Annotated in this window: 39 protein-coding genes and 2 pseudogenes (1 of these 41 only partly in view); 13 read left to right on the top strand and 28 right to left on the bottom strand. The window is 60.8% G+C overall.

Features of this window, described 5'->3' with window-relative positions:
* Nucleotides 1-215 precede the first annotated feature (215 nt).
* Both BN1125_RS10440 and BN1125_RS10435 read left to right on the top strand, forming a co-directional pair.
* Complete coding sequence (locus BN1125_RS10440) at nucleotides 216-716, top strand: NUDIX hydrolase (protein ID WP_042012231.1); 501 nt, start codon at nucleotides 216-218, stop codon at nucleotides 714-716.
* 138 nt (nucleotides 717-854) lie between these two features.
* Nucleotides 855-3,050 (top strand): AsmA family protein, encoded by a 2,196-nt coding sequence (locus BN1125_RS10435; protein ID WP_042012230.1) that lies wholly within the window; start codon nucleotides 855-857, stop codon nucleotides 3,048-3,050.
* 171 nt (nucleotides 3,051-3,221) lie between these two features.
* Here the strand turns inward: BN1125_RS10435 and glnE are convergent, their stop codons facing one another.
* From glnE to BN1125_RS18135, 6 genes are all read right to left on the bottom strand, one after another.
* Complete coding sequence (gene glnE / locus BN1125_RS10430) at nucleotides 3,222-6,095, bottom strand: bifunctional [glutamate--ammonia ligase]-adenylyl-L-tyrosine phosphorylase/[glutamate--ammonia-ligase] adenylyltransferase (RefSeq protein WP_042012229.1); 2,874 nt, start codon at nucleotides 6,093-6,095, stop codon at nucleotides 3,222-3,224.
* Nucleotides 6,096-6,258: 163 nt separating this feature from the next.
* Nucleotides 6,259-7,602, bottom strand: coding sequence for an NCS2 family permease (locus BN1125_RS10425; RefSeq protein ID WP_042012241.1), 1,344 nt, complete (start codon nucleotides 7,600-7,602; stop codon nucleotides 6,259-6,261).
* A 257-nt stretch (nucleotides 7,603-7,859) separates the two neighbouring features.
* On the bottom strand, nucleotides 7,860-8,195 hold the full coding sequence (locus BN1125_RS10420) for a hypothetical protein (RefSeq protein ID WP_042012228.1): 336 nt from the start codon (nucleotides 8,193-8,195) through the stop codon (nucleotides 7,860-7,862).
* 96 nt (nucleotides 8,196-8,291) lie between these two features.
* Complete coding sequence (gene ettA / locus BN1125_RS10415) at nucleotides 8,292-9,959, bottom strand: energy-dependent translational throttle protein EttA (protein ID WP_042012227.1); 1,668 nt, start codon at nucleotides 9,957-9,959, stop codon at nucleotides 8,292-8,294.
* Between the two features lie 764 nt (nucleotides 9,960-10,723).
* Nucleotides 10,724-11,581, bottom strand: a complete 858-nt coding sequence (locus BN1125_RS10410) for a lytic transglycosylase domain-containing protein (protein ID WP_042012226.1) — start codon at nucleotides 11,579-11,581, stop codon at nucleotides 10,724-10,726.
* Nucleotides 11,582-11,790: 209 nt separating this feature from the next.
* Entirely contained in the window at nucleotides 11,791-12,294 is a 504-nt protein-coding gene (locus BN1125_RS18135; RefSeq protein WP_244268493.1) for a DUF2076 domain-containing protein, read from the bottom strand.
* A 364-nt stretch (nucleotides 12,295-12,658) separates the two neighbouring features.
* On the opposite strand from BN1125_RS18135, the gene BN1125_RS10400 reads away from it, so the two are divergent.
* Nucleotides 12,659-13,270, top strand: coding sequence for a YitT family protein (locus BN1125_RS10400; RefSeq protein ID WP_005349421.1), 612 nt, complete (start codon nucleotides 12,659-12,661; stop codon nucleotides 13,268-13,270).
* Nucleotides 13,271-13,371: 101 nt separating this feature from the next.
* Here BN1125_RS10400 and BN1125_RS10395 read toward each other — a convergent pair whose 3' ends face one another.
* The 5 genes from BN1125_RS10395 to BN1125_RS10375 form a co-directional block, all read right to left on the bottom strand.
* Nucleotides 13,372-14,418 (bottom strand): ABC transporter ATP-binding protein, encoded by a 1,047-nt coding sequence (locus BN1125_RS10395; RefSeq protein ID WP_042012225.1) that lies wholly within the window; start codon nucleotides 14,416-14,418, stop codon nucleotides 13,372-13,374.
* The gene (locus BN1125_RS10390; RefSeq protein ID WP_042012239.1) at nucleotides 14,415-15,452 is read right to left on the bottom strand and encodes an ABC transporter ATP-binding protein; all 1,038 of its coding nucleotides are present in this window, start codon (nucleotides 15,450-15,452) and stop codon (nucleotides 14,415-14,417) included. Before BN1125_RS10390 ends, BN1125_RS10395 begins: the two co-directional genes overlap by 4 nt.
* Nucleotides 15,453-15,756: 304 nt before the next feature.
* Entirely contained in the window at nucleotides 15,757-17,574 is a 1,818-nt protein-coding gene (locus BN1125_RS10385) for an extracellular solute-binding protein (RefSeq protein ID WP_042012224.1), read from the bottom strand.
* A gap of 151 nt (nucleotides 17,575-17,725) precedes the next feature.
* Entirely contained in the window at nucleotides 17,726-18,769 is a 1,044-nt protein-coding gene (locus BN1125_RS10380; protein ID WP_042012223.1) for an ABC transporter permease, read from the bottom strand.
* A gap of 2 nt (nucleotides 18,770-18,771) precedes the next feature.
* On the bottom strand, nucleotides 18,772-19,797 hold the full coding sequence (locus tag BN1125_RS10375) for an ABC transporter permease subunit (protein ID WP_042012222.1): 1,026 nt from the start codon (nucleotides 19,795-19,797) through the stop codon (nucleotides 18,772-18,774).
* Nucleotides 19,798-20,315: 518 nt separating this feature from the next.
* Here BN1125_RS10375 and BN1125_RS10370 point away from each other — a divergent pair.
* On the top strand, nucleotides 20,316-21,236 hold the full coding sequence (locus tag BN1125_RS10370; RefSeq protein ID WP_042012221.1) for a L,D-transpeptidase family protein: 921 nt from the start codon (nucleotides 20,316-20,318) through the stop codon (nucleotides 21,234-21,236).
* A 91-nt stretch (nucleotides 21,237-21,327) separates the two neighbouring features.
* Here the strand turns inward: BN1125_RS10370 and sppA are convergent, their stop codons facing one another.
* On the bottom strand, nucleotides 21,328-23,172 hold the full coding sequence (gene sppA, locus BN1125_RS10365; RefSeq protein ID WP_042012220.1) for a signal peptide peptidase SppA: 1,845 nt from the start codon (nucleotides 23,170-23,172) through the stop codon (nucleotides 21,328-21,330).
* Between the two features lie 208 nt (nucleotides 23,173-23,380).
* On the opposite strand from sppA, the gene BN1125_RS10360 reads away from it, so the two are divergent.
* The 3 genes from BN1125_RS10360 (at nucleotide 23,381) to BN1125_RS19685 (ending at nucleotide 27,652) form a co-directional block, all read left to right on the top strand.
* Nucleotides 23,381-25,420: an NADPH-dependent 2,4-dienoyl-CoA reductase gene (locus BN1125_RS10360; protein ID WP_042012219.1), complete on the top strand. Its 2,040-nt coding sequence runs from the start codon at nucleotides 23,381-23,383 to the stop codon at nucleotides 25,418-25,420.
* Nucleotides 25,421-25,534: 114 nt separating this feature from the next.
* Entirely contained in the window at nucleotides 25,535-26,083 is a 549-nt protein-coding gene (locus BN1125_RS10355) for an NAD(P)H nitroreductase (RefSeq protein ID WP_042012218.1), read from the top strand.
* Between the two features lie 513 nt (nucleotides 26,084-26,596).
* Entirely contained in the window at nucleotides 26,597-27,652 is a 1,056-nt protein-coding gene (locus BN1125_RS19685) for a methyl-accepting chemotaxis protein (protein ID WP_280136072.1), read from the top strand.
* A 46-nt stretch (nucleotides 27,653-27,698) separates the two neighbouring features.
* Here the strand turns inward: BN1125_RS19685 and BN1125_RS10345 are convergent, their stop codons facing one another.
* From BN1125_RS10345 to BN1125_RS10335, 3 genes and pseudogenes are all read right to left on the bottom strand, one after another.
* Nucleotides 27,699-28,247: a sugar O-acetyltransferase gene (locus tag BN1125_RS10345; protein ID WP_042012215.1), complete on the bottom strand. Its 549-nt coding sequence runs from the start codon at nucleotides 28,245-28,247 to the stop codon at nucleotides 27,699-27,701.
* A 135-nt stretch (nucleotides 28,248-28,382) separates the two neighbouring features.
* Nucleotides 28,383-29,261, bottom strand: coding sequence for a 50S ribosomal protein L11 methyltransferase (gene prmA / locus BN1125_RS10340; protein WP_042012213.1), 879 nt, complete (start codon nucleotides 29,259-29,261; stop codon nucleotides 28,383-28,385).
* Nucleotides 29,262-29,782: 521 nt separating this feature from the next.
* Nucleotides 29,783-30,739, bottom strand: a pseudogene (locus BN1125_RS10335) (zinc-binding alcohol dehydrogenase family protein); the annotation flags it as partial.
* On the opposite strand from BN1125_RS10335, the pseudogene BN1125_RS18575 reads away from it, so the two are divergent.
* Nucleotides 30,733-30,990 (top strand): annotated as a pseudogene (locus BN1125_RS18575) (LysR substrate-binding domain-containing protein); the annotation flags it as partial. The pseudogenes BN1125_RS10335 and BN1125_RS18575 sit on opposite strands and share 7 nt — an antisense overlap.
* A gap of 1 nt (nucleotide 30,991) precedes the next feature.
* Here the strand turns inward: BN1125_RS18575 and BN1125_RS10330 are convergent.
* From BN1125_RS10330 to acs, 7 genes are all read right to left on the bottom strand, one after another.
* Nucleotides 30,992-32,419: a PTS transporter subunit EIIC gene (locus tag BN1125_RS10330; protein ID WP_042012211.1), complete on the bottom strand. Its 1,428-nt coding sequence runs from the start codon at nucleotides 32,417-32,419 to the stop codon at nucleotides 30,992-30,994.
* An 89-nt stretch (nucleotides 32,420-32,508) separates the two neighbouring features.
* Nucleotides 32,509-33,966 (bottom strand): sodium/pantothenate symporter, encoded by a 1,458-nt coding sequence (gene panF, locus BN1125_RS10325; RefSeq protein ID WP_042012210.1) that lies wholly within the window; start codon nucleotides 33,964-33,966, stop codon nucleotides 32,509-32,511.
* On the bottom strand, nucleotides 33,956-34,219 hold the full coding sequence (locus BN1125_RS10320) for a YhdT family protein (RefSeq protein ID WP_042012208.1): 264 nt from the start codon (nucleotides 34,217-34,219) through the stop codon (nucleotides 33,956-33,958). Before BN1125_RS10320 ends, panF begins: the two co-directional genes overlap by 11 nt.
* 94 nt (nucleotides 34,220-34,313) lie before the next feature.
* Complete coding sequence (gene accC, locus BN1125_RS10315; RefSeq protein ID WP_005338910.1) at nucleotides 34,314-35,654, bottom strand: acetyl-CoA carboxylase biotin carboxylase subunit; 1,341 nt, start codon at nucleotides 35,652-35,654, stop codon at nucleotides 34,314-34,316.
* A gap of 15 nt (nucleotides 35,655-35,669) precedes the next feature.
* Entirely contained in the window at nucleotides 35,670-36,128 is a 459-nt protein-coding gene (gene accB / locus BN1125_RS10310; RefSeq protein WP_042012206.1) for an acetyl-CoA carboxylase biotin carboxyl carrier protein, read from the bottom strand.
* 36 nt (nucleotides 36,129-36,164) lie between these two features.
* Complete coding sequence (aroQ, locus tag BN1125_RS10305) at nucleotides 36,165-36,614, bottom strand: type II 3-dehydroquinate dehydratase (RefSeq protein ID WP_005338907.1); 450 nt, start codon at nucleotides 36,612-36,614, stop codon at nucleotides 36,165-36,167.
* Nucleotides 36,615-36,902: 288 nt separating this feature from the next.
* Complete coding sequence (acs, locus tag BN1125_RS10300) at nucleotides 36,903-38,849, bottom strand: acetate--CoA ligase (protein ID WP_042012203.1); 1,947 nt, start codon at nucleotides 38,847-38,849, stop codon at nucleotides 36,903-36,905.
* A 168-nt stretch (nucleotides 38,850-39,017) separates the two neighbouring features.
* Between acs and BN1125_RS10295 the strand changes: the two genes are divergently transcribed.
* Entirely contained in the window at nucleotides 39,018-39,299 is a 282-nt protein-coding gene (locus BN1125_RS10295) for a hypothetical protein (protein ID WP_244268492.1), read from the top strand.
* Nucleotides 39,300-39,445: 146 nt separating this feature from the next.
* The gene (locus tag BN1125_RS10290; RefSeq protein WP_042012200.1) at nucleotides 39,446-39,715 is read left to right on the top strand and encodes a hypothetical protein; all 270 of its coding nucleotides are present in this window, start codon (nucleotides 39,446-39,448) and stop codon (nucleotides 39,713-39,715) included.
* Nucleotides 39,716-39,719: 4 nt separating this feature from the next.
* Here the strand turns inward: BN1125_RS10290 and BN1125_RS10285 are convergent, their stop codons facing one another.
* The 4 genes from BN1125_RS10285 to torC form a co-directional block, all read right to left on the bottom strand.
* The gene (locus BN1125_RS10285; protein WP_042012198.1) at nucleotides 39,720-40,088 is read right to left on the bottom strand and encodes a hypothetical protein; all 369 of its coding nucleotides are present in this window, start codon (nucleotides 40,086-40,088) and stop codon (nucleotides 39,720-39,722) included.
* 7 nt (nucleotides 40,089-40,095) lie between these two features.
* On the bottom strand, nucleotides 40,096-40,764 hold the full coding sequence (torD, locus tag BN1125_RS10280) for a molecular chaperone TorD (protein WP_042012196.1): 669 nt from the start codon (nucleotides 40,762-40,764) through the stop codon (nucleotides 40,096-40,098).
* Nucleotides 40,765-40,863: 99 nt separating this feature from the next.
* Nucleotides 40,864-43,356 (bottom strand): trimethylamine-N-oxide reductase TorA, encoded by a 2,493-nt coding sequence (gene torA / locus BN1125_RS10275; RefSeq protein ID WP_042012194.1) that lies wholly within the window; start codon nucleotides 43,354-43,356, stop codon nucleotides 40,864-40,866.
* 40 nt (nucleotides 43,357-43,396) lie between these two features.
* Nucleotides 43,397-44,563: a pentaheme c-type cytochrome TorC gene (torC, locus tag BN1125_RS10270; protein WP_084202298.1), complete on the bottom strand. Its 1,167-nt coding sequence runs from the start codon at nucleotides 44,561-44,563 to the stop codon at nucleotides 43,397-43,399.
* A 145-nt stretch (nucleotides 44,564-44,708) separates the two neighbouring features.
* On the opposite strand from torC, the gene torR reads away from it, so the two are divergent.
* On the top strand, nucleotides 44,709-45,422 hold the full coding sequence (gene torR / locus BN1125_RS10265) for a two-component system response regulator TorR (protein ID WP_042012192.1): 714 nt from the start codon (nucleotides 44,709-44,711) through the stop codon (nucleotides 45,420-45,422).
* A gap of 36 nt (nucleotides 45,423-45,458) precedes the next feature.
* On the opposite strand, the gene BN1125_RS10260 is transcribed toward torR, so the two are convergent.
* Nucleotides 45,459-45,863: a GFA family protein gene (locus BN1125_RS10260; protein ID WP_042012191.1), complete on the bottom strand. Its 405-nt coding sequence runs from the start codon at nucleotides 45,861-45,863 to the stop codon at nucleotides 45,459-45,461.
* Nucleotides 45,864-45,900: 37 nt separating this feature from the next.
* Nucleotides 45,901-46,947: a TMAO reductase system periplasmic protein TorT gene (gene torT / locus BN1125_RS10255; RefSeq protein WP_042012189.1), complete on the bottom strand. Its 1,047-nt coding sequence runs from the start codon at nucleotides 46,945-46,947 to the stop codon at nucleotides 45,901-45,903.
* 70 nt (nucleotides 46,948-47,017) lie between these two features.
* Between torT and torS the strand changes: the two genes are divergently transcribed.
* Together torS and glyA are read left to right on the top strand one after the other, a co-directional pair.
* Nucleotides 47,018-49,849 carry a TMAO reductase system sensor histidine kinase/response regulator TorS gene (torS, locus tag BN1125_RS10250; RefSeq protein ID WP_042012237.1) on the top strand — a complete coding sequence of 944 codons (2,832 nt, stop codon included), beginning with the start codon at nucleotides 47,018-47,020 and terminating at the stop codon, nucleotides 49,847-49,849.
* A 164-nt stretch (nucleotides 49,850-50,013) separates the two neighbouring features.
* Nucleotides 50,014-50,798, top strand: partial view of a serine hydroxymethyltransferase gene (gene glyA, locus BN1125_RS10245; RefSeq protein ID WP_042012187.1) — the 5' portion only. Its footprint extends 469 nt past the window's final position; the window shows 785 of its 1,254 coding nt (coding positions 1-785); the start codon lies at nucleotides 50,014-50,016; its stop codon lies off the right edge, out of view.

Below are 50,798 nucleotides of genomic sequence, written 5' to 3'. Positions count from 1 at the left end.
GGGGTTTTTTATTGGCTGATATTCAGCAAATCGCCTGAAAATTGGTCAAATTTATCCTCCCCTTCTCGCACATTTGGGATTATTTGAGTCTCAAAAAATGAGGGGATCAGTAAGGGGATTACCCCCTAAATTCCTTATCTTCCCGTCTGTTTTACTCATAAAAACGGCCCTAACGGCGTAAAATGGCGCTTTATTTCGTCCGTCGGAGATGGCCCATGTTTTGCCCAAAATGCGGCGGTCAAACCCTGCAGTGCGTCAGTCCCAAAGAGTATCGTTGTGGCTGCGGTTTTCATTTTTTCCAGAATGTCGCGACAGCTGTGATGGTGGCGATCTGCTGGCAGGACGAGGTGCTGGTTGCGGTGCGTGCCCGCAATCCGGGCGAGGGATTGCTGGATCTGCCGGGGGGATTTGTCGATCCCGGCGAGTCGTTGGAGGGGGCGCTGGTGCGCGAGTTGCAGGAGGAGCTGGGATTCGATGTCAGCGCTCAACCTTGCACTTATCTTGGTTCGTTCCCCAATATCTATCCCTACGATGGCGTCACCTATGATACCTGTGACATCTTTTTCGCCATCAGGCTGAGTGAAAAACCGGTCATCCAGCCGGCCGACGATGTGGCTGCTTGCCAGTGGCTGAAGATCAGCGATACCCCCTTGTCCCGTTTTGCTTTCGAATCGACGCGAACCGCGATGGTGCGGCTGCAACAATTCTCTTTATAAGCCAGACTCTTGCGGATGACGGTGGGGATTGGCTGCGACCATCCCTGTCTCATCCTTGTCCGCTTTTCGTCCACAGGTGCCATCCGTCAGGCGGTGAGTGGTATAGTCAGCAATGGATCCGGATTCAAGGAGCATATCGTGAAGAAGATAGTTCTCATCTTGCTTGGCCTGGCCGTGGCGGCCTTGCTGGCCATAGTGACGCTGATAAGCCTTATCGACCCAAACCAGTTCAAGCCCCAACTGGCAGAGCTGGTGCGCAAGAGCACGGGCCGGGAGCTGGTGATGGCGGGGGAGATGGACTGGCGCTTCTGGCCCAGCCTCGGCCTCTCGCTGGAGCAGGTCGCCCTGCGCAATCCGGACGGTTTTGCCGAGCCGGATCTCGTTCGTTTCGAACAGGGGGAGGCCTCGGTGGCCCTGTTGCCGCTGCTCTCCCATCGTCTGGAGATCGGCAAGGTTACCTTGAGTGGCGCCCATCTCTTTATCCAGACCAAGGCGGATGGCAGCTCCAATCTGAGCGGACTGATCAAAGATGCCACTGCTGATGCAAGCGAACCGGTCGTCCCCCCAACCCCTGCGCCAACCGCTGATAGCAAGCCCTGGCAGATCAGCTTGCAGGGTGTCGCGCTCTCCCAGGCCAGTGCGCTGGTACAGGATGATCGCAGCCGCACCTCGCTGCGACTGGATCGTCTCGATCTCGATATGGGGCAGCTGGCCACCGATCAGTGGGTACCCGTGACGCTGGCGGCCAAGGGAAGTGCCGACAAGCTCGCTTTCGATATCAAGGGGCAGGCCCAGATCAAGCTGGCGCAGGAGGTGATGGCTAGTGAACTGAAAGACTTGAGCCTCAGTGGCAGCCTGAGTGACCCGTCCCTGCGACTCGACAGTTTTTCCATCAAGGGAGATCGACTGGCTCTTGGTGAGTGGAGCAACCTCACGTTGGCGCTAAAAGGTGCCAAGGTAGAGGGGCAACAAGCTTCACTGGCTGGCTCGCTGGAGGGTTCGCTCAAGGGGCGGCTCGATAAAGAGATGAAGCTTGCCGAACTCTCCGATATGGTGCTGACAGCCGCGTTGGAAGGTGATGCGCTGCCGCGCCCGGAGATGAAGCTGAAACTGGCCGGTTTTGCCCGCGTAGAACTCGACAAGCAGTTGATTACCTTGAGCAAGTTGGTGATGAGTGCCGATGAGGTGCTGTTGAGTGGTGATGGAAGCGTGCAGCTTGGTGCTGTTCCCGCGCTCACCTTCGATCTCAAGGGGGAGACGCTGGATCTCGACAAATGGCTCGCCAAATCGACACCGGCTACGATCGCACAGGCGAAAGAGGAGAAACCGGCTACGATCGCACAGGCGAAAGAGGAGAAACCGGCGGTCGGTGCTTCGAATACCGCAGCAAGTGGCAATCAAGCTGCAACCGGCAAGCGCGAAGCCTTTGCTACTGTTGAACCGGATTTGGGCGCGCTCAGAGAGGGGGGGCTGGATGGTCGGTTGCAACTCGGCAGCCTGCGTCTGAAAGGGCTGGATCTGGGTAGTGTTGACCTGCAAGTTGCGCTGACCAAGGGGTTGCTTACTCTCAAGCAGTTCAAAGCTAACGTGGCGGGCGGGCTGGTGACGGCGAAAGGCGAACTCGATGCACGCCAGCAGCCAGCCACCTACAAGCTGCACAAGCAGGTGGCTGGGGTAAACATTCGTCCCTTGCTGCAGACCTTGGCCCAGAGCGATCTGCTGGAGGGCAAGGGCGATCTGGATGTGCAGGTACAGGGGCGAGGTCTTTCCGCGCTGGCGCTGCGCAACGGGATGCAGGGCAAGGTCACAGTGAAGCTGAGCGACGGAGCCCTGCACGGCATTAACTTGGCAGAGATGATCCGCAAGGCGCGAGCGACCCTGACCGGTAAGGGGGTGGATCAGGTGAAAGAGGTGCGCAAGACCGACTTCAGCGCCCTGACCGCCAGCTTCCAGATTGCTGATGGCATTGCCCGAAGCAAGGATATCCAGCTGTTTGCCCCCGCACTGCGGGTTCATGGCCAAGGGCAAACGGCACTGGTGCCCGAGACACTCGACCTCCTGTTCCTGACCTCCATCGTCGAGAGCAGCAAGGGGCAGGGGGGCAAGGATGTGGATGAGTTGAAGGAGATCACCATTCCGGTGCGTATCGGCGGCCACTGGCAAGCCCCCAGCTATCAGCTAGATGTGAAGGCGCTGCTGCAGAACAACAAGATATTGGAAGAGAAGGCGCGCAAGGAGGCCGAGCGGGGTATCAAGAAACTGCTGGGTGACAAGGCCGACAACGAAGGGGTGAAGGGGGTTGCTGATCAGCTGCTCAAGGGCTTGTTCAAATAACCTTACCCTGTTGTTTTATCGCCATACAGAGCCCGCGCCGTGCGGGCTCTTCTTATGTTGGGGAGCGTTCTGCCATCATCATATCGAGCAGTACGTTGGTCTGACAGATCTATAAATAAGGCCCGCCTGAAGCAATTCAGGTGGGCTCATTTTCATTGTCGCCGGCGGGAATTACTCCCCCAGCAGGGTTTGCCAGACGCCGAGCACATGACTGCGCTCGTTCTGCAACTGATCGTTGCTCACCTTGCGGGAGATCTCCGAGAGGTTGAGGCGATGGCCGAGGTTGCGGATCTCCAGGTAGGCCTGTTTCAGTTCCTCGGCCTGCTCCAGGGGCAGAACTCCCACCATCACACACTCATCGAAGATGCGCACGTTATCGGACCAGCGAGTGAGCGCCTCCGGTTCGTCGCAGGCGTGGGCCAGCACAAGGTACTGGGCGATAAACTCGATGTCCACCATACCGCCGGGGGACTGCTTGAGGTCGAACTCGCCAGCACCCGCCTTGAGCAGATGATCCCGCATTTTCTGGCGCATCTCGCGCACCTCGCGGGCCAGGAGCGGCAGCTCCCGCTCTTTGGCCAGCACGGCGCGGCGGATGCGGGCAAACTCGGCGATCACCGCCTCATCGCCATAGATGGGGCGGGCCCGCACCAGTGCCTGATGCTCCCAGGTCCAGGCTTCGTTTTGCTGATACTGCTCATAGGCCGACAGCGAAGAGACCAGCAGCCCGGAGTCACCGGAGGGGCGCAGCCGCATATCGATCTCGTAGAGGATCCCGGACGGGGTGCGGGTGCTGAACAGGTGCAGGATCCGCTGCGCCAGGCGCAGGTAGAACTGGCGGCTGTCGATGGGCTTGCGCCCGTCGGTATAGCTGTTGGGATCGCCGCCGTGCAGGAACACCAGATCGAGATCCGATCCGTAGCCGAGCTCGATACCGCCCAGCTTGCCGTAGGCCACCACCGCAAAGCCACGCTGGCCGTTCACCGCCACCTCGGGTGGCACCCCGTAGCGCTCGCTCATCTGGGCCCACGCCTGATTGACGACCTCCTCGGTGATCGCCTCCGCCAGCCAGGTGAGGTGGTCGCTCACCTTCATCAGCGGCAGGGCGCCGGCGATGTCGGCCGCCACGATGCGCAGCAGCTGCACCTGTTTGAACTGGCGCAGCGCCTCCATCTGCTGCTCCACGTCTTCCTCGGGGATGCGCAGCAGGAACTGGCGTAGCTGGGGCTTGTACTGATCGAGCGGGGTAGGGTGGTATAAGTGCTGGGGATCGAGCAGCTCGTCCAGCAGGATGGGGTAGCGGGCCAACTGCTCGCTCACCAGATGGCTGGCGTCGCACAGCCGTACCAGCTGGCGCAGGGCGCCCGGGTTCTCTGCCAGCAGCTGCAAATAGGCGCTGCGGGTGAAGATGCGGGTCAGCAGCTCGCACACTCGCTCGAACAGACGGGCGGGTTGCTCGCTGGCGACCACCAGTCGCAGCAGCTCAGGCATCAGCCAGTCCAGCGCGATGCGCCCCTGCGGGCCCACCTGACGGCGCTTGTACTCCTCCTTGAAGCGCAGCAGGGCGGCGCAGAGCGAGGCGGGGTCCTCCACCCCCTGCGTGGCCAGCAGTTTTTCCAGCTCGGCGGCGTCGAGCTCGGTGCGCCAGAGATCGAGCCAGAGCTGTTCCAGATGGGCGGGAGCCTCTTTTTCCTCCCCCACCACGGCGGCGAACTCTTGGTGGACGGCGGCCATCTCCTCGTCCAGATGAGCCATAAAGGCGCCCCAGTCAGTAAAGCCGAGGGCGGCGTCGAGCCGCTGGCGATCCCGCTCCTCGGTGGGTAGGGTCTGGGTCTGCTGATCGCCGATCTCCTGCAAGATGTTTTCGACCCGGCGCAGGAAGCGATAGGCCGTCAGCAAGCGGTCGCAATGGGCGGATTCGAGGGCGCCGCACTGAGCGATGGCGGCCAGCGCCTCCGGCAGGTGACGCACCCGCAGCGCCGGTTCACGACCGCCGCGAATAAGCTGCAGCGCCTGGGCGATAAACTCCACTTCACGGATGCCGCCAGCCCCCAGCTTGATGTTGCCCTCCAGCCCCTTGCGGCGCACCTCGGCGGCGATCATTGCCTTCATCTGGCGCAGACCGTCGATGACGCCGAAGTCGATATAGCGGCGAAACACGAAGGGGCGCAGCATCTCGGCCAGCTCGACCGCGTGCTCGCACTGGGGCCCCAGCACGCGCGCCTTGACCATGGCGTAGCGCTCCCAGTTGCGACCGTGATGTTGGTAGTAATCCTCCATGGCGGCGAAGGAGATGGCCAGCGGCCCCGCATCTCCAAAGGGGCGTAAGCGCATATCGACCCGGAACACCTGACCATCCTGAGTGGGCTGGTGGAGGGCGTTGATGATGCGCTGCCCCAGCTTGATAAAGAATTGCTGGTTGGCGAGTTCGCGCCGCCCGCCAACTGTGTAGCCGTTCTCGGGGAAGGTGAAGATAAGGTCGATGTCCGAGGAGAAGTTGAGCTCGCCACCGCCGAGCTTGCCCATGCCGAGGATCAGCAGCGGTTGCGGGTTGCCGTCGCCATCCATCGGGGTGCCCAGCTCGTTGCACTGTTTGGTGTAGAGCCAGTCGCGGGCGCTGCAGATTAGGGCATCCGCCAGTTTGGTTAGATGGATAAAGCTCTCTTCGACCTCGGCATGACCCCGCAGTTCGCGCCAGGCGATCACCAGCATGCGGCTGCGGCGGAACTGGCGCAGGATGCGCTTGAGCGCCTCTTCATCGCTCACCTCGGCGAGCAGGGCGGTCAGATCGTGTTGGTAAGCTGGCCAGCGTTCGGTTCGTTCGAGATCACCGGAGGCAAGCAGCTCGGTCAGCAATGCCGGCTGTTTGAAGAGGGAATCGGCGACAAAATCGGAGAGAGCGAGCTGGGTGAGCAGGAGCTGCCGGGTTGCCTCGGACAGGTCGCCGTAGTCTGGTGCCAGTTCGAGCAGTCGCTGCCAGTGGCGATGGGCCTGCGCTTGCAGCAAGGGGGAAAGAGTGGAAAAAGAGGGAGAGTGCTGGGCCACGGTTGCCATCCTTGTGGTTGACGAAGCTGCTGGGTGAAAAGGCTGGCTGCCAATCTAGCACTGTCGGGCCCCCGCGTCACAGCGCAGGGGCGAGAAGCATGATCCGGCAAATAAAAAAAACGCCCCGACGTCGTGTCGGGGCGTTTTCTTTTGTGACGCTCAATCAGTGGCTGTCGACCCAGACGAACTTGAGGGCGAACAGCAGGGCGACCACCAGCACGCAGGGGTTGATCTCGCGCCAGCGGCCGGTGCCCGCCTTCATCACGCAGTAGGAGATAAAGCCGACGGCGATCCCCTCGGTGATGGAGAAGGTGAATGGCATCATCACTGCGGTCATAAAGGCCGGTACTGCTTCGGTCAGATCTTCCCACTCGACCCGGGTCAGCTCGGAGCACATCAGCACGCCCACATAGATGAGGGCGCCCGCTGCGGCATAGGGCGGTACCATGGCGGCAACCGGGGAGAAGAAGATCGCCAGCAGGAACAGGATGCCGACCACGATGGCGGTTAGACCGGTACGGCCGCCAACGGCGACGCCGGCGCTGCTCTCGATATAGGTGCTGATCGAGGAGGTGCCCATAAAGGCGCCGCCAACCGAGCTGACGCTATCGACCATCAGCGCCTGCTTCATGCGCGGGAAGTGGCCCTTGTCATCGGCCAGCTTGGCGCGGTTAGTGACGCCAATCAGGGTGCCGGAAGAGTCGAACAGGTTGACCAGCATGAAGGAGAAGATGATCCCCGCCAGGCTGATGTCGAGCGAGCCCATCAGATCCAGCTGGCCAAAGACAGGCTCAATGCTGGGGGGCATGGAGACGAAGCCCTTGAAGGTGACATCGCCAAACAGCCAGCCCAGGGTGGTGGTGACCACGATGGCAATCAGCACGGCGGAGTGAACGCCACGGGCGGAGAAGATGCAGATGATAAAGAAACCGAGCAGCCCCAGCAGGCAGGGCAGGGAGGTGAGGTTGCCGACGGTCACCATGGTGGCGGGGCTAGCGACCACGATACCGGCGTTGTGCAGACCGAGCAGGGCGATCAGCAGACCGATACCGGCGGTGATGCCGACCCGCAGGGTGAGCGGAATATTGGCGATAAGCCAGTAGCGCACCCGCAGCAGGGTGAGGATCAGCAGGCCCATGGCACCCCAGAAGATGGTGCCCATGCCCACTTGCCAGGAGTAGCCCATGCCCGCGACGACCACGAAGGCGAAGAAGGCGTTGAGGCCCATGGCGGGGGCCAGGGCGATAGGCAGGTTGGCGAACAGCCCCATCAGTATGCTGCCGATACCGGCGATCAGGCAGGTGGTGACGAAAACGGCCTGGGTGTCCATACCGGCCGCAGAAAGGATCTGCGGGTTGACGAAGACGATGTAGACCATGGTCAGGAAGGTGGTGATGCCGGCGATCACTTCGGTGCGGACGTTGGTGCCATGGCCTTGCAGGGCAAACAGACGCTCAAGCAATCCTTGCCCGGCGGCCTGTGCGGGGGCCTGGTGTGGTTGATTCATGTTGGATTCCAATAGGTGACGTGAAATAAGCAGCAGGAGCGGGGCATCCTCCATGGGGGAGTGACGCCCGCTTTCTGGTGGTTAAATAACCAGACTCATCCTGGTACCGTGACGGCGCGCACATTTTTACACAGGCGGCGCCGTTTACAAACCCCGGATCTGCGAGGCAGATCAATGAATAGCGCAAAAATTCAAACGTTTTCCCATCGAAAATAAAAAAGTTCTCGCTGGAGAACCTCTTGAGGGGCTGGGGGGGGTCAGAGGGTCTTGAAGTAACGATCCACCAGCTGGGCCAGCACGGAGTCGAGCTTGTCCTGCATTTCTCCCAGTTCCCGCCCCATGCGGCGCAGGAAGAGGCTGGCCTGCTCCTCACTCAGCTTGCGGCCGTCGATGAAGAACTCCTGTTCCGGCAGCTGCTTGTCATAGCGGGGCTGCAGGGTCCAGCTCACCAGCTCTGGCTCCACGGCGGCGAAGATCCTGGCGGCGGCGGCACAGAAGGTCTCGATGTGCGCCTTGCCGTCCGGCCCGAGACAGCCCGGTTCGACCCGTATCTGGATGGTCAGTTTCTTCTCTGTGGTGGGCGGGGTCGTCATCTTGCTACATCCATGCATAAAAGGTATCTGTCTTGGATTGTAAGCCATCGGGCACAAGAAAGGGGAGCCTGGGCTCCCCTTGTCGCATTTGCCGGTTTACTTGGCGATGCGCTTGTATTTCGCGCGGTGCGGCTGGATGGCCTCGGCGCCGTAGGTCTTCTTCTTCCACTCTTCGTATTCGGTAAAGTTGCCTTCGAAGAATTCGATCTTGCCCTCATCCTGATAGTCCAGGATGTGAGTGGCAATACGGTCGAGGAACCAGCGGTCGTGGGAGATGACCATGGCACAACCCGGGAACTCCAGCAGGGCGTTCTCGAGGGCGCGCAGGGTTTCGATATCCAGATCGTTGGTCGGTTCATCCAGCAGCAGCACGTTGCCGCCGGTCTGCAGCAGCTTGGCCAGATGCAGACGACCCCGTTCACCACCGGAGAGCTCGCCAACCCGCTTCTGCTGGTCGGAACCCTTGAAGTTAAAGCGGCCGATGTAGGCGCGGCTCGGGAACTCGTAGTTGCCGATGCGCAGGATATCCTGACCATCAGCGACTTCTTCGAATACCGTCTTCTTGTCATCCATGCTGTCGCGGAACTGATCGACAGAGGCCAGCACCACGGTTTCACCCAGCGTGATGGCGCCGGAGTCCGGCTGTTCCTGACCCGACATCATGCGGAACAGGGTCGACTTACCGGCACCGTTCGGACCGATGATGCCGACGATGGCCCCCTTCGGAATGGCAAACGACAGATCGTCGATCAGCACCCGATCACCATAGGATTTGCGCAGGTTGGCCACTTCCACCACCTTGTCGCCGAGGCGCGGTCCGGGCGGAATGAACAGCTCGTTGGTCTCGTTGCGCTTCTGATAGTCGTTGGTGTTGAGCTCCTCGAAGCGTGCCATACGGGCCTTGGATTTGGCCTGACGTCCCTTCGGATTCTGGCGAACCCACTCCAGTTCCTTCTCGATGGACTTGCGACGGGCCGCTTCGGAACTTGCTTCCTGCGCCAGACGGGCGTCCTTCTGCTCCAGCCAAGAGGAGTAGTTGCCTTCCCACGGGATACCTTCGCCGCGGTCCAGCTCCAGGATCCAGCCAGCCACGTTATCGAGGAAGTAACGGTCGTGGGTAATGGCCACAACAGTGCCTTCGTAATCGTGCAGGAAGCGCTCCAGCCAGGCCACTGATTCCGCATCCAGGTGGTTGGTCGGTTCGTCCAGCAGCAGCATGTCCGGCTTTTCCAGCAGCAGACGGCAGAGTGCTACACGGCGACGCTCACCACCGGAGAGGTGCTTGATCTGGGCATCCCAGGCTGGCAGGCGCAGGGCATCGGCCGCACGCTCCAGCTGGTTCTCCATGTTGTGGCCACCCTGGGCCTGGATGATGGCTTCCAGCTCGCCCTGTTCGCGGGCCAGCTTGTCAAAGTCGGCATCCGGGTCGGCGTAGGCCGCATAGACCTCGTCGAGACGGGCCATGGCGCGCTTCACTTCGCCAACGGCCTCTTCGACCGCTTCGCGCACGGTCTGCTCCGGATCCAGTTTCGGCTCCTGCGGCAGGTAGCCGATCTTGATGCCGGGCTGCGGACGGGCTTCCCCTTCGATCTCGGTATCGATGCCCGCCATGATGCGCAGCAGGGTCGATTTACCGGCGCCGTTCAGACCCAGTACGCCGATCTTGGCGCCCGGGAAGAAGGATAGGGAGATGTTCTTGAGGATATGACGCTTGGGCGGCACTACCTTGCCGACCCGGTTCATGGTGTAAATAAATTGAGCCATTGGCTAATTCTCTTCTTTTTCAGCATGTTAATGTCTTGGCACTAACAGACTGAGGTCGTGGTGGGGCCTGGTCGACACAGGTCAACCGGGTTCCAAAAAACCCGTCGATTGTAAACCAATGGGCAGGGGTGGGCAAAGATGGGGGAAAGATAGGCCGCCCGTGACAATGACTTCATATGGCGCCTCTTTCCGGGAGGACGCGACTGTGCAGTGCATTTGCACAATCAATCACGAGCGGCTGGCAGTGGATGGCATTCTGCGGGTCGCACTTTTCGCCGTGCAGACCGGTATTGTGGAGCACCCGGCCCCCGATAAAAGGGCACCTTGCAGGCTTAGGTCACCAGGGTGGTGGAGGAGGTATCCATCTATTTTGCCGAGGTGTGGTCGGTCTGGTACAGCCAGTTGATACAGGCGGCTTGGTGGTTCCACTTGTCATCAGTGCCAGTAATGACTGCTACCGCTCGACCTTGGTAATGGTGGTCAGCCATACCGGGGGCACGACGAACCAGATAGGGGGCGCCTTCACACGAAGCATAATCAGCTTGCGGTTATCCAGCTGACGCATGGTCACCTTGACCTTGTACTATGTGCTCGGATCGGCCTTTCGCCCGGTAGGGACAAGATCACTGCGATAGGCCCTCATGCTAAAGCTTCTGGTGCTGATGACGATATCGCCACGGTGCGGCGCCGGATCCCGGCGAAAAGAAAACGTTGCGCAACGTGGATGCGGTTTTTGTCAGTAACGGACCGGTCGATCAATGGCCTCAGGGCTGTTTGTGCCCAGCGAAGTAGAGCACTCGTTTCACGTACTCCTGCGTTTCATCATAGGGAGGGATGCCACCGTAGCGCTCCACCGCTTTTTCCCCTGCATTATAAGCCGCCGAGATCAGCACCCAGTCACCATCAAAGCGGCGATCCAGCCACTTGAGATAACTGACGCCGCCTTTGATGTTCTGGACCGGATCGAAGGGGCGCGTCACGCCAAAGCGTTGCTGGGTTTCGGGGATAAGCTGCATCAGCCCCTGGGCATTCTTTGGTGAAACGGCGTTGCTGTTGAGGTTGGATTCCGCAATGGCAATCGCCAGCACCAGTCGGGCATCCACTTTATGATGCCTGGCAGCGTGGCGCAGCATGGTGACCAGTTTCTGCTTGTCGGGTGGCAATCGGGTAACCCAGGAGTCGACATTGAAGGGGGCAGAGGGGAGTCGGGCCAGATAGCCACCCTGACTGCTACGGATGCCGATGCCACACTGATCTCCCATGGGGGCATTGCCGATGCGGGTGTTGTAGTAGCGGGCAGCCTGCTGGTTGCCCAGGCGCATCGCCATGGCGAGGTAGCTGTTGGCCAGCTTGGCGCTGCGCACCGAGGCGGGGCCGGTGGCGAGCAGGCGGCCGATCCGGAAGTACCCTTCAGGATTGCCGGTGCTGGCGGCGACACAGTAGAGGTTGATGGCCTTTTGCAGATGACCGTTTTGCTGAGCTACCTGACCCTGCTTGAGCGCCGTCAGCGCCTTGGGGGCCTGCCTGAAGTCCCTGCCTTGTGCCATCGCCGACGCTGTACCTGCCAGTAACAACGACAAAAAAAGCAGCAAAAACAGTCCGTTTTCGCTGATATTCCTCATGGGTTATCTCCTGTTTCAGTAGAGAATATATAGAGGAACATGGCTGCCATTGCCACGAAACCAGTGGATCCTGTTGTTATAGCGCGGGGGTTTCAGAGATCAAAATGGTATGGAACCAATATCACACGAGCCATTTATCGAGGCTTTTCTGTTGCTTGGAAGTCGTGTTGGTCTTCCTGTTCATCTGCGCTGGCCTCGGGTTGGTCACGTTAGCATCGGCTGCGATGGCTGCGCCAATCAGGAGAAGGGGGCGGATCATGAGGTGGCGGTGCCCCGCCAGATGCGGGGCCTGTGGTGGTTTGACGGTCAGAAGAAACGGCCGTTGTTATCGTCGCTGTCGTCCCAGCCGCCGCCCTGGCTGTCGTCATCGAGAAAGCGGCTGCCGGCATCGGGAGGGGGGCTGTGACCGACGCCGGTGGCGGCGTAAAGCGCGGGGGTATGCTGCTCACGCTGCCAAACAGGCCAGAGAGGAAACTGCCGCCGTTTGGAGTGCTCGGGCGTGACTCCAGCTCTTTGACTCGCTCGTTGAGGCGGGTGAGGGCCGCCTGCTGGATCAGCAGAGACTGTGCCATGTAGTAGGGGGCATCGGGCTGCTCTGCCAGATGTTGCCGGATCCGCTGATCCGCTTGTTGATCTCGCTTGCTATCACTGGCTTGTGCTTGCTTGAGGCAGTCGAACAGTCCATCGATCAGACCCTGTTCCTGTGGTTGCATCTCAGCTCCTCGCTATGGGCGCAGACAGTGGGTTCAGCCATCCTAAAACTCACGGAGCATCCGTGGTATCTGATTAACTCATCAATGACAGAGGGGTTGCCGGGGTCTTCAGGGGACTCCTGGCGGTGGTACTGAAAGGGGTTGTGCGTTTTGTCGCAGAGTTGGCGCGGTGCGCTGCATCTTGGTGCAGTGAGTGTCAATGCCAGATGACAGGCACCAGAATGGGGCGTTCAGCCTGACTGTTGTGATCCTTTTCACAAAAAATAGACTGGACCCCATAACGAAGCCCTGTGGACAGGGCTCGCAGCCTGCCCGCAACGGCAGGCGACAGACACTCTCTCTTTACTTCGCTTGGATACAGGTTATGGACAACACCTCGATTCGTACTGCCCATCCTATTTATGAGGATGTGCTGGCTCTGCTGACGGCGGCCGGCTTTGTTTCCCTTGGCATCTTTCTGTTTCATCAGGTTGGCCTGCTCACCGGCGGGACTGCCGGGCTGGCGCTGCTGCTGCAAAAGGTGACCGGCATCAGCTTCGGCCTGCTGTTTTTCGGCATCAACCTGCCCTTCTATGCGCTGGCATGGTTGCGGATGGGGCCACGTTTTACCTTCAACACCTTTGTTTCGGTGGCGGCGGTCTCCTACATGACCGATCACCTCAACGGTGTGTTGCAGATCGGCAAGATAGAGCCCCTCTATGCGGCGCTGATCGGCGGCACCCTGATTGGCATGGGTCTGCTCATCATGTTCCGTCACAAGTCGAGTCTGGGGGGCTTCAACATTCTGGCGCTCTTTATTCAGGATCGCTTTGGCATCCGGGCGGGCAAGCTGCAGATGGGGCTCGATTGCGCCATTGTTGTTGCCTCGTTTTTCGTGGTTCAGCCCTGGATCCTGGCGCTCTCCATCGTGGCGGCGGTTATCTGTAATCTGGTGTTGACTCTCAACCACAAGCCGGGTCGTTACCAGATTGCCTGACGAGCGGCAGCCGTGACACGATAAGACAAGCGTGACCCGATAGCACGAGGCGGCCTGATGGCCGCCTCGTCTGTTTCTACCCTGATGTTTGTTCGCTGCGCCTAGCTCGCCTGCTCCAGCCTGCTGTCGCCGCTCGTAGCGTTGTCACTGATGGCGTTGCAGCTGATGGCGTGACCACCGACGGCGAGCGGGGTGTGGCAGGCCACCTGATGATGGGCCTCATCACACGCCTCAAGCCTTGGCGCCTTGCTCTTGCACAGCTCGGTCGCATGGGGGCAGCGCTGGTGGAAGTGGCAGCCGCTTGGCGGCGAGATGGGGGAGGGCACATCGCCGGTCAGCAGAATGCGCTGGCTGCGCCTGCGCGGATCCGGCACCGGAATGGCCGAGATCAACGCCTGGGTATAGGGGTGGCGCGGCGCCAGATAGAGCGACTGGGCATCCGCCAGCTCGACGATCCGCCCCAGATACATCACCGCAATCCGATCCGAGATGTGTTTGACCACCGACAGATCGTGGGCGATGAAGATGATGGCGAGGTTCATCTCCCGCTGCAGGCTGAGCAGCAGGTTGACGATCTGGGACTGCACCGAGACATCGAGAGCCGAGACCGCCTCGTCGCACACCAGCAGCTTGGGCTTGAGGGCGATGGCGCGGGCGATGCCGATCCGCTGGCGCTGACCGCCGGAAAACTCGTGGGGGTAGCGATCCACCGCGCTGTCCGGCAGCCCCACTTTTGCCAACAGCTCCTGCACCCAGGCGCGGCGCTGCTCGCCATTGCCCTTGCCGTGGATGATGAAGGGCTCCTCCAAAATCTGGCCCACGGTGTGGCGGCTGTTGAGAGATTCTGCAGGATCCTGAAACACCATCTGCATCTCCTGACGCAGGGAGCGCATCTCCTTGGGCGAGAGGTGGGTGATGTCGCGCCCCTCGAAGGTGATGGTGCCCGCGGTCGGCTCGAACAGCTTGAGCAGACTGCGCCCGAGGGTCGACTTTCCACAGCCCGACTCACCCACCAGCCCCAGCGTCTCCCCCTGTTTCAGGTCGAAGCTGATGCCATCCACCGCGTAAACCGTATATTTCTTGCGCAGCAAGCCGCCTCCCAGCCGGAAGTGCTGTTTCAGATCTCTGACTGATAACAGAGTGCTCATACGGTCAACTCCTTCCAGTAGTGACAGGCGACATGGTGACGCGAGGTTAGCTGCTCCACCGCCGGAACGGCGCTGACACAGAGATCGGTCGCGTGGGGGCAGCGGTTGGAGAAGCGGCAACCAGCGGGCATCTCGTGCAGGGCTGGCACCTGTCCCTTGATGGTCTTGAGCAGGCTCTTGGGCTCATCCTCAAGGCGCGGGATCGAGCTCATCAAGCCGTGGGTATAGGGGTGACGGGGGTGGTCAAACAGTTCGAACACATCAGCCTGCTCCACCGCCCGCCCGGCGTACATCACCACCACTTCGTCGCACAGCTCCGCCACCACCCCCAGATCGTGGGTGATAAAGATGATGGCCATCCCGGTCTGGGCCTGCAGCTCTTTCATCAGTTCGAGGATCTGGGCCTGAATAGTGACATCCAGCGCCGTGGTCGGCTCGTCACAGATAAGCAGGTCTGGCTCGCAGGAGAGCGCCATGGCGATCATCACCCGCTGGCGCATGCCGCCGGAGAGGTTGTAGGGATAGACCGCAAAGCGTTGGGCCGGTTCAGGGATCCCCACCTTTTGCAGCATGGCGATGGCAGCGGCTTTGCGCTGGGCCTTGTCATACTCGGGGCGATGGAGGCGAAACACCTCCATCAGCTGCTCCCCCACAGTCTGCACCGGGTTGAGGGCCGTCATCGGCTCCTGAAAGATCATCGAGATGCGGTTGCCGCGCACCTTGTACATCTGATCCGGCGCAAGCGACAGCAGCTCCTCCCCCTGAAAGCGGATGGATCCGGCTACCACCTGACCGTGGGGTTTGGGCAAGAGCCCCATGATGGCGAGCGAGGTGACGCTCTTGCCACAGCCAGACTCGCCGACAACGCCTAAGGTCTGACCCGGGGCCACCTTGAAGCTGACCCCGTCGAGCACCTTGATCTTGCCGTCGTCGACGGCGAACTCCACCTCGAGATCGCGTACTTCGAGGATTGGGGCTGGGTGCTGGCCGCTATCAACGGCGAACTCCCCCCCGTTATCCGGTACGTCGAGGATTGGGGCCTGGTGCTGGCCGCTATCAACGGCGAACTCCCCCCCGTTATCCGGTACGGTAAGGAGCGAGGCTGGGTGCTGGCCGTTATCAGCGGCGAACTCCCCCCCGTTATCCGGTACGGCAAGGAGCGAGGCTGGGTGCTGGCCGTTATCAGCGGCGAACTCCCCCCCGTTATCCGGTACGTCGAGGATTGGGGCCTGGTGCTGGCCGTTATCAGCGGCGAACTCCCCCCCGTTATCCGGTACGTCAAGAATGGGGGCCTGGGTGTTGGGCATAACGGCTGTTCCCTTCGCAATGGCCTGAATTTCAATGACGTGCATAGGTCTTGTCGAGCAGGTTGATGGGCGCCAGCGCCTCCCCTGCCTCCTTGGCGTTGCGGGTCTCTTCCTTCACCTTGGGATCGAGCCAGAGCAGACCGCCGCTACTGTGAGGATAACCATCCATCGGCCAGTAGAGCAGATCCGGCGTGTTCTTGGTGGCAGGCACCTCCGGCAGCATCACATAACGCCAGCTGCTGGCCCGCACATAGTTGAGCTGCACCCCGGGCACGAAGATGGCGAGGTCATGGATGCGCTGCTGGATCTGCTGGGAGAGATTGGCCCGTTTGGCCATGTCGAATTCGACGTTGTAGGCGTCGATCAGCGTGTCCAGCTCCTTGTCAGCCACGTTGAACAGGTTGTTGGTCTGCGGTTTGTTGGCGTTGGCGGAGTGGAAAAACTCCCAATATTGCGGATAGAGACCGCCGCCGCCCCAACCGAGCCAGGCCGCTTCGTGTTTCTTCTCCAGCATCACCTTGAAGCCGGTGGCGCCATCCACCAGATTGAGCTCCAGATCCAGACCCGCCTTCTTGGCCTCCTCTTTCAGCACGGTCAGTCGCTTGGAGTGCTCCTGACTGGTGTAGGTGAGCGCCAGCGTCAGCCGCTCACCCTTCTCATTCTGCAGGATACCGTCCGGCCCCGGCTTGTTATAGCCGCCCTTGGCAAAGTACTCCCGCGCCTTGCCTATGTCATAAGCCCGCTCCGGCAGCGTGATGTCAGTGAACTCGCCAAAGCCCGAGTCAAAGGTGGTGGCTCTGTCATAGTCGCCGCGCAGCACGGTCTCGATCATCTTGTCGATGTTGAAGGCGTGCTGGATGCCAAGGCGCACGTTCACGTCTGCCAGTTTGGGGTTGGCTACATTGAGGTGGACCCCCTGACCGCCCTGTTTGGTGTCGGTCATGGCCATCACCTTCTGCACGTACCCCTTCTTGTACTCCGGGGTGACCGCTTTTTCATGCCACCAGTTGGGCAGGATCATCTCGAAGGTATCGATCTCCCCTTTCAGGAAGTGGCGGAAGGCGATGTTGTGATCGCGGATCACCTGCACCTTGATGGTGTCGATGTTGAATCTGTGCTGGTTATAGCGATCGTCTTTTGCCCACCAATCCTGCTGCTTGCTGAAGGTGACCGACTTGCCCTTCTTGACGTCGCTGATCACATAGGGACCTGTGGTGGGCACTACGGCCCAGTTGTACTGTTTCACCCAGTTGGGGGTCAGCTTGTAGTGGTGCTTGGGCTGGGGCCACAGCTCGGTGGTGTTGAGCAGATCCAGCTTGGCCTTGCGGTTGCCCGCTTTGACCATAATGGTGTGATCATCGAGCTTCTCAACCGCCACCACTTCGGTGGTGTAGTAGTTGTTGAACCAGGGCCCCTTGATGTGTTTGGAGCGCATCATCTGGTAGCCGAAGGTGTAGTCGTCGGCATTGACCGGCTTGCCATCCGACCATTTGGCCCGCGGATCCAGCTTGAAGTAGACGGTCTGATTGTCTGGCGCGATGGCCCAGTGGGTCGCCAGCGAGGGGATGGGGTTGCCGGTATTGGGGTGAAAGCTGATGAGCCGCAACTGGTTATCGAGAATAAAGGAGCGGAACGATCCGTTGGAGTCAGGCCCCACGGTGCGAAACGTCAGCGGAAAGCTGTCGACAAACATATTGAGGCTGCCGCCCGGCAGCGCCTTGGGGGAGGCGAACACGGGGTCGGTGTCGTTGGTCTCCCATTTGAGATCCGCAGGCAGGCTGGCCGCCCAGACCCAGGATCTGTTTACCAGCACAAAGAGAGCACCTATCCATGTGATTTTATTTTTCATGTTTGACTTCCAGGTCTGGCCCCTGCACTGGGGGTCTTGATTGATAACGGGATTATCCCTTGCTCCCGGGACCGCCGATGAGGGCGGCCCGTCCTTCATTAATGATTGTTTGTTACCCGGCGCCTACCGATGCGCGCTGGTACCGGCTGACTTACTGGTAACGGGTAAATTTGCGCGGATCGAACGCCTCGCGGATCGCCTCACCGATAAAGGAGACCATGATCAGCACCAGACTCACCGCCGCCACCACTGAGCTGACGATCCAGATGGCATCCAGATTGTTGATGCCCTGGGAGAGCAGCTCGCCCCAGCTCGGTGTTGGCGGCGCGAGGCCAAAGCCCAGATAGTCGAGCGCCGTCAGGGTGGAGATATTGCCCACCACGGCGAACGGTGCCAGGGTGACGATCATCATCAGGGTGTTGGGCAGGATGTGGTTGAAGATGATCCGTTTGGCGCTCGCCCCTTGCGCCCGCGCTGCCATCACATAGTCCCGCGCCCGCTCTTTGTAGGTGAGGGTGCGCATATACCAGGTGATCCCCATCCAGCCGAACAGCACGTTGATGCCGACAAACAGGCCGAAGTTGGGCTTGGCCTGCGACACCAGGATCATGATGACGTAGAGAAACGGCACCTGAGACCAGATCTCGATAAAGCGTTGCAGGATGAGATCAAAGCGGCCGCCGAGAAAGCCCATCAGACAGCCGATGGTGACCCCGATGGCGTAACTGGCCGCCAGCGCGATAAAGGCAAAGCCGATGGCGATGCGAAAGCCGTAGACCAGTCGCGCCAGCACGTCGCGGCCGCTGGTGTCGGTGCCGAGGAAGTGGCGCTCAGCCGCGCTGGGGGCGTAGGGCGGGTAGACATCCTCTTTGAAATCCTGCTCGTAGGGATTCCAGGGGACTGGCGGCAGCAGCACCCAGTCGCCCTGGCCCTCTGCGGCAAACTTGGCCTTGAGCTGGCGATAGTTGGTCTCGTACTCGTAATCGAGCCCGAACTGCTGACCGGGGATCACATCGCCATAGGTGGGGAAGTGCAGCTGGCCCTGATAGCTCACCATCAGCGCCCGGCTGTTGACCAGCAGCTCTGCCAGCAGGGAGAGCAGCACCAGGGTGGTGAAGATGATGAAGGAGTAGTAGCCGCGCTTGATCGATTTGAAGCGCTTGAGTTTTTTCAAGGTAACCGGATTGAGCTTCATGGTCAGTCTCCAAACCGCACGCGGGGATCAACCAGGGCAACACAGATATCGGAGACGATATTGCCTATCAGCATCAGCATGGAGGTGATGGCCAGAATGCCCATGACGGTGGGGTAATCCCGCTCGACGATCGCCTCGTAACCGAGCAGGCCGATGCCGTCGATGTTGAAGATGGTCTCGATGAGGAAGGAACCGCCAAAGAAAACGGTGAGCACCGACCCTAAGTGACTGGCGATAGGGATCAGGCTGTTGCGCATGGCGTGGTCGGTGACCGCCTTGCGAAACGGCAACCCCTTGGCCACTGCGGTACGCACATAATCCGCCGACAAGTTCTCCATCAGGCTGTTTTTCATGGTCATGGTGAGGATAGCGAAATCACCGATGGCGTAGGCGATAAGCGGCAGCAGGGCGTGGGCAAAGACAGTGCGGATCTGATCCCAGCTGCTCTCCATGTATTCAAAGTCGTCCCCCGGAAAACCGCCCATCGGCAGCCACTCCAGATGGAAGGCGAAAATGGTGATGAGGAAGATCCCCACCACGTAGGCGGGTAGGGCATAGGCCATGTAGATGAGCATGGAGCTTAACGAGTCGAAGCGGCTGTTGTGCCTGAGCGCCTTGGCCACCCCGAGCGGGATGGAGACCGCATAGCTCAGCAGAAAGGTCGCCAGTCCGAAGAAGGCGGTGACGGGGAGCCGCTCCTTGATGAGATCCCACACCGGCTCGTAATAGCGGGTCGATTCGCCAAGATCCAGCACCGCCAGCTTCTGCAGCCACTCCCAATAGGCGACCAGCATCGGCTTGTCGAGGCCATAGAAGGCCTTGAGCTCCTCGATCTGCTCATCGGAGAGGGCCTGTGCCCCCTTGCTGCCGCTGGAGCGGCCAGATTCATTCTGGGAAACCTGGGCTTGCAGCAGCATGCGTTCGACCGGGCCGCCCGGTACGAAACGGGTGATGGTGAAGACGAGCAGGGTGATACCGAGAAACGTCGGGATGATCAGCAGCATCCGGCGTAGGAAATACGACAGCATGGTGGAACCTCGTCCTTGTTGTTGAAAAGAACCCGCCATATCCCTGATGGCCACAATGCTTCATTGGTAAACATAAAGCAGAGCCAGTTCAATCAAATAATCACAACGGGAGCTGTTTTTCTCCTGTACCGTAAAAGTAAATAATGGCGAGGAGGTTGGTAGACAGGATGGTCTCCTGGCTCGTCATGAATGTTTTATATCTGTTTCGCTCTTAATACTGTTTAGGCGCTTCGAGCCAATGCTAGCTGGCGATTTCATCGAGTAGTGGAACGCCAGCCTTGCTCATATTTTACTCATCCGCATATTGTTAGATTCACTCTTCCCCTGTTATGCAGAGATATGTTGAAAACGGCCCCTTTTAACAAGAAAAGCAACATATCGAAGTTGAAATTTTGGCCGACTCAGGAAAGAATGCGCGCTCGGTTATTGGCGTCGTGGGGCAGGTTGACCCGCCACCGGCAGACCGAGGATGAGACGGCCCCCGGCCCATTTGGTACAGGAAACCACACAGGAATTTTATGAATCCCCTTCGCACTGCCGCTTCGGCTCTTTTATGCACACTTGCGCTGGTCAGCCAGCAGGCCGCCGCCGTTGAATACGCGCTGCCAGCCGCCAACAGCCGCCTGATCGGTGAGAACCAGGAATACGTGGTGCCTGCGGACAACCGTCCGCTGGAGCAGATTGCCACTGAGTTCCAGCTGGGGCTGACCAACATCATGGAAGCCAACTCGGGCGTTGATCCCTATCTGCCGACGGCGGGTAGCACCCTGATCATCCCCCACCAGTTGATCCTGCCCAATGCCCCCCGCGAAGGAATCGTCATCAACGTCGCTGAGATGCGTCTTTACTACTACCCGAAAGGGAAGAACGTGGTTCACGTCCTGCCCATTGGTATCGGGCAGTTGGGCGCAGACACACCGGAAAACTGGGTGACCAAGGTAGAGCGCAAGCGAGCCAACCCGACCTGGACCCCGACCGAGAACATCCGTCGCCGCTATGCAGCCCAGGGCAAGACCCTGCCGGCAGTATGGCCAGCCGGTCCGGATAACCCCATGGGTCTGCACGCCCTCTACATCGGCAAGCTCTATGCCATCCACGGCACCAATGCCACCTTCGGTATCGGTCTGCGGGTGAGCAGCGGCTGTGTGCGTCTGCGCGCTGACGACATCAAGTATCTGTTCGACAACGTGCCGGTCGGCACCCGAGTCCAGTTCGTCAACCAGCCGGTCAAGACCACGGTCGAGCCGGATGGCGGTCGCTACATGGAAGTACACGAGCCGCTGTCCCGTACCGAAGAGGAGTTCAACTCTACCGCCGCCGTGCCACTGCCCATGACCCAGGCTACTACCCGCTTCCTCGCCCACGCCGACACTGACTCCAATGTGGTCAAGCAGGTGCTGGAGCAGCGCAGCGGCATGCCGACCCGCCTCAATCCCTGATTGAGCAAGTTGGCTGTGCTGCTGGCACTGGCAGGATAAAAAAACGGCGACCATCTGGTCGCCGTTTTTTTATGGGATATTCACGCTGTTGCTACTGCATGCAGACCGGGCAGAAGGCGTAGGTGCCTTGCGGATCGTTGAAGTGTGTCAGTGGGTCCAGACTGCGGTTCAGCTCGACCAGCGCCTTGCCAAAGCCTGCTGGCAGCCAGCTTTGCAACTGCGGCGCCAGCACTTGGGCGCTGCTGTCAAACAGCTGGCGCAGGAACTTGTCTTTGGTGGACTCCTCCAGCTCGATGGGGGTCACCTGCCACTCCTTGAGGTCGGCCAGCTCGGCGGCGGCCTTGATGGCGTCATCCAGATTGCCGAACTCGTCCACCAGACCCAGGGTCTTGGCATCTTCGCCGGTCCAGACCCGACCTTCAGCCGCTTTCTCGGCCTCTTCCGGGCTCAGGCCACGACCCTTGCTCACCAGACCGATGAAGCGCTGGTAGGTATCCTCGACGCTCAGCTGGATCGCCTGACCGACGTGATCCGGCAGGGCGCGGGTCGGGCCGACGCCGACGTAATCGGTGGTGCCGACCCCGTCGGTATGCACACCGAACTGGGCCAATGCCTTGTCGATAGTGGCGAACATGCCGAACACCCCGATGGAACCGGTGAGGGTGGTGGGGGAGGCGAAGATCTTGTCCGCATCGGCAGAGATCCAGTAGCCACCGGAAGCGGCATAGCTGCCCATGGAGACCACCACCGGCTTGCCTGCCTGTTTCAGGGCCAGCAGCTCTGCTCGGATCTGCTCGGCGGCGAAGGCGCTGCCACCGGGGCTGTCGACCCGCAGGACCACGGCTTTAACCTTGTCATCGCGGCGGGCATCGGCCAGCAGGTCGGAGAGGCTATCACCGCCGATGGTGCCGGCAGGCTGGACGCCATCCATGATGGCGCCGCTGGCGACCACCAGACCCACCTCATCCTTGCCACTCTGGGGATACTGTTCGGGCACTGCAGCCAGATACTCTTTCAGGCCGACCCCTTTCCAGCCGTGATCGTCCGCTTCGCCAACCTCTTTAATGACCGCCTGGGTCATTTCGTCGCGGGTGGCCAGCTGATCCACCAGACCGTTGTCGAGGGCGTAGTTGGCGGCATTGCCACCGGCCTTGCGCAGCAGTTCGAGGAAGCGCTCCTTGCCCGGCGCGACCGCATCGGGTTCGATCTCCCGCTGCTCGGCCACATCTGCCACATAGAATTGCCACAGCTGATCCAGCCAGCGCTGGTTCGCTTCTTTGCTCTCGGGGGACATCTCGTCGCGGGTATAGGGCTCGACGAAGGATTTGTAGGTACCGACCTTGAACACGTGCGGGGTGATGTTGAGTTTCTCCAGTGCCGACTTGAAGTAGGTCTGGTAGACCCCAAGCCCCTCGATCACCACGGCGCCGCTCTGGTTGAGCAGCACGTGATCGGCGTGGGCCGCCAGCAGGTACTGGCCCTGGGTGTAGAAATCAGCCATGGCGATCACCGGTTTGCCGCTCTCTTTGAACTCATCGATGGCGCTCGCCACCTCCTGCAGCTTGGAGAAGGTGGCTCCCAGCAGCCCTTGTGGCTTGATTACCAGCGCCTTGATGCGTTCGTCATCCTTGGCACTCTTGATGGCCCACAGCAGGTCGGAGAGGACGATTTCGCTCGGCTGCTCGTCGCTGCTATCCATCTGGCGCAGCAGTTGCACGGTGGGATCGGTCTGGGAGCGTTGCTCCACCAGTACGCCGTTGAGATTGAGGGTCAGCGCCCCTTCGATGGGAGCCTCTGGGGCCTCTTTCTGGCTGACGCTGAAGACGATGACCAGCACTACGATGAGAAACAGCAGATTGACCAGCATCAGCCGGGTGAAATTGAGCAGGCGCCACAGGCTGCGGAACAACCAACCCAGACCTTTGAAAATAGACATAGTCGCGTTATCGCCCTGTTAATGGGTAGAGAAGGGTCATTATTAACCAGTTGCGGGCGAAATTGCCATTTCCGACTGGCGGATCCCGTCTATCTTCCTTCAGGGCACGGCTGTTCGCTGAAAAATTGTCCAAACATTTGTTTGAAAAAGAATTTTCGATTCTTTACTCTAGCTTCAGTTTGATAACAAAAAATTAACTGGAGGCATCGTGAGCCGCTATCCGACCCTGCTGACCCCGCTCGACCTTGGCTTTACCCAGCTGCGCAACCGCGTGTTGATGGGCTCCATGCATACCGGCCTCGAAGAGGAGAAGGGCGGTTTTGACAAGCTGGCTGCCTTTTATGCCGAGCGTGCCCGTGGTGGCGTTGGCCTTATCGTCACCGGCGGTATCGCCCCCAATCTGCGCGGTCGGCTGGTGCCTCACGGCTCCCAGCTGAGCTTCCCTTGGCAGGTGAGCAAGCACAAAAAGGTGACCAGCGCCGTGCATCAGGAGGGGGGCAAGATAGCACTGCAGATCCTCCATGCCGGTCGTTATGCCTACCATCCGTTCAGTCTGGCGCCGAGCGCCATCAAGGCGCCGATCTCCCCGTTCAAGCCACGTGCCATGAGCGAGCGGCAGATCCGCAGCACCATTCGCGACTTCGCGGCTACAGCAGCGCTGGCCAAGGCGGCCGGTTATGACGGCGTCGAGGTGATGGGCTCGGAAGGCTATCTCATCAACCAGTTCATCTGCGAGCGCACCAACAAGCGCACCGATAGCTGGGGCGGCAGCAGCGAAAAGCGGATGCGCTTCCCGGTGGAGATTGTTCGCGCCATTCGCGAGCGGGTCGGCACCGACTTCATCATTATCTTCCGCCTCTCCATGCTCGATCTGGTGGAGCAGGGCTCGACCCTGGAAGAGGTGATCGCCCTTGGCAAAGCGTTGGAAGCTGTAGGGGTGACCCTGATCAATACCGGCATCGGCTGGCACGAGGCGCGCATTCCCACCATCGCCACCAGCGTGCCACGCGGTGCCTTCAGCTGGGTCACTGCCGAGCTGAAAAAGCACCTTAAGGTGCCGCTTATCACTACCAACCGGATCAACACCCCCGAGGTGGCCGAGCGTATTCTGGCGGGTGGCGAGGCGGATATGGTCTCCATGGCGCGCCCCTTCCTGGCGGATCCCGAGTTTGTCATCAAGGCGGCCGAAAATCGGGCGGATGAGATCAACACCTGCATCGCCTGCAACCAGGCCTGTCTTGACCATGTGTTCAAGCAGAAGCGCGCCTCCTGTCTGGTCAATCCCCGTGCCTGCTTCGAGACCGAGTTGACCTTCGGCCGCGTGCCCCAGCCCAAGAAGCTGGCGGTGGTGGGGGCAGGGCCGGCTGGCCTGGCGTTTGCCTGTTACGCTGCGGAGCGCGGCCATCAGGTGAGCCTGTTCGATCAGGCGAGCGAGATTGGCGGCCAGTTCAACTTCGCCAAGCAGATCCCGGGCAAGGAGGAGTTTCACGAGACTCTGCGCTATTTCGCCAAACGACTGGAGAAGTGCGGTGTCGAGCTCTATCTGGGCCAGCGCCAGAGTGCCGAGAGTCTGCTTGGCGGCGGTTTTGATGAGGTGATCCTCGCTACCGGTATCCGCCCGCGTACCCCCAATATCCCGGGGATCGAGCATCCCAAGGTGATGAACTACCTCGATGTATTGCGGGATCACAAGCCGGTCGGCGAGAAGGTGGCGGTGATCGGTGCTGGCGGCATCGGTTTCGATGTGGCCGAATTCCTTGTGGAGAAAAGGGTAGAGAAGAAGGTGGAGATGGATGCAGATGGGCACCGTGATCACTGGCTCAAGGAGTGGGGCATCGACAAGCAGCTCGGCGAGCGCGGTGGCCTCACCACTCCTGAGGTCGATGCGCCCGAGCGCCAGATCTGGCTGCTCCAGCGCAAGGAGAGCAAGGTGGGTGACGGCCTTGGCAAAACCACCGGCTGGATCCACCGTACCGTGCTCAAGAACCGCAATGTGCAGATGCTCTCCGGGGTGCAATATCTGGGGATCGATGACGAGGGCTTGCACATTCAGGTGGGCGAGACCAAGCAGTGTCTGCCGGTGGATCAGGTGGTCATCTGCGCCGGGCAGGAGCCCCTCAAAGAGCTGCAGGCCGGTCTGCAGGCGGCAGGCATGCCGGTGCATATCATCGGCGGTGCCGACGTGGCTGCCGAGCTGGATGCCAAGCGCGCCATCCGGCAAGGGGCCGAGCTGGCCGCCGTCATCTAGCCAGCTGTGCCATCCTGCCCTTTATCGTGCGATAAACCCCTGAGCCTCAGGGGTTTTCTTCATTCGGTGCTGTGCTAAGGTAGCGCCATCATTGCCCCAGAGAAGGAATTGCCCATGGATGCCCTCACCCTGTTGCTCAATCGCCACTCCTGTGGCCGTCTCACCGATCCCGCCCCGAGCGGTGAGGTACTCGACAATATCCTCAAGGCGGGTCTGCGCGCGCCGGATCACGGCACCCTGACTCCCTGGCAGTTCATTCTGTTTGAGGGGGAGGGCCGCGAGCGGCTGGGCAATCTGCTGGCTGACGCTGCCCGCGCTCGTGGCGAGGATGAAGAGAGCGTCAAGAAGTGCAGCGAAGCGCCGCTGCGGGCACCCTTGGTCGTCGCCGTGGCAACTCGTTATCAGGCACACCCCAAGGTGCCGAAACTGGAGCAGGAGCTCTCTGCCGGTTGTGCCCTGATGGCGATGCAGATGGCCGCGCAGGCGCAGGGCTTCAACGGCATCTGGCGTTCCGGCTGGTTTATCTTCGACGAGCAGATAAATAAAGGATTGGGGCTGGCCGCAGAGGATCAGCTGGTGGGCTTCCTCTACCTCGGCACCCCCATGCTGGAGGCGCGCAAGCTGCGCGAGCTGCCCCTCGGCGAGTATGTCCGCCGATTCTGACACGTCTGTCACGCTGCGATTGAGAGAAGAAAAGCCTCGAGAAATCGGGGCTTTGCTGTTTTAACCGTGAATAATAACCAGAGTGATTGGGGAAAATAAATGAATCAAAGAGGGCTTCGCGCACCATAGCAGGTAATTATTTAAATAGTGAGATGCACCTCGCAATCCTGTGGTTTTTCACTATGTAAAACGTTTGCCTGTTCGCTAATATCCCACTGCCAGTTTAGAAGGGTACCCCTTCTAATTTTTCTGCGATGAGAGTCGCAATTCCGTAGCACCTTTTAACAGCCCAACGTCTTCATGACATTGGGCTTTATTTTTATGGGTACGTTTTTGTGGCTCCAATTGAGGCCTTGAACGTGATCAAGGTTCACGCTTTTCCTTATAAAATCGGGGTCAGGATCCCGCTTCGCTGGCAGATAATAACAAGAGAGTGGGTTATTCCCATTGAGGTAGCCCACTCTGCATTTTTTGTCAGCCGGAGGCTTTATGTGGTTCAACAGCAAACTAAAAATGGAAAATCAGCAGCTGCGGGAGGCCCTGAGTCTCAAGGAGGAGCAACACCAGCAGGCGCTGGCCGAGCTGCGCGCCACCATAAGTGAGTATGAGCAGATGCAGTGCAGTAGCAGGGAGAGTAGTGACCTCTTCAACCAGGTGATCTCGTGCCAGAACAAGGGGGGCGAGATGCTGCAGAGCGTGCGTGAAGCGCTGGCTGGCAGTGCCGAACATCTGATGGAAGAGAAGAGCGCGCTCTCGGAGCTGGATCAACTGTTCGCCCAGACCCGCAGTGCCATCGGCCGCCTCTCCGAGCGGGCGCATGCGATCACAGGTGAAGCCGAACGTAGCCTCAAGGCAGTCAACCAGCTCGATGCCACCACGTCGGCCATCAACCAGTTTGTTGCGGCCATACAGGGTATTTCGGAACAGACCAATCTGCTGGCCCTCAACGCAGCCATAGAAGCAGCCCGAGCCGGGGACGCTGGCCGCGGCTTTGCCGTCGTAGCCGACGAGGTGCGGCAATTGGCCAGCAAGGCCCACGAAGCCAGTCGCCAGATTGAGGGGCTGGTCAAACAGATTGTCGGCCAGGCGCAGGATATCAAGCTCATCATCGATGACAATCAGGCCAGCGCCGCCGAAGTGGCGACCTCCTCTTCCCAGATCGATGCAGTTGTGGCCCAGGTGCTGGCTCAATCCGGCAGGATGCAGCAGGTGATCCACAGTGCTGCCACCACCTCTTTCCTCAATACGACCAAGCTCGATCATGCGGTCTGGAAGAACACCATCTATCGCCTTATTGATCAGCAGCACTTCCATGAACCGGTCAATGGTCATACCGAATGTCGGCTGGGCAGGTGGTATTTCGAGGGACAAGGCGCCGAGCTCTTTGCCCGGCAGCCCGGGTTTCGCGAGCTGGATGGGCCACACAAACGGGTACACGAGAGTGGCAAGGCAGCGCTTCATGCTCGCCAGCAGGGCAATATCAAGGAGATGGTCGAACAGCTCAAGACAATGGAAAGCGCCAGCATGCAGGTGGTGTACTGCATCGACCGCTTGCTGGGAAGTGCCTGAGCCCGTGCGTCAGGGTACGCACTTGTTTGCATGAGCACAGGGCGTCTCAGCGGCTGACAGGCAGGGTCCGGGCCGGGTTGCCGACTACCCGAGCGCCGGCCGGTACATCTTTGGTGACTACGGCACCCGCGCCGACGATCGCCTCCCGCCCGACGGTGACGCCGGGCAGCAGTATGGCGCCGCCGCCAATCCAGACCTTGTCTTCTATGGTCACCGGCAGCGCCGTCTCCACCCCCTGGATGCGCTCATCGGCGGCCAGCGCGTGGGCAGCAGTATATATCTGCACGTTCGGCCCTATCATGACGTTGGCGCCGATGCGGATCGGTGCGTTGTCCAAAAACGTGGCCCCCATGTTGATATAGGAATCCTTTCCCAGGCTGATATGGCGGCCATAGGTGCAGTAGAGGGGCGGGCAGATAAAGGCGTTCTCAGCCAGCTCGCCGACTATCTCCTGCAACAGCGCCAGCTGTTCATCCTCCTCTTCTGCCCGATTGAAGCGGCGATAGCGGCGCACCGTCTCACGGCGCAGGACATCCAGCTCCGGCGCCATGCAGTTGTAGGGTTGGCTGCTGATCATCTTCTGATATTCGGTCATGGCGGGGCCTCTAGGGTGTGGAAGGGAGAGGATAAGCCATCGGGAGACGGAGAAGCGTGAACCGTTTCTCGGAGCAGGACAAAGGTAAAGCAACAAGGGCACCATCGGTGCCCTTGTTGTATAAGGTGGTTGCCATCAGCCGTGCTTGCGACCGGAGAGGCGGCACCACTCCTCTTTTACCGCGGTCGGGTCCATGTCGAACCACTGGCCGTAAATGGTCTCCAGCTCCGGAGCCTGGCTCTCCAGCACGCCGGAGAGCGCCATCAGGCTGCCCGGCTTGCCGTGGCCGGCGATCAGCGGTGCCAGTTCACGTAGCGGGCCGGCCAGTATGTTGGCCACCACCACGTCTGCTTCGACATCTTGCGGCTGAGCTGCCGGCAGGTAGAGTTCGATCTGGCCGGCGACGCCGTTGCGCTCCGCGTTGTCATGGCTGGCCTGAATGGCCTGCGGGTCGATGTCGATGCCGATGACGCGGGCGGCCCCCAGTTTCAGGGCGGCGATGCCGAGAATGCCTGAGCCACAGCCAAAGTCGACCACGGTTTTACCGGTCAGATCCAGCCCGTCCAGCCACTGCAGGCAGAGGGCGGTGGTGGGGTGGGTACCGGTACCGAAGGCCAGACCCGGATCCAGCATCACGTTGACCGCATCGGGGTTCGGCACGTCGCGCCAGCTCGGGCAGATCCAGAGGCGCTCGCCAAACTGCATGGGGTGGAAGTGATCCATCCACTCGCGCACCCAGTCCTTGTCCTCCAGCTGTTCGACCTTGTAGCCGACGTTTTCGCCGAAGATCTGCTGGAAGAAGGCGATGGTGGGGGCCGGATCGGTTTCGGCATCGAACAGACCCATCACTTCGGTCTCACCCCAGAGCGGGGTTTCACCGGGCATGGGTTCGTAGACGGGCACATCCTTTGCATCCATAAAGGTCACCGCCTGGGCTCCACGCCCCAGCAGCATGTTGCTCACCTTGTCTGCGGTCTTGGCAGTGGCGTTGATTCGAATTTGTATCCAGGGCATGGCGTCGACTCTTCATAAATGTGAAACCGCGAGATTCTACCATCATGGGGCTTTGCTGTCGTGGTTTGCCCATGACGTGGGGGATATGGGGGCTTTTGCCGGATTGGCACGGTTCATGTATTCCTCATTGGGTGACGGGAAGCAACCTGTTCCCGCTGAATGCTTTGCTCTAGGAAAGTTCCGTCATCTTTTTCAGCCACCTTCGGGTGGCTTTTTTTTGCCTGCGGTGAGGCCGGGGGCTGTAGGCCCTGTGGCAGGGCGCAATGTGGCAAGCAAGCGGGAGGGGGGCGGGATTGGCACACTAGCTGCAAAGATACAGAGGTCCTGCATAAGGATATGTGTGTGATTGTTACCCCAATGTTCAGGTATTCAGGCCATTTCTTGTGAAATGGCCTCTTTTTTGGCTCTTTTTATGGTGATGCTGCGTGGTGACTGTCTGTTGCCTGATGTGAGCTGTGCTGTGATGGGGCTTGTCACTGGTGAGTTCACCCCATGATGGTGCAGTTTTTACCCATAAGGGATTAGTTGCCGAACTGGCTCATGTCGATCACCAGCTTGCCCACCATGCGGCCGGCTTCCACCTCGGCATGGGCCTGAGCCAGGGTAGTCGGGGTCAGCTCGGCCACCACCTTGCTGAGGGTGGTCTTGACCACGCCCTGGTCCACCAGGGCGGCGACCAGCCCCAGCAGGTTGTGCTGCTCGATCATGTCCGGGGTCTGGAACAGGGAGCGGGTAAACATGAACTCCTGGCTGAAGGTGACGCTCTTGCTCTTGAGCAAGGAGAGATCCCACGGCTCGCTCGATTCGGCGATGGTGCAAATATGGCCAAACGGGCGGATCAGCCCCGCCATGGTGGCCCAGTGCTCGGCGGTGGCGTTGGTACAGAAGATGGCATCGACCTGAGTGATGCCAAGGGCGGTCAGATCGGCCTGCAACGTGTGGTGGTTCACCACCTGATGGGCACCCATTTCGAGACACCAGTCACGGCTCTCGGGGCGGGAGGCGGTGGCAATCACCTCCGTGCCGGTGAGTTGGCGGGCGAGCTGGATGGCGATGGAGCCCACGCCACCGGCGCCGCTGATGATCAGCAGTTTGCCACGGCTCTCGCGGGTGAGGGCGAAGCGCTCGAACAGGGTCTCCCAGGCGGTGATGGCGGTCAGTGGCAGGGCGTCGGCCTCCACATCGCTCAAGCTGGTGGGGGCGATCGCGGCGATGCGCTCATCCACCCGTTGCAGGGCACTGTTGCTGCCTGGGTGGCTGATATCGCCGGCATACCAGACCCGGTCGCCCGCCTTGAACAGGGTGACTTTGCTGTCGGTGGCGATCACTTCCCCTACCGCATCCCAGCCCAGTACCCGGGGCGAGCTTTCAATTTTGGCCTTGGGGGCGCGCACCTTGGTATCCACCGGATTGACGGAGGTGGCAGTGATGCGCACCAGCAGATCCCGCGGGCCCGGAACGGGATCGGGCAGGTTGGCGACCGCAGGCGGCCTGTGTCAGCAACAGCTTGCTGGCGCTGCGGGAGATGGCGCTCCATGACGGGGGGATTGCCCTGTTGCCCCACCATGTCTGTGAAGGGGATTTGGCGGCGGGGCAATTGCAGAGGGTGTTACCGGATTAGCCGATTCCGGCCAACCCATTTTACCTTATCTATCCGAGTCGGGAGCATCTGGCCCCCGCTCTGCGCACCCTGATGGATTTCGTGGCCGAGCGGTTGCCGTTTGCCTGAGTTACCAGCTGCTCTGGCTGGCCGACTCCTGATTGGGTTTGAGACCGAGGGGGACCGACTGGCGCTCCGCCAGCATGCGGATCTGCCCTTCAATCAGGCTGGCACTGGGGCCCAGCACCAGCACCAGCTGGTGGTCGTTGAGCTGGATCCAGGAGAGGCAACCCAGCCCCAGCAGGCTGGCTTCATCCACCAGGCGAATGTCGCGCACCCGCAGGCTGAGACGGGTAAGGCAGACGCTCATGGCTTGCAGGTTGTCCATGCCCCCCAACACCTTGAGATACTGGATCGCCAGCATCTGCGGGTCTGAGGGGGCAACGCTGGCAAGGCGTGGATGCTCCACCGCGATGGGCTTGCTCGGCATGCTGAGGGGGGCGCGCTCCAGCAGCTGATAGAACAGCAGGGTGTAGGCGACGAAGAACAGGATGCCGATCGGAATGAGCCAGAAGCTGTACTCGCCGGTCTGATAGCTCAGCACCAAGTCCAGCAGCCCGGCCGAGAAGTAACTGCCCACCTTGATCCCCAACCCGCTACAGACCGCCAGCGACAGCCCGGTCAGCAGAGCGTGGGTGAGAAACAGCCAGGGGGCGGTGAAGGCGAACAGAAACTCGATGGGCTCGGTGATGCCCACCAACGCCGAGGTGAGCGCCAGGGTGAGCAGCAGCCCGCCCTGTGGCAGCCGCTGCATCCGCTGGCGGTGCAGCCAGATGGCAAAACAGGCGCCCGGCAGGCCGAACATGATGATGGGGTAGAGGCCGGCCACATACCCTTCATGAAGGGGTTGGGCGGCAGCCAGCGCCTGCAGGTTGCTCTCGCCAAGGCCGATCACGCTGCCCAGCACCTGATGCAGCCCGAGCGGGATCAACAAGCGGTTGAGGGTGCCGTAGCAGAAGGCGCCAAACGGCGTGGTGAGCAGCTCCGAGGTGAGCAGGGTCAGCCCGCGCTCCAGTGGCGGCCAGAGCAGCGAGAGAGGGATGGCGATCAGCAGGCAGGCCAGCGCCGAGATCAGCAGACTGGGAAACTCCCCCTTGGCGATCTGCAGCCGGTGAGGCAGCTTCTGCTGGTGTACCCAGGGGTAGACGATGGCAGTGGTCAGCCCCGCCAGCAGGCCACAGATCATGTCGGCATGCAGGTTAGGGGCCAGGGTATTGAACGCGGTGCTGAGCAGCAGGAAGTTGACCGCCCCCGCCAGCGTTTGCCCGCCCAGCTCTTGCCGACTCAGGCCGAAGGCGATCGCCACCGCATAGATGAGCGGCATCTGGCTGAAAATCGCCTGGCCGGTGAGGGAGAGCACGGCCAAGTCGAGCACGTCGGGTTGCCCAAGCCGGTAGATCAAGGCCGCCATTGGCAGGATGGAGACGGGCAGCAGCAGGGCATAACCGAGCCGCTGCAGGGCTTGAGTGACGACTTGTCGAGTGGCTTTAACGGGCATACAGCGGCTACTTTATGTGACTTGGCGCACAGTTTAACCGGAAAACACCTATTTGGGGATAGTTTTGGAACCTCTCATTTATCTTTTTATTATTTCTGCTCGAAAAGCTCGCGCACGTCCCGCGAGGGCGGAGCGGTCAGCAGGCTCACCGTGATAAAGATCACCAGCGCCAGGGTGAGGCTCGGCACGATGGCGTGCAGGCCGGCCAGCTTGATCCCCCAGTGACTCAGCACCCCATAGCTGACAATGCCGCTGACCATGCTGGCCAATGCCCCCGGGCCGTTGGCTCGCGACCAGTAGAGGCCGAGCACCAGCGGCCAGAGGAACACCGCCTGCAAGCCGCCAAAGGCGAGCAGGTTGAGCCAGATGATCATGTCGGGCGGTTGCAGCGCGGCCAGCAGCACCAAGGTGCCGAGGATCAGGGTGCAGAGCAGGGAAAGGCGGGGAATGCGCACTTCCAGCTTCTCCTGCTTGGGGCTGAGGTAGTTGAGGTAGAGATCCTTCACCAGGGTTGCGGATGCCTGGATCAGCTGGGAGTCGATGGTGGACATGATGGCCGCCATCGGCGCCGCCAGGAAGACCCCGGCGAGCCAGGGGGGCAGCACTTCCATCATCAGTGACGGCATAATCTTGTCCGGACTGTCCATGCCGGGCAGGATGGCGCGGCCGAGGGCCCCGGCCAGGTGCATGCCGAACATCAGCAGGGCGCTGACCACGGTGCCGATCAGAATGCCGCGATGAAGCGCCTTGCTGTCGCGATAGCCAAAGCAGCGCAGCGCCGAGTGGGGCAGTCCCACCACCCCGACACAGACCAGGATCCAGAAGCTCAGCATAAAGGGCTGGGTCAGCATGTCGCCAGCCCCTTGCGGGCTTACCAACTTGGGATCGATCTCCCGAAGCTGGTGGATGAGGTTCGGCAGGCCGTCACCGGCAATCAGGATCCCTGTCAGCAAGGCGCCGGTGCCGATCAGCATGATGATCCCTTGCAGGGCGTCGGTCATCACCACGGCGCGAAAGCCGCCGATGATGGTGTAGAGCAGTACGCAGCCGGCAAACAGGAACAGCCCCTGCTGGTAGGAGAGGCCGGTGGCTGTCTCCAGCAGGCGGGCCCCGCCAATGAACTGCACCACCATGGTGGCGATAAAGGCGAGGATGATAGTAACGGAGCCGAGGATCACCACCGCCCGGCTTTGGTAGCGGGCCCACAGCATGTCGTTGATGGTCACCGCATTGACCCGACGGGCGATGATGGCAAATTTCTTGCCAAGCACCCCCAGAGTGAGCCAGACGGTGGGCAACTGGATCATCGCCAGCAGCACCCAGCCCAGACCAATCTTGTAGGCTGCGCCCGGCCCGCCGATAAAGGAGGAGGCCGAGGTGTAGGTCGCCACCAGGGTCATCGCCAGCACCAGGCCGCCCATGCTGCGGTTGCCGATAAAGTACTCCTGCACGAAGTTGCCTTCGACACGATGGCGGCCAGCCCAAAACCCCACACCCAGTACCAGCACCAGATAGATGCACAGTGGCAGCATCAGCTCAAGATTCATGGGGTGACTCCTCGCTGGCAAGGGGATGGGTATCGAGGGGGATCTCTATAAACAGCCGGTTGACCATCAGCACGCACAGCACAATGAACAGCAGTGGCATCACCATGCAGCTGAGCAGGAACCAGAGCGGTAGCCCCCACAGCTCAAGCTGCGACGGAATAAAGTAGGCGGCGCCATACCAAGCAAAGAAGTAGAGCAGGGTCAGCAGCAGGCAGAAGACTGCTTCCCGGCGGGCGAGAGCGAAACGGTTCACCTTGGCCTCCGACAATTTCGAGGGGCGCAAGGATAACAAAAAAGGGCCATGTCGCCATGGCCCTTTTTCAGCAGAAGATCTGCGGACGCGAGTCTTACAGACCCAGCTTCTTGTGCAGATAGTGGATATTGGTGCCACCGTGCTGGAAGTTTTCGTCTTTCATGATCTCTTTTTGCAGTGGCACGTTGGTCTTGATCCCTTCCACCACCAGCTCGTCCAGAGCATGACGCATGCGGGCGATGGCAATGTCACGATTCTCGCCGTAGCAGATCAGCTTGCCGATCATCGAATCATAGTGGGGCGGTACCTTGTAACCGGCATAGATGTGGGAGTCCCAACGCACGCCCAGACCACCCGGCGCGTGGAAGCGCTGTACCAGACCCGGAGAGGGCATGAAGGTGGCCGGATCTTCGGCGTTGATCCGGCACTCGATGGCATGGCCACGGATGCGGATATCCTGCTGGGTGATCGACAGGGGCTGGCCGGCGGCGATGCGCAGCTGCTCCTTGATGAGATCGATACCGGTGACCATCTCGGTGACCGGATGCTCCACCTGGATACGGGTGTTCATTTCGATGAAATAGAACTCGCCGTTCTCGTACAGGAACTCGAACGTACCCGCACCGCGGTAGCCGATCTCGATACAGGCGCGCACACAGCGCTCGCCGATGAACTTGCGCATTTCGGCGGTGATGCCGGGTGCCGGTGCCTCTTCTACCACCTTCTGGTGGCGACGCTGCATGGAGCAGTCACGCTCGCCCAGATAGAGGGCGTTGCCCTGGCCGTCTGCCAACACCTGAATTTCGATGTGGCGCGGGTTCTCCAGGTACTTCTCCATGTAGACCATATCGTTCTTGAAGAACTGGCCTGCTTCGGATTTTGTCAGGGCGATGGCGCCCGCCAGTTCCGCTTCATTGCGCACCACGCGCATGCCGCGACCACCACCGCCACCAGCGGCCTTGATGATCACCGGATAGCCGATGCGCTTGGCAATGGCGGCGTTGTGCTTGGCATCGTTGTCGACGGGGCCGTCAGAGCCCGGTACACACGGTACGCCCGCTTTCTTCATCGCTTCGATGGCGGAGACCTTGTCACCCATCAGGCGAATGGTCTCGGCGCGTGGACCGATGAAGATGAAGCCGGATTTTTCGACCACTTCGGCGAAATCGGCGTTCTCGGAGAGGAAGCCGTAACCCGGGTGGATGGCCACGGCACCGGTTACCTCGGCGGCGGCGATGATTGCCGGGACGTTGAGGTAGGATTCAGTACTGGCCGGTCTGCCGATACAGATGGATTCGTCGGCCAGCAGCACATGTTTGAGCTCCCGGTCGGCGGTGGAGTGAACGGCCACTGTCTTGATCCCGAGCTCTTTACAGGCGCGCAGGATCCGCAGGGCAATTTCACCGCGGTTGGCGATGACTACTTTGTCCAACATGGGTGGCGATTTCCCTTATTCGATGATGAACAGCGGCTCGTCAAATTCGACGGCCTGACCATTTTCAACCAGGATCGCTTTGATCACACCGGCCTTGTCAGACTCGATTTGGTTCATCATTTTCATGGCTTCGACGATGCACAGGGTGTCGCCGACATTGACGTGCTGACCCACTTCCGCGAACGGCTTGGCATCCGGGCTGGAGGAGCGGTAGAAGGAGCCAACCATGGGGGAGCGCATCAGGTGACCGCTCGGGGTGGCATCGGCGGCGGCCGGCGCAGCGGCAACCGGGGCGGCAGCGGCAGGTGCGGCAACCGGAGCGGCTTGCTGCATCATCATCTGCGGGGCGGCAGTGACCTGACCGGAGAAGTTGCGGCTGATGCGAACGGACTCTTCACCTTCGGAGATCTCCAGTTCGGCGATGCCGGACTCTTCAACCAGTTCAATCAGCTTCTTGATTTTGCGGATATCCATTAGCATTCTCTTTCTTCTTTATCTGATCATTGATTATCAAGCCGCGCGCAGATGGTGCACGGCCGCGGTTAAAGCGAATTGGTAGCCATCGGCCCCCAGACCACAAATGACCCCTTTTGCGACATCAGACAGATAGGAGTGATGACGGAACGGCTCCCTGGCATGGACGTTTGACAAGTGAACCTCGATAAAAGGGATGGCAACGCCCAGCAGCGCATCGCGAATGGCGACGCTGGTGTGGGTGAAGGCGGCTGGATTGATGATGATAAAATCCACCTGGCCCATGGCCTGATGGATGCGGCCGACCAACTCATGTTCGGCGTTGGATTGCAGATGTTCCAGAGTGACACCGAGTTCGCTGGCGTTAAGCTTCAGATCGGCGACGATCTCATCAAGCGTCTTGCTGCCGTAGATACCCGGTTCCCGTTTGCCCAGCAGATTCAGGTTTGGTCCGTTGAGCAGGAGAATTCGGTGATTTTGCGACATATTGAGTACATCCTCGATGATAATGCTGCTATCTATCAGCTATCTTGTGGACTACCTGAAATCTAGCCATTTTCTGCGCAAATCGGTGTGCCCTGGCACACAGATTTCGCAATTATATTGATTTCGTGAAAATTAGCAGCATTTTACTGGTCTAATCTCTACATCTGGCTGTTTGTTGAACAATCTGGCCTGTTGGGGGTCTCTGCAACCGCTTTGCTCTTGGCGGGTGGATGAGAAACAACAAAGCCGGCGCGGGGCCGGCTTTGTCGAGTAACAAATGAAGCGGGATCAGGCTGCTTCCGACTTCTCGCGGATCAGCTTGTCCACCACGCCAGGATCCGCCAGGGTGGAGATATCCCCCAGGCTGTCGGTCTCGCCGGTGGCGATCTTGCGCAAGATGCGGCGCATGATCTTGCCGGAACGGGTCTTCGGTAGCCCCTCCGCCCAGTGAATAACATCCGGCGTGGCGATGGCGCCAATCTCCTTGCGCACCCACTCCTTCACCTCTTTGTGCAGCTCGCGGCTCGGCTCCTCGCCGGCGATCAGGGTGACATAGGCATAGATACCCTGACCCTTGATCTCGTGAGGAACCCCCACCACCGCCGCTTCAGCGATCTTGGGATGGGCAACCAGCGCCGATTCGATTTCGGCGGTGCCCATGCGGTGGCCGGAGACGTTCAGTACATCATCCACCCGGCCGGTGATCCAGTAGTAGCCATCGGCATCGCGACGGGCTCCGTCGCCAGTGAAGTAGCGGCCGGGGAAGGTGGAAAAGTAGGTCTGCTCGAAGCGCTCGTGATCGCCAAATACGGTGCGCATCTGGCCCGGCCAGGAGTCGGTGATCACCAGGTTGCCCTCGGTGGCCCCCTCAAGTGGCTCGCCCATGTTGTCCACCAGCGCCGGTTGTACCCCGAAGAAGGGTTTGGTGGCAGAGCCCGGTTTCAGGTCGGTGACGCCGGGCAGCGGGCTGATCAGGATACCGCCTGTCTCGGTCTGCCACCAGGTGTCGACGATGGGGCAGCGCTCGTCGCCAATGGTGCGGTAGTACCACTCCCAGGCTTCCGGGTTGATGGGTTCACCCACGGATCCCATGATGCGCAGGCTCGAACGGGAGGTGCCGGCTACCGCCTCGTTGCCCTTGGCCATCAGGGCACGGATAGCGGTGGGGGCTGTGTAGAGGATGGTGACCTGATGCTTGTCCACCACCTGACTCATGCGGTTGCTGGCCGGGTAGTTGGGCACCCCTTCGAACATGATGGTGGTGGCGCCGTTGGCGAGCGGTCCGTAGACCAGATAGGAGTGGCCGGTGACCCAGCCCACGTCGGCGGTACACCAGTAGATATCCTCTTCGTGGTAGTCGAACACATATTTGAAGGTGAGGGTGGCATAGACCAGATAGCCGCCGGTGGTGTGCAGCACCCCTTTGGGTTTGCCGGTGGAGCCGGAGGTATAGAGGATAAAGAGCGGATCTTCGGCGTTCATCGCCTCGGGCGGGCAGTCGCTGCTGACGGTAGCGGTCGCTTCATGCCACCAGATGTCGCGGTGGTTGTGCCAGGCGACATTGCCGCCGGTGCGCTTGAGCACGATCACCTTGTTGACCTGGGTATCCGGGTTGGTAAGCGCTTCATCCACATTTTTCTTGAGCGGTACCGGACGGCCACCGCGCAGTCCTTCGTCGGCTGTGATGACGATACGGGAGCCGGAGTCGATGATGCGGCCGGCCAGCGCTTCCGGCGAGAAGCCGCCGAATACGATGCTGTGTACCGCGCCGATGCGGGTACAGGCCAGCATGGCGATGGCAGCTTCCGGCACCATCGGCATATAGAGGCAGACCACGTCGCCGCGGTGAACCCCTTGGGCTTTCAAGACGTTGGCAAACTTGCACACTTCGCTGTGCAATTCGCGGTAGGTGAGTTTGCGATCTTCGGCAGGGTTGTCCCCTTCCCAGATGATGGCGACCTTGTCACCCCGTTCGGCGAGATGGCGATCGAGACAGTTGGCCGAGACGTTGAGCTGGCCATCTTCAAACCATTTGATGGATACATGGCCCGGATCGTAGGAGGTGTTCTTGACCTTGCTATAGGGCTTGATCCAGTCAAGGATTTTCCCCTGTTCACCCCAGAAGGTCTCGGGCTCCTCGATAGAGGCCTGATACATGGCGGCATAGTCGCCCTTGTCGAGCAGGGCATTGCTGCTGATGTGGGGTTTGACCGGGTAGACCTTGCTCTCGCTCATCTGTCACTCCTTTGAATAGATCTTTTAATGGTCTGTTAACAACTTATACCTTTGGTGGCGGGGGGCAATTAGACTTTTGGATAGACAGCAACAGTTGGTTACAGGGCAAAGAGTGACAATTAATTGGTGGTTGAGTAAAAGGGGGGCCGTGTCGATTAATTGGAGGTCATGATGTTTTCTCTGTTGCTCTGTGCATCCCTCTGGCAGTTTGATGTGCCAGTGCCCGCTGGCGAACCTCTGAAAGAGTTCGAGATCACCCATCAAGAGGCCTCACCTGCGCTGTGGGAGCGGGTGGCCGATCTGCTTGGTCATGCATGGCAGGCAGAAAAATCGACAGCCAGACTCTCTCTCGGCGAACCGGGTAGCCGCTATCCGGGCGATTCTCCCCTTGGTCGAATGCTCAATGGCCGTGATAAAGGTGGCTCACCAACCCTGACGTTTGGCAAATAGTCGGGTAGACCGGTATCTGGCCACTTGCCTGGGCCCGTTACCACTGAACGTGCATCAATAGCGACCTTGCTCTTTCCTCGAGCATAAGATGCGGCAAAAATATGGAAAACAAGGCGTATGAGAGACGATGAAGAGGCGTTTATTTGATGATTGGATTGATGTTGCTGGCCGCGGCCTGGCAGTTTGAGACCCCCGCGTTCGAATCGGATTTTGCCGTTCCGGGTTATGTGGAGCAGGGCTCCGAGCTGGCGCCATCGGTGCGTGAACAGGTAGCCGATTCATTGAACAGGTCGCTGATCGATGAGCCGTTCCCGCTCCAGTTCAAGAAAACTCCCCGCTATCAGGGCGATTCTCCACTGATCCGCTATCTCAACGAACGGGATGACAGCTGGCAGTTGGAAATCGGCGACCAGTAGGCCGTCACCCCTTCTCGCGGCCAAAGGCCTGGATTCCACGCACCAAGACCAGCCAGCCGAGCAGATGGAATGGCAGGGCCAGCAGGTAGAGCAACAGGAAGTGCGACTCGTTGCCGCTGCTGTTGATGAAGTCGATCCAGGCGGCCAGCAGCGCCAGCATGCCGGCGATCTGGAAGCGGCGGCGCAACACCACCTCGACGCCGAGATTGGCAAGGTAGAGGGTGAGCAGGATGCCGGCAAAGCCGGTGAGCTGGGCAGTGCCGTAGAGCTCGCGATCCGGGTGGAACAGCAGGGTGACGAGGGGAGTCATGCCCTGATCCAGCGGGATCAGGGCCAGCAGCCAGCATGCAATCAGAAGCAGGGCTGTCTTCATCGCGGCCTCAGTCGGCGGACGGTGCCGGTTTGACCAGAGAGAGGTAGTTGGCATCCATCTTGAGGAAGACCCCCAACAGACGGGCACTGGCGCCATAGAAGCCAAACTTGTCTGCGGCGCGACAGGCGCTTTCGAACTTGTCGAACCAGCCCAGCAGATGACCGTGCAGCAGTGCTTCTTGCTCGTCGAGCCAGCGTTCCCGCTCGGCCGCGCTCTTTGCTTCCGCCGCGCGGATGATGAGATTGCCCATCAGATCCAGCTCGATGGCCAGATGATCCGCAGGCTCTTTGTATTTATCGCTGACATTGATGCCGAGGCGATCGAGGCGTGCCTGCATCTCGGCCATCGGGGCCTGCATCAGCAACTTGGCATCGCCGCGGTAGAGTGATTCGTAGGGCAGGGCACCCTGCTTGGGATCAACCAGAAACAGACCGGCGAAGTCGGCGGCCAGCTCCAGCGGGCGATCCGGGCGCACCAGCAGGCGAGCGATGGCGTCGTTGAGTTCCGCCACTGCCTCGCGCATCGGGTCGAGGGTCGAGAGGCTTTTCAGGAAGCTTCGTACATCATAGGTGTCGTATTCGGCAATTTGCTCATCACTGAGTTCGGCGGCGAACAGGGTGGAGAACCACCAGTAGAGCTCAGCGCGGCGTTCGCTGGTAGCCATAAATTCCTGCATTTTTCCTCCGTGGATAACAATCGGGAGCCTTGATGGCTCCCGATTCTAACGACTTTAAAAATAAAGGAAACTCAAGGGGGCGCTTTCGTCCCCTTGGGGTCAGAGTGCCGGGAACATGGGGTCGATGCCCTTTGCCGATTCCGGCGCGCCGAAGGCAGTGACGGCGGGCGCCTGTCCGCGGAACTTCTCGATCTCCACCAGCGCGGTATGAGCCGTGGTGGCCTGCGCCAGGCTGGAGGAGCCGATGTCGGCGGTCAGCACGTTGGGATCGCCGTAGGTACAGAGCGTCCCCACCTTGCCGCCCTCCTGCGGGCCATACCAGGCACCTTCCTGAATGCGCACCACGCCCGGGGCGTAGTCATCACTCACCACCAGACCGGCCAGCACCTGACCGCGACCGTTGAAGACCCGCAGCAGATCGCCGTCCTTGAGGCCGCGGGATTTGGCATCCTGCGGATTCATATAGACAGGCTCGCGACCCTGTACCGTGTAAGTGGCGCGGTAGTTGTCGGAGGAGCAGAGCTGGCTGTGCAGCCGCTTGTCCGGGTGGCAGGATTGCAGGTGCAGCGGGTACTGTTTGCTGCCCGGCCCGCCGTGGGAGCGCTCGTAGGGCTCGATCCAGACCGGATGGCCCGGGCAATCGGCATAGCCGTAGTCGGCGATGGTCTTGGAGTAGATCTCGATAAGGCCGGACGGGGTACCGAGGGGTTCCAGATCCGGCTCCTGACGGAACGACTCGTGACGCACCCAGGGTTGGCCCGCCGGGAAGGTGACGAAGCCTTCCCCGTGCCAGAACTGGCTGAACCGGGGCAGACGAATGCCGATGCCGCGACCTTGCAGGCGGGCGTCGTCATAGATGCTCTGGATCCACTCCAGCTTGCTCTTGCCACCGGTGAACTCCGCCTCGCGGTCGAAGCGGCGGCAGAGATCGGCGAAGATGTCGTAGTCATCGCGTGCCTCGAACAGCGGCTCAACCACCTTGTGCATGGCCAGGATACCGGCGTTGGCGTGGGAACCCCACTGCTCGATGTCATCCCGCTCATAGGTGGTGGTGGCGGGCAGCACGATATCGGCGAAGCGGCAGCTGGCGGTCCACTGGTGATCGATGCTGACCACGGTTTCCAGCTTGCGCCAGGCCGCGACCATCTTGTTGCGATCCTGCTGGTGGTGGAACGGGTTGTTGCCGCAGAACACCGCCATCTTCATGTGGGGGTAGGTGATGGTCTGGCCGTTGAAGGCGATCTGCTTGCCCGGATTGAGGATGCAGTCGACGAAACGGGCCACCGGAATGTATTTGGAGTAGCCCTTCCAGTCGCCGTCATGGAGCGGCTTGACCCCAGGAATGACCGAGCTGAAACCGGACATGATGGGGCCGCTGGAGGTGATGGTGCCCGCCCCGTTGTAGTGCCAGCCAAAGCCGTAACCGCCCCCCGGCAGGCCGATCTGGCCAATCATCGAGGCCAGAACCACCAGCATCCAGGCGTACTGTTCGCCGTGGTGCATGCGCTGCACACACCAGCCGCCGATGAGCTGGGTGCGGCCGCTGCTCATGGCGCGGGCCAGCTCGCGGATGGTCTCGGCTGGTACGCCACAGATGGCGGCGGCCCACTCGGCGTCTTTCACCTGACCATCGCTGGTGCCCAGCAGGTAGGGCAGGAACTTGTCAAAGCCGGTGGTGTAGTTCTTCAGGAACGCCTCATCGTGGCGCTTCTCGCTGTAGAGGGTGTGGGCGATGCCCAGCATCAGCGGTACGTCGGTCTGCGGATTCAGGGTCACCTGATCGCAATTGAGGTACTTCTGGGTCTTGGATTTGACCGGATCGACACTGATCACCCGGATCTCGCCCTTGGCCACCTTCTCTTTCAGCTGCGCCCAGTAGTCGTAGACGCTGTGATCCGGCACCAGCCAGCCCACCTGCAGGTTCTTGATGGGATCGGAGCCCCAGATAACGATGGTTTTGCTGTGTTCCAGCACCAGCGGCCAGGAGGTCTGCTGTTCATACACCTCCATGGCGCCCGCCACGTGGGGCAGGATCACCTGGGCGGCACCGGTGGAGTAGTCACCGGCCTTGGCCAGATAGGTGCCGTGCAGGTTCATGGCACGCCCCAGCATGGCGCCAGCGGAGTGCAGCTTGCCCACCGACTGCCAGCCGGAGTGGCCGGCATAGAGGGCGCTCGGGCCATAGGTCTTCTGCACCCGCTCCAGCTCGTGATAGAAAAAATCGAGCGCCTGGGACCAGGTGACCCGCACGAAGCGGTTTTGGCCGCGCTCGCTGGTGTCGGACTGGTGGCCCTTGCGCAGCCAGTCCAGCCGCACCATGGGGTAGCGGATGCGGGAGGGGTTGTAGACCACCTCACTCAAGGCCTTGAGCATGTCGGTGGGGTGCTTGTCATGCTCGAACGGCAGGGTCTCGACCCAGCGGCCATCGACCACCCGGGCACGGAAGGCGCCCCAGTGGGAGCCGGACTGCACCAGCTTGTCGCCGGACTCTGCGGCCATCACGGCGCGACCGAGCAGGGAGGGGCCGATCAGGGCAGAGGCACCGCTGGCCAGCAAGCCACCCAGAAAACCACGACGGGAAATATTGATCATCTTGTTATTCCTCTCTCGGATCCGGAACTCGAATCCGGAATTAGTGGCTGCCCTGACCACCGGTATCGGCGGCATGGTTTTGCAGGTATTTGAGCAGGGTGCGCTCCTCTTCCTTGCTCAGGCGATAGTAGGCAGACATCGCCTTGAGCCCCGAGATCCAGCCGTTGGCAGTGAAGTGAGCGGGATCCGGCGCGCCGTGGCAGGAGTTGCAGGTGGATTTGTACATCTCGCCGGCGTAATCCCAGATTGGCTTCAGCGAGGACTCAAAGCCCTTGCCATCGACCCAGGCCTGCACCTGAACCTGTTCCCACTTGATATGGGTGGCGCTGTCGGTCTCCTGCTTGAGCGCTTTCTCGCTCGCTTTCAGTTCATCACGGATGGTAGCGACGAAGACCCGCTTGCCCATGTATTCGCTCAGCACCCGGCCCTTGCCATCGCTTTCGCGCCACCCTTCGATGATCACCTTGAGGCGATCGCCGCTGCGGTCTACGACGTCGATGCGAGACGCTGGCAGCAGTTTGCCGACCGGCTCGCTACTCTGTTCGCTGGCATAGAGATCTTTTTCACCCAGGTTGTAGAGGGTCTCGGTGGCTGGCGCCTCTTGTGCGTCGCTGACCAGGGTGGCGTAAGTGGCCCGGAAGCCGCCCGCCATGTTGGGCAGTTCGTGGGCGATACCCTTGTGGCACTCGATGCAGTTCATGTTCTTCGCCGCCGCATCTTTCATCGCCAGCGCCGCCGCCGGGGACTGCTTGGCGTGATCCATGTTGTCGTAGCTGTGGCAGGACTTGCAGGTCTTGGAGTTCTGGCTGCTCATCCGCGCCCATACCTTCTCGGCCAGATGCAGGCGCCGGTCCTCGAACTTCTCCTGGGTGTCGATGCTGTGGCCTATGTACTCCTGATAGAGGTCGTTGGCCGCCTCCATCTTGCGGGCCACCTTGCCGACGAAATCCTTCGGCTGATGACAGTCGGTACAGACCGCCTGTACCCCGGAGGCATTCTTGAAGTGGATGGACTCCTTGTACTCCGGATAGACGGTGTCTTTCATGGAGTGGCAGGAGATGCAGAATTCGAGGCTGCTGGTTTTCTCAAAGCCGTAGTGCAGGCCGACGGTGCCCGCGAGGGTGACGCCGACGCCCACCAGAAGCAGCGCCAGTACCGACCAGCGGCGGCTGGGGGTGCGCAGGAAGTGCCACAGTTTTTTCATCATGCTCTCTCACATCACTTTTTTGATGGGAGCCATGATAGGGAGGCGTTGTGAACAGGGCTGCCGCCACAAATTAATGAAATAGGGGTATTTATGACAAAATGTGAATAGAATAATCCTCCCTTGTCGACCATCGTGAACCCTGCCCATGAGCTACCACATTCTGGTTGTTGAAGATGATGCGGTTACCCGCGAGAAGCTGACCGGCTATTTCGAGCGGGAGGGCTATCGGGTGACGGCGGTCGAAAACGGCCCGGAGATGCGCGCCGTGCTGGCGGAACAGAGGGTCGATCTGGTGATGCTGGATATCAACCTGCCGGGGGAAGATGGTCTGCTGCTGACCCGTGAACTGCGGGCGCGCAGCACGGTGGGGATCATTCTGGTCACCGGCCGCAGCGATGCGGTGGACCGGATAGTCGGTCTCGAGATGGGGGCCGATGACTATGTCACCAAGCCGTTCGAGCTGCGGGAGTTGCTGGTGCGGGTCAAGAATCTGCTGTGGCGGATCTCGCTGGCGGCCGCCGCGCCGAGCGAGCCTGCGGTCGCTGACGATGCGGTGCGCTTCGGCCCCTGGCGTTTTGACATTCCCCGTCGCCAGCTCAGCAAGGACGGGGTGCCGGTGCGTTTGACCAAGGCGGAATATGAAGTGCTGGTGGCCTTTGTCGCCCATGCCGGGCGGGTGCTCAGTCGGGAGCGGATCCTGACCCTTATCAGCCATCGCGGCGATGGCCCGAGCGATCGCACCATAGACGTGTTGATCCGGCGGCTACGGGGCAAGATGGAGCCGGATCCCCGGGACCCCCAGCTGTTTGTCACCGTCCATGGTGAAGGCTATCTGTTTGCCGGCGAGATAGTCTCCTGACCCCGTTGCGGTGGCCCTGGCCTGTTTGACCGGGTATCAGACCGGCGGGCGGGTATCAAATTGCGGGCAGTCGTCGCCAATCTGGTGCCAGGGCGCCTTGGAGCCGACAAAGATGTGAAACGCGGGCCGCTGGCTCGGCACGTCGTCCAGTACCCCCAACCGCAGATTGATCTTGCCGCTGCTGCTCTTCTGGCTGAACAGGCTGGAACTGCAGTGACCACAGAAGGCCAGGGTGGTCTCTGCCGATTTCCGGTAGCGGCCGATGGCCTCTTCTCCCTTCACTATGGTGACCTTGTTGCCATCCAGTCCGCCGACCGAGGCGTAATCTCCCCCTGAAAACTTGCGGCATTCGCTGCAGTGGCAGTTACCCATGTAGTCGAACTGATCCGGCAGGGTCAGGGCGACGGCGCCGCACAGGCAGCTGGCATGTAACTCTTTCATCTCTTCTCCTTGAGTGTGCTGATCGGATTTGGAACGGCTATTCGACCCGATAGACGGGACGAAAAGCGCCATCCGAGAGGGAATCGGCGGGGTCGGCCAGCGGTGCAGACAGCGTCAGAATGGGTGGCCCCATCACCCGCGGGCACTGTTCGGCATTGGCATCAGGGTGTTGCAGCAGGCAGACCGCCTGAGCGACCGCAAGGCGCCCCTGCAGCCGCATCTGATCGCTGTTGGCGGCCAGGATCTTGCCCCGGCGCAGGCCCCGCTGTACCCCGTGGCTGAAGTAGGTGCTCAGCACCTGGGGCCTGTCGAGATGGCGCTGTGACAGTTCGTTGACGGCCACTTCGGCGGCGATGGCGCCTCCCACCAGATAGTCGAGGTCGGGATAGCGGGCCAGCGTCTGCTGCACCAGTGTGCGCTGGATTTCCCGGCTGTTGTCGCCGCGCTCGGTGGTGACCAGCTTGATAGCGCTCCCCTTGATGGCGTCGGCAAAGCCCGGCTCGACGAAGTTGTTGCCGCCGCTTGCCTGCGGGCCGGGGAAGAGGGCGACCGAGACCGGTTTGCTGCCGGCGGGGTGGCGCTGCGCCAGCCAGTGGCCAATCTGCCAGCCCATCTGGTACCAGGAGACCCCCACCTTCGCCTGCACCAGACCGCTGGGCAGATCGTTGACCAGCCCAAAGAGCGGCAGCGGCGTGACCTTGATGGCCTCGCGCAAGCCCTGATAGCTCACCGCGCCGAGCAAGATGGCATCGCTCCCTTCCTGCACGCAGCGCTGCAACTGCTGGCGCTGCTCGGCGAGGGCGCCATAGCCCCCTGCTTCGTGGATCTGCAACTTGACTCCCAGCCGCTTCGCCTCGTCCACCATGCCCTGATTGACCGAAAGCCAGTAGGCGTCGCGCAGATGGGGGTAGAGGGCACAGAGGGTCAGCGGTTTGGTTGCGGCGGCGGGTTCCGGCCACTGCTGGCGCACCGATTGGCCGCTGAATTCGCCGCCGGGCCAGATATCGACCGCAAAGGCGAGGGCGGCGCGAGGGAGCGTGAGCAACCACATGAGCAACAACGGGGAGAGATAGACGCTTCGCATGGCCAAGGGTTTTGTTAAAGTGTTGGGCCATATTATCCGGTCAAAGCCGACCACAACCAAAGGACTTCCCGTGAGAATCTTTTCCGGCCTGGGTGGCAAGTTGCTGCTGGCCTTCTCCCTGATGGCGTTGCTGACCCTGAGTGCCTCCCTGCTGGGCTGGGTGGGGCTTAGCCATCTGCGCCAGCTGGAGCAAGGGGTGCAGCAGACGCTGGCCGATCAGGAGCTGGCCCGCACGCTCTCTGGCCTCAGCGGCGAGATCCAGAGCGCGTCGCGGCTGCTGGCCACTGCGAACAGTGAGCAGGAGCGGGAGCATCAGGGGCGCTTGCTCACTCTGCAGGGGCAACAGCTACAGCAGGTGCTGGCGCAACTCGGCCGTGGGCAGGGTTCAACAAGCCTCGATCAGCTCAGTCAGAGCATTATCGGCAATCTGGGCCAGCAGGGCTGGCTGGTGGGAGAGCGCCTGACCCTGATGACGCAGGGTGAGGCGCAGCGTGCCCGTCTGGTGGCGGCGGCCGGGCAGATCGCCGAGCTGGCGCGCAGCCAGATGGAGAACGCCGAAACCGTGATGGTGGCGGGATTAGGTTCCCTCTACCAACAGCAAGGTGCGCAGGCAGCCCGGACGCTGGATCGCCTGCTGGAGCAGGATCTCGACTGGCTGGAGCAGATGACCGAGCTGCGTCATCGCACCCTGATGCAGCAGCAGCGCATCGAAGAGATGTGGCGCAGCGAACGACAGGAACAATTGCAAACGCTATTGCAAGAGGGGCAGCGGGAGCTGGCCATCTTGCAACTGCGGGCCGGGGCGGTGACCGATCCGGCCCGCCGGCAGGCGGTGGAGCTGGCGCTGACCGTGCTGGCGCAGAGTGACAAGCTGGTGCAACTGCGCAGCGACTGGCTCGGCAAGGGGGAGGCGCTGCGGGTGCTGGCCAATGCCAATGAGGCCCTGATGAGCAGTCTTAACCAGCAGGTCGGTGAGCTGGTCAGCCGCGCCCGCGATTCGCTGGGGCAGAGCCAACAGGCGCTAAGTCAGCGACTCAGGCTGCTGGAGCAGGCGTTGATGGGCATTGGCCTGCTCACCCTGCTACTGCTGATGCTGTTGATGTGGCGCATGGTCTACGGCCGGATCGTCTGGCCGCTGCAACGGGCGGTGGCGGGGATGAGCCGGTTGGCGCGCGGGGATCTGGCCCCCCTTGAGCCGATCGCCGGGGCGGGCCGCGATGAGCTGGCGGAGCTGGGCCGGGCCCTGCAGGTGTTTCGTGACAATGCGGTGGAACTGGGCCGTTATCAGCGCGAGCTGGAGTCGCGGGTCGAGGAGCGCACTGGCCAGCTCAGCCACGCCAACGAGCGGCTCAATGAGGAGGTGGAGAAGCAGCGGCAGGCCCGCGCCGAGGCCGAACAGGCCAACCGCGCCAAGTCGGTGTTTCTCGCCACCATGAGCCACGAGATCCGTACCCCCATGAACGGCATTCTCGGGGGCCTGACGCTGCTGGAAGATACCCACCTGAGCGATACCCAGCAGCGTTATCTGGCCGCCATCGAGCACAGCGGCGAATCCCTGCTGGAGATCCTCAACGACATTCTCGACTACTCCAAGATCGAGGCGGGCCATGTGGAAGCACGCCGCGAACCTTTCCCCCTGTTCCAGCTGGTGGATGAGCTCAGTGCGCTGTTCCGGCCAAAGGCAGCGGCCAAGGGGGTCACCCTGGCGCTGGAATATGCGTCCGGGCTGGCGCCTGTGGTCGAGGGGGATCTGGGCAAGCTGCGGCAGGTGCTCGCTAATTTGCTCGGCAATGCGGTCAAGTTTACCGCCCGTGGCCAGATTACCCTGACGGTGGCGCCCCTTGTCTGCCAAGGCCCTTGCGCCGAGCCCTGCATCCGCTTCGTGGTGCGCGATACCGGCCCCGGCATTCCGGCCGATGAGCAGGAGGCGGTGTTCGAGGCGTTTCGCCAGCGCAAGCGCGATATAGGCCATCAGGGCGGCACCGGGCTGGGTTTGGCGATCAGCCGCAAGCTGGTGGCCGCCATGGGGGGCGAGCTGATCCTTGTCAGCGAGCCGGGCAAGGGGTGTGAATTCAGCTTCAGCTTGCCCTTGCAGCGCTCGAGCGCCCAACTGCCCGCCGAGGCGCAGCCGCTGCACCTTGGCCAGTCCCGCGACATCCTGCTGGTGGAGGATAACGAGATCAACCGGTTGGTGGCGCACGGCATGCTGACCCGCCTCGGCCATCGCGTCACCCTGGCCGAAGATGGTCGAAGCGCGCTGGCGCGAGTAACCGAGCGCCCCTTCGAGCTGGCGCTGCTCGATATCAATCTGCCCGATATGGACGGCATGACCCTGCGCGAGGATCTGGCCGCCATCAGCGAGGAGATGCATGAGCGGCCGCTGCCCGCCATCGCCATCTCGGCCCAGATGTATCCGGAGGATATCCGCCACTGCCTTGCCGCCGGGTTTGTCGATTTTGTTGGCAAGCCGGTGCGGCTGGCGGTGCTGGCCAGCGCCATCGAACGCCAGTTTCAGGAAGAGGGCGAGCCTGCCGCACCACTGCCCGTTGCGCCAGTTTTGCCGCTCGTCCCGGTTGAGTCGAAGCAGATCGCCAATCCGGTGCTGGAAGCCGATCTGCACCTGCTGGGCGCGCCGCGCATCCGCCTGCTGGTCGAGTTGTTCGCCAGCCAGGGGGGCGATCTGGTCGCCAGACTGGAGCAAAGCGATGATGAAGATCAGAGGCGATCTCTGGCCCATAAGCTTAAGGGGAGTGCCCTGGCCTTGGGGCTCGGGAAATTTGCCGATGACTGCGCCGCGCTGGAGGCAGGAGAGGGGGAGCCAGGCTCATTGAGGGGGCGTTTCGAGGCGGCCCGGCAGGCGCTGGAAGCCTGGCTGTCGCATCATGTTCCCCCGGCATCCTGATCGAGGAGGGAGGCCTGCAGATCCGAAGACGTGATCGCGCTCGTTTTTTACAACATAAATTCAACATTTTTTTGGGTGGTTGGACTGTCTCTTTGATCCAGCTCACGTTACAATGCCCACGCCCACTTCACCTAACGCGCAAACGATTTTCAGGAGATAAACGGATGTTGAAACGTGACATGACCATCGCCCATTATGATCCGCAATTGTGGCAGGCCATCACAGACGAGACCCGTCGTCAGGAAGAGCATATCGAGCTGATTGCGTCTGAGAACTACACCAGCCCCCGTGTCATGGAAGCCCAGGGCTCCCAGCTGACCAACAAGTACGCCGAAGGCTACCCCGCCAAGCGTTACTACGGTGGTTGCGAGTATGTGGATGTGGTCGAAACCCTGGCTATCGAGCGCGCCAAAGAGCTGTTCGGTGCCACCTACGCCAACGTGCAGCCGCACTCCGGCTCCCAGGCCAACAGCGCCGTCTACATGGCGCTGCTGCAGCCGGGCGACACCGTGCTGGGCATGAACCTGGCCCACGGTGGTCACCTGACTCACGGCTCTCCGGTCAACTTCTCCGGCAAGCTCTACAACATCATTCCCTACGGCATCGACGAGTCCGGCAAGATTGACTACGACGAGATGGAACGTCTGGCCATTGAGCACAAGCCGAAGATGATGATCGGTGGCTTCTCCGCCTACTCCGGTATCGTTGACTGGGCCCGCATGCGCGACATCGCTGACAAGGTGGGTGCCTGGTTGTTCGTCGACATGGCCCACGTAGCCGGTCTGATTGCCGCTGGCGTCTACCCCAACCCGGTCCCCCACGCTCACGTGGTCACCTCCACCACCCACAAGACCCTGGCTGGTCCGCGCGGTGGTGTGATTCTCTCCGCCGCTGACGACGAAGATCTGTACAAGAAGCTCAACTCTGCCGTCTTCCCGGGTGGTCAGGG

The organism is Aeromonas fluvialis (assembly GCF_000819885.1).
Classification (GTDB): domain Bacteria; phylum Pseudomonadota; class Gammaproteobacteria; order Enterobacterales; family Aeromonadaceae; genus Aeromonas; species Aeromonas fluvialis.
Note: the sequence above shows the minus strand (reverse complement) of the source record. Positions and strands in the feature narration are given on the sequence as shown.

What these genes read in the sequence shown, in the direction of transcription:
- BN1125_RS10345 (WP_042012215.1), bottom strand. Translation starts at nt 28,247, where the DNA reads ATGACCGAATATCAGAAGATGATCAGCAGCCAACCCTACAACTGCATG.
- aroQ (WP_005338907.1), bottom strand. Translation starts at nt 36,614, where the DNA reads ATGTCGCAAAATCACCGAATTCTCCTGCTCAACGGACCAAACCTGAAT.
- sppA (WP_042012220.1), bottom strand. Translation starts at nt 23,172, where the DNA reads ATGTCTATTTTCAAAGGTCTGGGTTGGTTGTTCCGCAGCCTGTGGCGC.
- BN1125_RS10425 (WP_042012241.1), bottom strand. Translation starts at nt 7,602, where the DNA reads ATGAATCAACCACACCAGGCCCCCGCACAGGCCGCCGGGCAAGGATTG.
- BN1125_RS10410 (WP_042012226.1), bottom strand. Translation starts at nt 11,581, where the DNA reads ATGAGGAATATCAGCGAAAACGGACTGTTTTTGCTGCTTTTTTTGTCG.
- BN1125_RS10355 (WP_042012218.1), top strand. Translation starts at nt 25,535, where the DNA reads ATGGATGCCCTCACCCTGTTGCTCAATCGCCACTCCTGTGGCCGTCTC.
- BN1125_RS10260 (WP_042012191.1), bottom strand. Translation starts at nt 45,863, where the DNA reads ATGAAAGAGTTACATGCCAGCTGCCTGTGCGGCGCCGTCGCCCTGACC.
- torC (WP_084202298.1), bottom strand. Translation starts at nt 44,563, where the DNA reads ATGATGAAAAAACTGTGGCACTTCCTGCGCACCCCCAGCCGCCGCTGG.
- BN1125_RS10370 (WP_042012221.1), top strand. Translation starts at nt 20,316, where the DNA reads ATGAATCCCCTTCGCACTGCCGCTTCGGCTCTTTTATGCACACTTGCG.
- BN1125_RS10420 (WP_042012228.1), bottom strand. Translation starts at nt 8,195, where the DNA reads ATGACGACCCCGCCCACCACAGAGAAGAAACTGACCATCCAGATACGG.
- BN1125_RS10440 (WP_042012231.1), top strand. Translation starts at nt 216, where the DNA reads ATGTTTTGCCCAAAATGCGGCGGTCAAACCCTGCAGTGCGTCAGTCCC.
- BN1125_RS10295 (WP_244268492.1), top strand. Translation starts at nt 39,018, where the DNA reads ATGATGTTTTCTCTGTTGCTCTGTGCATCCCTCTGGCAGTTTGATGTG.
- accC (WP_005338910.1), bottom strand. Translation starts at nt 35,654, where the DNA reads ATGTTGGACAAAGTAGTCATCGCCAACCGCGGTGAAATTGCCCTGCGG.
- torR (WP_042012192.1), top strand. Translation starts at nt 44,709, where the DNA reads ATGAGCTACCACATTCTGGTTGTTGAAGATGATGCGGTTACCCGCGAG.
- BN1125_RS19685 (WP_280136072.1), top strand. Translation starts at nt 26,597, where the DNA reads ATGGAAAATCAGCAGCTGCGGGAGGCCCTGAGTCTCAAGGAGGAGCAA.
- BN1125_RS18135 (WP_244268493.1), bottom strand. Translation starts at nt 12,294, where the DNA reads ATGCAACCACAGGAACAGGGTCTGATCGATGGACTGTTCGACTGCCTC.
- BN1125_RS10330 (WP_042012211.1), bottom strand. Translation starts at nt 32,419, where the DNA reads ATGCCCGTTAAAGCCACTCGACAAGTCGTCACTCAAGCCCTGCAGCGG.
- ettA (WP_042012227.1), bottom strand. Translation starts at nt 9,959, where the DNA reads ATGGCTCAATTTATTTACACCATGAACCGGGTCGGCAAGGTAGTGCCG.
- torT (WP_042012189.1), bottom strand. Translation starts at nt 46,947, where the DNA reads ATGCGAAGCGTCTATCTCTCCCCGTTGTTGCTCATGTGGTTGCTCACG.
- torA (WP_042012194.1), bottom strand. Translation starts at nt 43,356, where the DNA reads ATGATCAATATTTCCCGTCGTGGTTTTCTGGGTGGCTTGCTGGCCAGC.
- BN1125_RS10395 (WP_042012225.1), bottom strand. Translation starts at nt 14,418, where the DNA reads ATGAGCACTCTGTTATCAGTCAGAGATCTGAAACAGCACTTCCGGCTG.
- panF (WP_042012210.1), bottom strand. Translation starts at nt 33,966, where the DNA reads ATGAATCTTGAGCTGATGCTGCCACTGTGCATCTATCTGGTGCTGGTA.
- BN1125_RS10400 (WP_005349421.1), top strand. Translation starts at nt 12,659, where the DNA reads ATGGACAACACCTCGATTCGTACTGCCCATCCTATTTATGAGGATGTG.
- prmA (WP_042012213.1), bottom strand. Translation starts at nt 29,261, where the DNA reads ATGCCCTGGATACAAATTCGAATCAACGCCACTGCCAAGACCGCAGAC.
- BN1125_RS10285 (WP_042012198.1), bottom strand. Translation starts at nt 40,088, where the DNA reads ATGAAGACAGCCCTGCTTCTGATTGCATGCTGGCTGCTGGCCCTGATC.
- BN1125_RS10290 (WP_042012200.1), top strand. Translation starts at nt 39,446, where the DNA reads ATGATTGGATTGATGTTGCTGGCCGCGGCCTGGCAGTTTGAGACCCCC.
- BN1125_RS10375 (WP_042012222.1), bottom strand. Translation starts at nt 19,797, where the DNA reads ATGCTGTCGTATTTCCTACGCCGGATGCTGCTGATCATCCCGACGTTT.
- BN1125_RS10380 (WP_042012223.1), bottom strand. Translation starts at nt 18,769, where the DNA reads ATGAAGCTCAATCCGGTTACCTTGAAAAAACTCAAGCGCTTCAAATCG.
- acs (WP_042012203.1), bottom strand. Translation starts at nt 38,849, where the DNA reads ATGAGCGAGAGCAAGGTCTACCCGGTCAAACCCCACATCAGCAGCAAT.
- BN1125_RS10385 (WP_042012224.1), bottom strand. Translation starts at nt 17,574, where the DNA reads ATGAAAAATAAAATCACATGGATAGGTGCTCTCTTTGTGCTGGTAAAC.
- torD (WP_042012196.1), bottom strand. Translation starts at nt 40,764, where the DNA reads ATGCAGGAATTTATGGCTACCAGCGAACGCCGCGCTGAGCTCTACTGG.
- accB (WP_042012206.1), bottom strand. Translation starts at nt 36,128, where the DNA reads ATGGATATCCGCAAAATCAAGAAGCTGATTGAACTGGTTGAAGAGTCC.